The following is a 57,671-nucleotide window of genomic DNA, read 5'->3' on the forward strand; positions in this document are numbered from 1 at the left end:
ATAGAATATATCACTGTTGGAGATATGTGGCGGGATCTTTGCTGGAAGGCTGTAACGTGAGATACTATGTTGAATCTTGTAATTTTCGACATCACAAAACTCGCACCTGATGAGTCTGTCATCCTCACTAAGTGAAACTACAGCACCACACGTAGGGCACGGTTGTTCAATTGTCAATTCCATTGATTACTTGATCAGACGCTCGCCGCATTGATTACAAAACATTGACTGCGGAAGATTCTCAGCCTTGCAGTTACTACAAAAGGTTACCCTTACTTTAGCTTCCACTTTCAAACCACATCGTGAACAGAATTTAGCGTTTGGAGATAAATTCTTTCCACAACTTTGACATTGACTCAAAACGACCTGCTGATGACCACATAGCGGGCAGAACCTCGCATCAGCCGAAATCTTGTGCGAACAATCAGGACATGCAACCATCGACACGTTTTCAGTGTTGGATGCTGAATTCACTTTTTTTTCTTCAGAAAAGGCCTTCGCAAACATTCCCGGAAGCATCAATCCCATGCCCATTCCCATTCCAGCACCCGCTTCTCCTTGAGCTGATGCCGCTTTTTCCATAGCCATTGCAGCTTTCATCTGCATGAATTTGTCCATATCCTTAATGGTATTCATACGGCTTTGATCATCTATTGCTTTTTGAACTTCATCAGGAGGAGTAATGGAGGTAATATAGAGATGACTTAATCTAAGACCAAAATGGGAAAAATCCTTTACCAGTCTACCAAGCAACTCGTCAGATAATTCGTCGAATTTTCCTGGAAGATTTAAAATAGAATCGAGCTTTTCTCCGAGGTAATCGTTTAACCTGGACACGATTACACGCTTGAGGTATGTCTCAACATCGTCAGTGGTGAACTTCCCCATTGTGCCGACAAGTGTATTTATAAACAGCACTGGCTGAACGACCTGTATATTGAAAATGCCGTGAGCACGCAACCGTATCAAACCAAGCTCAGAATCCCTGAACGCAACAGGGTTTCTAGTACCCCATTTAAGGTTAGTGAAAGATTTCAGGTTCACCATGTACATTTCTGCACGTAAAGGGCTGTCACCCCGCCAGGGGATTGAGAGTATTTTTGTGAGTATAGGAAGATTCAGTGTTTTTAAAGTATGCCTGCCGGGCCCAAAAGCATCGCATGCCTTTCCCTCATAAAACATTACCGCAGCCTGGCTTTCACGAACTGTAAGTTGAGCACCGAATTTTATTTCTCCAGATCCACTCTCAGGAAGTCGGTGTACAAGTTCCTTTCCGCTCTCATCAAACCATTCTATATTTTCAAGGAAAACACCACCACCGAACCTGTTCATACCCACTCCTTTTACACGCATTATAATGATTGTAGCCACTGAGGAAACAATAGTATTACCAACAGTTTTTCAAGCTTTGCAGATACAATAAAACTCATTATAGTATACCCAAGTAATAAATAAACAGTAATGCTACAGGAGATTGTATGAGTTTTAAAGATGAATGGAACCTGGAGAGTGCACTCAAGATACTCCAACATCCTACGGTTGATTCTAAACTGTGGGCTGAAGCTGTTGAATGGCTACTGAAATACGGGCCGTCTTCTATACAAAAAATACTGCTTGATGCTTCTAATACCGCCACTAAAATTCAGTTCCCTGAGCTTAAGCCCTCACACTACACATCTGACGGTCAACCTATCTATGATACTGAGAAGCTTGCTGAAACACTTGGAATATCTGAAGATGAAGTAAAAGAAATTATAGCTAAAAAGGGAATGGAGGAAGAGCCGTTTGATGCCTTTGGTGACTTTGATGACAGTTCGAAAACCATCCACTAAAATCCTGAAACATGTATCCAATTGATGATCGACTCACTCTCCAGGAGGCTGTCCGAGAATGGCCTTTCCGCGCATATCTTCGTTAAGCTCCAAAAATCATCCTCGGAATATTAACTATCCAATTGATGGTCGCCCCACTCTCCAGTGTAACGACCATCAACCAATTAGAAGTACAGGCAAGGCTCTTTTTAAAAACCAACTATAGCTTATAGAGCTTTTCATCCCTGACAGGTTCAGAACTGACCGACTTCACCTTTTTGCTTAATGCATTCAGGCTTAGATCATCCTGATCCAGTAAGTCTCCCATCTCCTGCTCAACCTGATCTGGATCTTCTCCAGCTTCCATTCTGCTGATTGCTTCTTCCATCGCATCGCCTAAATTCAATCCGGCTTTTGCGGTGAATTTTCTCATTAATGAAGCCATCTGCCTGGGATCATCTTCATTGACTTTATCAGCATCCCGCATGAGAGATTCGAAGGCCCTTTCCATTGCAGCCTCGTCCAGACCTGCCATATCATCAGCACTATCTTTGCCACCAGATCGAATTGTTGCAAACCGGGATATCTGTCTAGGCAGATTCTTCTCACTACACTTTGGACAATCCGGCGAAGTTGTAGTGTCAATTCGAGAGGAAAAAAAATTAAAGATTATATTACACTGCTTACAATAGAACTCGTAAATCGGCATATCTGCTTTTGTAGTAGTAAAAGTTATTCGGTTAGGTGCTATTCGTTTGTTTTACTTCTGTTCCAGCACGGTATCAACCATTTCGCTGGTAACCTGGTCGGTAATGTATGTGGAGCCAATAGCGTCTGGCAAAATATAAAACACGTTACCCGCCACAGCCTTTTTATCGGTTTTCAGATACCGTTTAATCAGAGAACGATCGAGGTGACGGGGTACATTGACTGGCATACCGTAAGCAGAAATCAGCGAATAAATACGCTCTTCTTCTTTTTCAGTAAGGCTCTTTTTAATCAAACTCAATCTGGAAGCAGCTACCATCCCGATTGCTACAGCGAGCCCGTGAATAAGTTCGTAACGAGAAGCCCCCTCTACGGCATGACCAATAGTGTGACCATAATTGAGAATTTTACGTAAGCCCCCTTCCCGCTCATCGGCTGCAACAACTTCAGCTTTAATCTCGCAGCATCGTGATATCATCTTCACAATAATATCTGAATCGAGTGCCAATATCTTTCGACGATATTCTTCTAAAAATGTAAAGAAATCTGCATCCCGAATAACTCCATACTTGATAACTTCGGCAAGCCCGCCAAGCAACTCTTCTTTCGGTAAAGTGTTTAGCACCAGTGTATCGATATAAACCGCTTCAGGTTGATAAAAAGCGCCTACAAGGTTTTTCCCCTCGGCGAGATCTACTCCGGTCTTACCGCCTACGGAACTGTCTACCTGGGCAAGGAGAGTAGTTGGAACCTGAACAAACGGTATACCACGCATATAAGCAGAAGCAAGAAACCCGGCAAGATCTCCCGTAACACCACCACCAAGAGCAATTATTGCATCATGACGGTCATAGCCTGCTTGAGCAAGTCTGCTGGCAAGCGCCTCTACAGTAAAAAGATTTTTACTCTTTTCGCCAGCTGGAAAAGGAAACAACTTAGCTTTAATCCCGGCATTGGAAAGTATTTCAAGAAGTTTATCGCCATAGAGCTTGGTAACATTCAAATCAGAAATTATTGCATATCTGTTACCAATTTTTCTCCGATTTAAATCATCCCCAATGCGGCTCAAACAACCGGGTTCAATATAAATAGGATAACTGCGGTCTCCAAGTCCTACTTGCAACTCTGCCATACCTTCTCTCTTTTACAGTGTTTGATTTAAACTGGTATACGATGTGTTCAGTCAACCTGAAGTGCGTATTTTAAAAGCTTCAAATGAATGAGTAGAAGTTTACCTTTTTTAAGCTCAAAAAAAAAGGAGATACCGCCCATGCGGGCAGTATCTCCTTAAAGACTCAAGAAAAGTCTTGATTACATAGCGTCGCCAGAAGCTGCGCCCTGCATCTTAACTTCTACTTTCTCGGTCAGACCTTCGTAGTATGCACGAAGGTGAACAATAACTTCGTCACGACCAAAGTGGTCAACGATCTCAGCGCCGTCAGAAAGAGCTTTACGGAGTTTGGTTCCGGAAAGGATAACGCGAGAATCTTTGTCGTGGTTACAGGTACGAAGAGAAGCCATACCGTCACACTTGTGGCAGTAGAAGGTCCAGTCGATCTTCATTGGCTTACAAAGGAGATCTTTAGCAGCATCGCCAGTGGTAGGAATGCGATCAAAGATGTCCTGAGCTTCGAACAGACCGTAGAAATCACCAACGCCAGCGTGATCACGACCGATAAGCATGTTGTTAACGCCGTAGTTCTGACGGAAGGTAGCATGAAGGAGACCTTCACGAGGACCAGCGTAACGCATATCAAGTGGGTAACCAGCAGAGATTACGTTCTCTTTTACGAAGTAGTTCTCGATAAGGATATCGATAGCTTTAACACGAACCGGTGCAGGAATGTCACCTGGCTTGAGGTTACCGATAAGAGAGTGAATCAGAACGCCGTCACATACTTCAACTGCGATCTTGCAAAGGTACTCGTGAGAGCGATGCATTGGGTTACGAAGCTGAAGAGAAGCAACGTTTGCCCAGCCACGCTCTTCGAACATTGCACGGGTCTCAGCAGGAGTAAGGTAAACACCTGGGTACTCTACTGGGTACTCGCCCTGAGAGAGAACTTTAACAGGACCAGCAAGGTTAACGTCTTTCTGAGCCATAACCATGATAACACCAGGATGATCTTCAGGTGCGATCTCCCAGAATTTACCATCTACAGACTCTTCGCCTTCGCCCATGAATACTTTCTCGCATTCCCATTTCTTGTCAGCTTCGGTCATTTCGAACTTCTCAGAAACTGTCATGGTTGCGAAAACTTCGCCTTTACGAACGAGTGCGATCTCAGAACCTTCAGCGATATCTGCAGCATCAGCAGCAGTAACGTCAAGGGTAATGGGCACAGGCCAGAAGGTTCCGTCTGCCATCTGGAAGTTCTCACAAACGCCTTTCCAGTCAGCTTTGGTCATGAAACCGGTAAGCGGAGAAAAACCACCGATACCCATCATGATAAGGTCGCCTTTAGCGCGATCTGAAATTTCAATCTGCTTGAGGCCAGCTGCTTTTGCTTTCTCTGCTTCGAGCTCTGCACCTTCAAGAAGTGCACATACGAGGCCTTTTCCACCGTGAGGTGCTACTAATTTAGACATAGTGATCCTCTTTCTTTAAAAGTTTAATATGAAAAAAAATAACGCTGCTCAATAATAACTGGGCAACAGTCACTGAACTGTGATTCATTATTAAGCGCTTATTTATAATTTGGTCAGCGGAAATGTCAAGCGAAAAGCGTGAGGCATTTAATGAACCAAAACACAAAATTAAGGTATGGCAAAGAACCGGAGTCTAAGCGCATTTGTGACAACAGTCACCGAGCTCATAGCCATAGCAGCCCCAGCCAGCATAGGGTTCAATGTCGGCCCCCCAAATATATATAACAAACCGGCAGCCACAGGTATACCTGTAACATTAAACGCAAAAGCCCAGAAAAGATTCTGACGGATATTACGCATTACTGCTTTTGAAAGCATCAGCGCACCGTATATTCCATCAAGGTTTCCTTTCATAAGAACGATATCACCAGACTCGATTGCTATATCAATTCCTGTCCCCATGGCAATACCAACATCGGCTTGCGCCAGGGCCGGAGCATCATTAATTCCATCCCCAACCATAGCTACCTTAAGCCCCTGTTTCTGCAGTTCTATTACGGTATCGGCTTTCTGGTCCGGCAATACTTCTGCGACAACATCATCAATTCCGGCTTCATCAGCAATTGCACGTGCTGTCAGTTTCTGGTCACCTGTAAGCATTACAAGCCTCAGACCCGCCTTGTGTAATCGTTTTACAGCATCACGACTCTCCGGCTTCAACTTGTCGGCAATTGCCAGCAAGGCTACCACAGCGCCATCTACGACCATAAAAAGGACTGTCTTACCAGATCGCGACAGTTGTGCGAAACTTTCCTCAAGATCACCAACTTCAATGTTACGATCTTCAATCAGGTCTCTATTACCTATAGAAACCTCTTTCCCCAGCACGTGTGCCACAATCCCTCTGCCGGAAACAGTTGTGAAAGACGTTGGCTGCACAAGTTTCTCCCCTGCGTCTTCGGCACTTTTCACTATTGCTTCTGCCAGTGGGTGCTCCGACGATAGCTCTGCTGAACCTGCAAGCTGCAAAAGAGTTTTTTTATTACCGTCGCCAATAACGACAATATCCGTCAATTCCGGTTTTCCACGGGTTAATGTCCCCGTTTTATCAAAAACCACGACATCTATTTTTTCAGACATTTCCAGTGCAGCACCATTTTTCACCAAAATTCCCAATTGCGCTCCACGCCCGGTTCCGACCATAAGTGATGTCGGTGTTGCAAGCCCCATAGCGCAGGGACAGGCAATAACAAGAACAGCAATAAAAAATCGCAGGGCCATTGTAAACTCAACATTTCCTACAAAATACCAGGCAAGCCCTGTAACTATTGCAAACACCATCACAGCCGGAACAAAATAGAGACTTATTCGATCTGCCATTCCAGCTATCGGGGCTTTAGAGCCCTGGGCGTCCTGCACCATTTTGACAATTCGTGAAAGGACTGTGTCTTCACCCGTCTGCCGACACTGAAGATGCAGCACACCGTTTTTATTCAATGTACCGCCATACACCTTGTCCTGACTTTTTTTGGCCACAGGCATGCTCTCACCTGTCAACATTGACTCATCGACATTGCTTTCGCCAGATACAATAACCCCGTCGACCGGAATTCTGTCTCCCGGTTTTACTAAAAGAACATCATTGATCTCTATTTCCTCTGCAGAGATTTCTATTTGTTCATCGTCTTGTAGCAGTATCGCTGTTTCAGGTTTTAATTCTATCAGCTTTCCTATTGCATCTGATGTGTGGGATTTGGAACGAGTCTCCATATATTTCCCAAGAGAAACCAATGCGATCAAGATACCTGCCGATTCAAAATAGAGATCCATTGCTTTTGCCATTGGATCAATACCCAAAGCTATTTCCAGCAAATTCCAACACGAATAAATCAGTGCAGCACCTGTGCCGACCGCAATCAACGAATCCATATTCGGAACCCTACGTAGTAAGGCAGGGATACCGATCAGGTAAAAATTTCTGCCCAACCAGACAATAGGCGCAACTAAAAGAAGTTGAACAAGAGCAAAACTCAGCGGCTTATGATGTGGCGAAATAACTGACGGAAGAGGCAGCCCAATCATTTCTCCCATAGATATATAGAGCAATGGAAATGCCAGTAACAACATCGCAATCAGCTTATGCTTCATTGTTGCAAGTTGCTTTTTAGTCTCCTCCTTTTTCTCTTCAAACTCCCTGACCTTATCACCTCTGATCTTAGCGGTGAAACCCAACCCTTCTATCGCTTTACGGATCGAACGTATTCCACATACTTCTTTGTTGGCTACGATAGTTGCGGTCTCAGTTGCCAGATTAACGCTCGCTGTTTCTACCCCTGGCAGATTGCCTACGACCTTTTCGACACGTGTCGAACAGGCCGCGCAGTGCATGCCACCTATAGTCAATTCATATTCAGCCTGCGCCTCTACCGGCAAAGGACCAAGCTCAAAGCCGAGCCCCTTAACCTTTTCCTGAATAGCGGTGAACGGTATAACTTTTTCGTCCCATTTAAGAGAAAGAATTTCTGAAGCAAGATTTACAGACGCTTCGCTCACTCCCTCAATACCACTTACAACATTCTCAATTCTGCTGGAGCATGCAGCGCAATGCATACCTTTTACGGTAACCTTTGAACTCTGAACAACTGAATCGGACATACTCACCTCGCGCCTTTGTAACTATTACCTTGATTTCTAAAACTTCGAAGTTTACTTTAATTTCTAGTAGGCTGAAACTGTAATTCAATCCCATGAGGTAAACAATGGCAACTGTAAAAATCAAAGGCATGAGCTGTCAGCATTGTGTCGGATCGACCAAAGACGCTCTTGAAAAGATTTCAGGAATAGAAAATGTATCTGTCGATCTCGACAAAGGCGAAGCGACTTATGAGGGAGAAGTGAGTACAGATACGGTAAAACAGGCTATTACTGCAATCGGATTTGAGGTGGTGGAGTAATTTCCCCTTGCTTGTAGCTTGTTTAGTTTGGTGCTGTAATAAAACAAAAAAGCCGCCCGGATTACTCTCAATCCAGGCGGCTTTTTTAGTAACATAAATCACACATTGAAACGTTTATGGAATATACTCTTTCCATTTGCTTCGACCGCTTTTGTACGCCTTAATCGGCAGATTTTCCTGCTGAATCTCTTTAATTTCACCAGTACTTGTCTGAACAAACGCTCGTGGTCCTTCACTACCACCTGAGCCGGTATGCAGGTTTGGTGTTGTGGCCAGACCACGTCCAAGATCAAGCTTGTTTTCTACGTTCCCATAAGCATCCAACCCTTCGTCGCCAAAGACGTTTTCATACCATGAGGTACCGGTTTTATAATATACTGCATACAGGTAGGCCTCGCCTTCAGCCTGACATACATCGCTAAAAGGCTGATACGTAGTAAACGTAAGCAGTCCACCAAGCAGTGTTCCCTGACCAAGATTTCTTTCCCTGTTGGTATACGGCCAGAAATCCTTATACCAGCCATCTGTACAATCAGCATTATCGTTAGTGCAATCGCCTACAGGGATCCCGGCAACATATTTTTCAAGCGCTGCAAAGTACGCAGTGTCAGGAGTTGTTCCCTGACGGATTACTGCTGGTACACATGTTAATGTACTGCCACCACCAAGCGGCGAACCATTAGTTGTGTCTGTGGTATCAAGGCAGGAAAGTTTTGAATACCTGGCTTCAGATGACTGAGCAACGAGTATGTTATCTACTCGCAAGAGACCTCGATCACCCGCACCATTGTTGCCCATCCCGGTATCAGCCCCGGTAGTAGGATTGATATTATCGGTGAATTCAACCTCTCCCCAGAGAAAACTTTGTGGGTCACCGGTTGTACCGTCAAAGATCATTGGTTCCTTGATACCAAAGAATGTCTGTTGATTAGTGTCTGTTTTGTCACGAGGATCCCAAAATCTTCCTGTCCCGAAATACACCCAGAAGTTCCTGCCATCATATCCCACAGATGGCGCTGAACTAATCGGCCTGTTATCGCCCGACAAATCAATCAGAGGCAGAATCTGCCACTCATTCGGGGTAGTAGGCACCTGCTCTACACCATTCCCGTACGTACTGGAACCACCAGATATTGGTCGTGTAACAAGACGATACATCTTACCACCGCCATCCCACTCCGTAGTTTCGTCGGCATTGGTGATGAAGTTTCCTTCAGTTGTGCCGAAATAGACAGTGTCAGCCATGTAGTCAAAGGTACTTGGACTAATATCAAAATCTACAGTAATTAAATCTGAGGTAAATCCATTCGGTGATCCAGCCAGATCAAAGGTTCCACCCGAGGCCCCGGAAGTTGGAGCAGTAGCCGGGATTCGTAGAGCTGTTTTTCCGCTGGAATCTGCTACGTCAGTACCATTGAGCCATGAAAGCGGGATTACACTCACCTTGGCATTCTGATCACTTACACCTTCCACAGCATCTGGGCCATGAGGTCCACTTCCCAGAATAAGATACCATTCATTTGCTTCAGGCCCATCTACACCGAACCCATCCGCATGCGTTGCCGGATTTTTCATGATTACCATGGTAGGGATTGCTGCTGAGTAACCGAGATCTACATAATTTGGGTTACCACTGTTATCAAGCGTCTGGGTAAGTTCGCCCAGAACAATCGGCGGTGCCTCAGGATTAGTAATATCCAATATGAAATATGATGAGATGAACCGCCTGTTATCCTCCGCCAGACCATCTGTAGGATCTACACTGACCTCATATGCATTTGCCGGCGCACCACCCAGTCGCATTCCACCAACGAGAATTGTTCCCCAGCCATCCGGATGATAACATCCAGCGGCGGTAGGTGTGGAATTACCACCAGCATCGGTGCAGCTTGACTCCTCCTGAAAGATCTTCACATCAAAAATACGCGGACGAAGATCGATAAAGTATTTATGGGCATATGCCTCATCTGTCAGACAACTTAAATGTGGCAATATATTATACGGAATATATGACCACATTTCTGCACCAAGAGCCGGAAAATTGCCCGCACTCTCGTCACAGTTACCGCTTGCATCTTCTGTAGACGTTAAACAGAATTTCTTTTCATCTTCTTTATAAAAACCTCCATTAACAGCAGACAACATACCATTATTTTTACCATAATAGATCATATGGCGACGGTCTTTATGCGCTGCTACAAATCTGGCATAGGATCTGTCTCTGTAGAGAAACTGAAATCCTTCTGCAGGTTCAGACACTGTCATTGGTGTTGAATGAATTGTATCAGGATGCCTGTACGTTAAGAGTGTCGTACCTCCTTCCTGATCAGGCAATTGACGACTACGCATGATTTTATCAAGTCGCCCGTTACCGTTGAGATCTTCACCTGCATCAAGAATCCCGTCATTATTTGTATCTTCGTTGATCAAAGAGTCTGCGCCTCTTGACCAACTGACGATTGCATCAACCTCTTCACTGGTAGCTACGCCAAAATCGGCATAGACTGGCGAGCGTGTCCCGCTGACAGGAAGATCATTCGATGATGCGTCAAGGGCAAGCCCCTCTACAAAAGGCCGTACTTCATCATCATCGTCAACAACCCCATCATAATCGTCATCAACGATTCCGTTATTATTCAGATCAATCCAGGTAAAAATATATCGTTCTTTATCGTCAGAAAGGTACGTCCTGTTCGATGAAGTTAAAAGCGCTGGATCGTTTAACCACCCAGCAGCTTCCCAGAGGAATTTTACGTCCTCAAGATCTTTTGAATTTGTGCAGGTTCCAGTATCGAAAACAAGTGAATTAAAACATGCCTTTGACTTCCCTGCAGTTTCATCAAAGTAGATAATAACACGCAAATCAGTGCCATCTAATATACCATTATTATTTGCGTCCTCTGAGTAATCAAGCTTGCCATCACCATCAATATCCTCTCCGGCGCTGAGCAAACCATCATTGTTTGCATCCTCATCCACGTCCAGAACTCCATCTCCATCGATATCTTCTGATGGTTCGAGAGTTCTGTTCTGGTCTGTATCCTCAAACATATAGCCGGCGTCGTTGATGAACAACGCATGTACATCACCAACCCACTCGACCTTATATTCGGAACCGTCCTGATGATTACGATTGAGTTCCGGCCAGAAAATAGCCTGATAGATAGCACCTTCACCACCACGTGATGATGAAATAACTGATGCAGCAGAACCTGCAGAAGATCTCTGCCTGAGTTCATTGAATTTTTCCAGCAGGTTATTCTCAAGATCTTCAGGATTTTCACCTAAAACTAGACCGGTCCCGCCGTTTTCTGCCGCACTCCTGATTAACTCATCAGGACTACACTCATCATTCCCTGTATCCCTCAGCGTACCGGCAACAACAATATGTGTTGTAATGTTTTGCTTCTCTTTTTCATCAATGTTGCCATCTCCATCTGAATCTTCCCCAGTGGAAAGTGTAGAATTGGCACCATACAAACTTACCGCATCGCTGTTCTTGGCAAAATAGGTCAAGTCATCAAGATATGTACTTGCGTTTAAATCATTAGGGCATGTCGCATCCGAGGCTTGATCACCATCATTGATTGCAGCGTTACCAACAAAATCAATAACATCCTGATTGATATCAGCCGTCGATGCCCCTTCAGTTATTATCAGAATATGGTTTTCCTGACACCAGTTGACAACAGGATCTGGATTTTCAATCTGCGCCCAGGTTACTCCTGCATCATCAGTCGGCTCTGTACCGCTTGATGTACCTGTAGTAGTAGCCTGGAAATAGATTGTATCTCCGCCTGCATCTGTGGATGTCACCACATCGCCGATCGTATATGCTGTAGCATTAGCCCAGCCGCCTGCACTTACCTGAAAGTCATCATCATTGAGACGGAGATCAGTGCGTTGGGTGTAATAACCTATTGCGTTATATACTGCCTCTGCAAGAGGTGTCCATGAAGTCGCCCGAGTATCGTTTACGGCAACCACAACATCTTCTATATGCTGGCGTCCTCCACCGACATCAGCAGAACCCAGAATAATATTTGATCTAACTTCGGCACCATCCTGCGTATTACCAGGACAATACTGCTCAATGATGTCAGTTGTGTCTGCTGCATCACATTCAGTTTTTGCACCATTATCATTAAACGCCATGACCCCGATACGCAGGTCTTCTTTTACTTCCTGAAGAATCCCTTCCGGCGTATCACTTGAAGCAATATAGCCTTTAAACACCTTCAAAGGATGTATCACACCCAATTGCGACAATACACCTGAATCGATAAGGATGGCCGGAAGATTCCCGGAACTAGATGTCTGTGTAATCTGATCGCTTGGATCAATTACTTCAGGAATTCGAAGGTCGGCACAATAATCTTCCATCGCCTGGTAGACGCAAACCCACTGAGCGTTATTGAGCACGTTTCCATTATTATCAATCAGACCAGCATAATTAGTATTAGCATAGGTCAAGTCTGGAGCTACTGTTGCGGTATCACCGTCTATTTCGCCACTAAACTCAGTCGCAACTACAGGAACACAAGTGGTTATTAAATCATCGGACTGTACGTAAATAAGACTATAAACATCCTTCTTGCACTCATTCTTCCCAGCATTATAATCGTCACACTCGTAATTATAACCATCTTCGTTTTTAAACATTTCCTGGCTGTACGTACAGGGATTACCGTCACACCCACCATCTGCAAGAGCTAAGGCAGGTTTTGCAATACACGTAACAGCTCCTCCACCACCGGTATCCCAACAGCGTCCGACATAACCACTTCGCTCATCATGGGGCTTGTCAGCATCAAAAATTCCTGAGCAATGGTATGTGCTTACGAATGAAGAAATCTCTCCAGGCCCTATTGCACCATATACCGTAGGGCAGGAACCAGCTCCACCACCAGTAGTCGCATATATTTTGCTGAGATTATAGTTACTTTGCCAACAATATTGTAGCCCATGGTTCAATGCCGCACGTTGATCATATGCTGAAGCATCTACTCCTGGAGCAGGCTCTAGACAATTATCGACTTTGTTCTGGTCGCCCTGGATAGAACCATCAAGAGACGCCTCAATGACAGGAGCACACTTTCCATAGTCAAAGCCGTTCTCACTCACATTAAGAATCTCAATTCGAGTGACATCATCAACGGAATCAATCTGATCCCATAAAATCTCTTGCCCTGAGGCTTGAGGGCCTCGAACACGCAATGTGAGGTATTCATCATCAGCAGTAGTTGCCAGTCCATTACTTAGAACCACCTGCTTTACAAACCCGCGATCTCCACACCCACGGTTTTCTGAGATCAGCAGATCTCGTATGTCATCATACTTTCCGCCAGTTAAAATATTTTTCTGAATATCAAATTTTGAGGCGGAAACCCAATTAAGGAAATTCCCTCTCGCGTAAAAAGCAGTGACCTCAACAGGAGTTACGGTATCTTTTACACTTACACAAACATCAGAATTATACGAAGCAGTACCCGAGGCAGCAATACAACCCAAATTGGCATTTACAGCCCCTCCAGCGACAACAACATATTTACCTTCATCAATATGAGTCCATCCAATAATATCGTCATCGGGAGAGTCCCCCATAGCCGGCCCGCCACCTGTCGCTTCAAATATTTTCCCTTCATATGAAACGATATCGCCTACGGCATAGGTCGTATCCGAAAGCCAGGATGAATTTTGATTATTCCATTCGCATCCTATGTCTGAAGCTAATGTTTCTCCATCTGTGTTGTCGGGGTCATTGGATACACAGGCTTTTTGCGCTATATATACACGGTCACCATCAGTTACTGTATCCCCCGCCGCATAAGCAGTATCATCTGCCCACCTGTCAAAAGATTTCTTCCAGCCTTCATAATCAAAGACCTTATCCCAGGTACAGGCGGTGTCATCATAAAGATAACTGCCGGTGGCGGTACAATCTTCATATGCCTGGTATATGATGCCATTTACATAAACCCTGTCCCCTTCATCATATTCTTCACCTGACTCCCATTGTTGATAAGGGCCATCCTGCCATTGGTACCAGACATCCTGACCACTGGAGTCCTCCACCTCATAAATCCCGATATAGACATCAGCAGTATCATATGAATCATCAAAACACTGCGATTCATCAGGATCAGTATATGCCATATCGAGCATACTTCCGGAGTTATCAATGACCAACAGGAGGTTTGACTTTACGCCATATGAAAGAAACGGGGGTTCAGCTACCCCTGAACTGCATACATCAGCGGCATACGCTTTCTCGACCCTCAATCCTGTTAAAGCAAGCATCCCAAGCCCTACCAGGAAGATAGCAATTGATTTGTGTTTCCATTTCATATCTTCACCATCCTGCTTTTCTAATTTACAATTTTTCATTTTTTAGATGAAGTGAATACGTTAGTCGATCAATAGTTACAGCTACTTTCATCACCTACGAGGTGTCGCCAGCCGAACAACACTATTGATTCACTCAAGCCGGCCCCCATATGCCTTGAATAAATATCGTAAAGAAGCGATACGCCACCAGCTGCGGCAGATTTCCCTTTTCTTTCATAGCCAGCCGCCATCATTAATGCACCTCCAGCCTGCATACTTGTTGATCCCACCACATACCCAAAACTCTGTTCAGGAGAACCGACTGGATATACGAAATCTGCAGAAGCATCAGTCATTATTGAATTATCAATGTTTAATGTCGTGAAACGAGTGTCGGTGTAGGAGTTGTAGGCCATATCACGAGTATTGACTGTAATGGTTCCCTCAAGTGTACCAGTAGAAAATCCGGTAACACAGTTGAGATTCTGTTCCAGTACTTCAGCGCCAAGCACAGCCCCTGCCTCAGCCGCATAAAAAGTCTCTTTATGCAATTTATCGTTACCCGCAATCTGCAACTCCTGTGAGGTATTGATGGTAGTCGATATGCCTATTAGGGTTAAAATGACCATCACAAGCAATGCGGTAACCAGCACAAACCCACGTTCATTGCTATTTCTTGAGAGAAGTGTTTGAAATATTCGCGTGATTTTTTCGTTCATATCATTTCACAAATTTGGCCTTGATATAATTTACGACAACGCTTCTCTGTTGCCCGTCATCCTGACTTGTGACAGTGATTACAATTGATTTAGTTTCCGGCATCGGCGTGGCATCAGTAACATTCCAGGTGGTCGTATATTTACCGTTGGTTGAGGTTGTGCTACCGTTAGTTAGATCTGCGTAGTCCATAGCAAACACCCTTTCAACTGAGTCGGCTGCCCACGTCCCCCCCGTTGTAAGTATATTTGCTGTAGCATTTCCCTTTATCCCTGTAGTCTGCATTGATGTGAGCGCGATAATACCTATGGAAAGAATTACCATCGCAATCAACACCTCAATCAGGGTAAACCCCTCTTCTCGTAATGAAACTGATTGTATTTTTTTCATGCTTTCCATTCTTTTCATGCTATAGCCCGGTATTTCTGAAATAGATCGAGAATTCGAGTAACCGTCGCCTAAAATTGTCAGCAACTGTTATCTGCCTGTCGGCCACAATATATGTCGATGTATTTGAAAACTTAGGATCGTCTTTTTTGGCTCTGGATAATGCCCAGATTCGTGCAGACCGTATATACGCTATCTCTACGTTAGCCACCGCATTAAACGGAGCACCGGTTATAGCGGAACCACCTGCTGTATCATTTACATCAACCACACCGTCATCATTGGTATCGATCCCGACATCAAGTCTGTTGTCGTTATCAGTATCAACTCCCCAGATCACATTACCGGCTGCAGTCGTATCCAAGGCTCCATCCCCATCAACATCAAAGGCATAGGCGATTCCTAGAAATTCGATATTTTCGGCAATAAGTTCCCTGTTATTATTAGGTGAGGCAGCAACTACAGTGGACTGAATACTTCTTGTGAGATCAGCAACTCCATCCTGTTCATTAGCATCGTTGTCAGGAAAATCAGCAAGCGAATAGGTCAGAACCTCATTGGGGTCATCAAGTACCCCATCTTCGTCGAGGTCTGTGGTAAACTGAATTGATGAGTTCCCATTAGCATCGAGACCATAGGCCAAATTACGTTTCGTGATATCACGAAGAGCAAAAACTGTGGCTCCTGCTCCATCAGGATTATACCCCACCATGCGAAAATCAGATTCCATCATGGCGGTGCCAGCCCGAAGATTCTGCTGCATCACGGTGACCTGACTCTGGGCATTGTAATGATCGTCCTGCGCGACAAACAGAACATATATTGCGCCAACCACCAGAGTGGATATCCCCATCGCAATAATCAGCTCTATCATTGTAAAACCATGATTTGAGCACGACCAGATCGTTTTTTTACTGCCCAGTTTTTTGATTATTCTGTTTGACATGCTCTATCCCTTATTCCATTTTCACTCCGCCGGAAACCAGCAGTGTAACCTTACGAGTTCTCGGTATTTTTACATGACCAAGTGTTACCGAACCAGTTCCGCCTGAAGCAACCCCTCGTGCCGTAAATCCACCACGGTCATTAGTAAACGTTGTCGCGGAAAGGCATACACCGGCGGTTAAATTCACACTGTAAAATGAAGTTTCACTCCCAGTCATTTGATTGTCTTTTGCTGATCCTGTATTGTCCGGGCCGCCATCATCAATAAACATGCGGTAACTTCCACCTTCCGGTGGACAGGCAACTTTTGTGAATTCAAAGCCGACATTTCGGTTTGATTTGATAGCCATCGATTTTGCACGCTGCATCGCAGCATGTAATTCCTGCGCCGCCCCTTTAAGCCTGTAGTTAGGAACCCATTTATTCAAACCTGAAAACACGACCGCGCTCAGAATTGAAATAATTCCAATCACAACCATCATCTCGACAAGGGTAAAACCTCCAGCCTTTATTGCTTTCACGTTTTTTTCACTGTTCAGATACAATTCAAGCCTCCAAAGAGTAGATGTATTTCGCACATTGAACACACACCGTTCTATCCCTATTAATTATCCACAAAAATTCATTTTACTCCAATTGTTTGTTATTTTTAATGTATACCGCTACAGTTGAGACATCTGCAAATACGATGCCATCGGCTGGACCTATACTAATTCCTCTTAGAATAGGTCTATATTTTGGTCAATTAGAGAGAACTTATCTTAGTGAGGGTAAGCTGGAATTGAATACTTTGTGTGCATATGACGCATACTGATAGAGGAATGTAAAAAAAGTTACTACTAGAGATAGGTAGGTGACATTATTTGTCACTCCATAGTTCAGGAAGGACTATTACGAATATTTATTGAGGGATTAAGCTACCAAATCATCATTTGATTCGATATTTCTTAATCTTACTGAGAAGAGAAGGATAGCTGAGTTCAAGCAATTCTGCCGCCTTGCTCTTATTTCCTTTTGTTGCATCCAATGCTTTCCTGATCAGTACAGCTTCCACAGAGCACCTGGCCTTTTTGAGTGAGAAACTATCAAGAGCATCTTCGATGTCAGCACTGGTTGAGCTTTCAAGGTGTACAACATTGGGAAGGTCTCCCTTCATCAAAACTTTATCGCCTGTCATAATCATTGATCGCTCTACGACATTTTCAAGTTCTCTGACATTACCAGGCCAGTCATATTGTAATAGCAGGGCCATAGCTTCATTCGAAATTCCTTCGACATTCAAATGTAACTTTACGTTCAACTTGCTAATGAAATGCTGGCAAAGCAGATGAATATCAGACACTCGCGACCTGAGAGGCGGAATATGAAGATGCATTACATTTAACCTGTAATAAAGATCTTCTCTAAAATCTCCATCCTTTACCGCCTGCTGCAAATCTCTGGATGTCGCTGCGATGATTCGTGCATCAATTTTTTCCTGACGGTTTGCGCCAACCGGTCGAATCTCATTTTCCTGCAGAACACGCAGGAGTTTTACCTGCATAGCTAATGGCAACTCACCAATTTCATCAAGAAATAGCGTCCCTTTATCAGCTTCGGCAAAAATACCCTTCTTGGACTTATCTGCTCCCGTGAATGCGCCCTTCACAAAACCAAATAATTCACTTTCGATGAGATGCTCAGGTATACTCCCGCAATTTATAGCAAGAAAATCCTGAGAGTGGCGAGGTGAAGAACAGTGAATACCTTTCGCCAACAACTCCTTACCAGTGCCGGACTCGCCAGTTATTAATACCGTTGTGTCATAGCTTGCAATCTTTTTAGCAATATTGAAAAGATTCGTCATGATCTCGGAGGAACCCACCATTTTCTCAAAACCTTCTCCGAGTTGAATTTTCTTCAGCGTTGTCTTGAGCTGAATATTTTCAGTTTTCAGAGCCTCCCGTTCTTCAGCTTTTTTCAATGTAAGTAGCACTTCATCAGATTTGAAAGGCTTGGATATATAGTCATACGCTCCAGCTTTCATGGCCTGCAAAGCAAGATCAACGGTCCCATAGGCAGACATCATGATAACTGTTGTGTCTCCAATATATGCAGTGGCGCGTTCTAAAAACTCCATGCCATCCATTTCAGGCATTCGAACATCGCAAAGAATAAAGTCAAACTGTTTTTCAGAAACTGCTTTCAGAGCTGCTTCTCCGTTTTCTGCCTGATCTACAGCATATCCGCTACGCGAAAGCATTGCCCCGAGCATATGGCGCATATTAGCTTCATCATCAACCACTAGTAGCTTTTTCTTCATGATTTCCCTTGATGAGCTTTATGATTTCCGTTTTCTGATAATGGCAAAGATATTTTGAAGCGCGAAAATTCATTCTTCTTACTTTCAACATCTATTCGCCCTCCATATGAACGTATAACCCTGTCCGATACAGCAAGGCCAAGCCCTGTCCCCTGCCCGGGTGCCTTTGTTGTAAAGAACGGCTCAAAAATAAATTCCAGATCTTTTTCATTAATGCCGCTACCATTATCGAGTATTTCTATAATTGCATATTTAACATTCCCAATATTTTGAGGAAATATTTTCAAAGATATCCTGCCTTCGAAAGGCTCATATGGCATATTGGCAACCGCATCCATCGCGTTAATAAGTATATTGAGCAATACCTGATGGAACTGTTCTTTATCGCCAGTAACAAATAGCTTATCTTTTGAATACACAGAATCGACGGAAATTTCCTTTTTGGAAAATGGGACTTCAAGTATTTCCAGCAAGTTGTGAACCAAACGGTTAATTTCCACCCGCTCAGTTTCTATTGTGTTTTTCCGTGTTGTATCAAGAAGTTGCTTCAACAAATTGTCTATTCTTTGAAGCTCCTGACTACCACGTCTTGCGAATTGTTTGCGATCCTCAAAATCAATATCATCGTGTTGAAGGAGTTCGAGATACCCCTGAACAATGGCCACAGGATTCCCGATTTCGTGGGCCAGGCCGGCAAAGAGTCTTCCTGTTGCTGCAAGTTTTTCCGCCCTCACCACCTCACCCTGCGCCAGCTGAAGCTGCTTATTAGCTTCAGCCAGAGATTTGACAGATTCAAACAATCGCTCCCTATCTTGTTCAATCCTGGAAACCATCGAATTCATAGCTCGTGAGAGTTGGCCGAATTCGCTTTCGACTGAGTCAGGGAAAAGCCCTCCACCTTCAGCCACCCGATAGTTTTCAGCGACATGCACAAGATGCTGAACAGGGTCGAACAGCACTTTTCTCAATCGAAAAAAGACAAGCGTGGCGATGATTATGCCGTTTATCAGCATATAAACAAAAACGATTTTTTGTTTATCCCAAAGATCATCTATGAGTCTGGATGTAGTGAGAACAATGCCTATACCTGCGATCTGTCCTTCAGGATCTGTTACTTTTGAGACAGGTGCCGCTACACCGATGACCTCAGGTAAAAAGAAATATGGAAATGTAACACCAGAAAGAGGTTTAACAGTCATGCTGTTTGCTGCAATGGCATCAGTTAATATTGATTCAAATCCTGAATATTCATCGGAATTAAACCACACAAACCTGCCGTCACGCATTTTCACGGTAATGCCAAGACAGTCATCCCCTACCATCGAATGAATTTTCTCATATGCTCTTTGAAGTTTCTGGTTGAGGGAATCATTTGGAGAAAATGAGATTGATCCGGCGTCAAGGTCCGTAAGCACACGTTCTACATAGGTGATTTTTTGTTGAGTCTGATATTGAAATAGCAAGACAAAGGCTACGATATCTATAAGCAACATCGCCAGTACAAGGCCGAGAAATACAGTTATTACAATACGGGTTTTCAATAAATGCGTGCGCATATCACATTCCAGTACACATAAAAGTTAAAGTATAACCATGAAAATATTTTAATTTTAACACAAATTATAAACTTTTTTTACAATTGGCAACACAACCTGCTCTCCGCAATCTTTTCCTGAAATTTCTAACAATTAGTCAGTACAGGTAAAAAAACACGCTTAGCCTTGAAACGCATCAACACACGTCGGGCGTTCCTGTTAGTTTATTATCATCGCCAATACTATTCATCTGTTGTTACAGCAGACTGTATCCAAGCTCAATGAGTTATCTGCAACTCTTTGGGATGTGCAAATACGTTTATAAATATGATAGTGAAAATTAAGCGACCTTCTCTATTAAATTTTTTTAGAATTATACACCTTATTTCAAACACGTTGACTTACCGCCCCTCACGAACAACCACGCTGTAGCACTTCAAACAAACTCTAACAAACTGTTATTTAACAACATTTAAAAACACCCTACCAGCTTACTTTTTATGGTGCAACAATTGCAAATGATGAATCCGACCCCTAAACTCTATATGAGGACTCTGAGATATGCGGCTGCACAACCAACACGGATTCACATTTATAGAAATAGTCGTCGTCATAGTAATCATCGGCGTACTTTCTGTTATCGCGATTCCATCTTTTCTCAACTGGATGCCAAACATCAGGCTGAAAAGTAACGCGAGAGATCTCTATTCAGATATTCAAAATGCAAAACTTGAAGCTGCTAAACGGAGCTCATGCATTGGTGTACGATTTACTACTGTTGCATTCCCAGCTACTGGAGGTGGATACACAGTGTTTCTTGACAATGGAAACGGAACAGGCACAGCATGCAATGGCGTCCAGGACGGAACTGAAACGACTCTCAGATCAAAGACTGTTGCAACACGTGCATCTCTTGTCAGTGCATCCAACATGGGAGGCCCTTCTACTGTATGTTTTGCTCCAACAACTGTTGTTTGCGGCAGTCAATCAGGCAATATCCAGCTCCGTAACAACACGTCCAGATGGTACAGAGTTGTAATTTCTGCTGCCGGTGGAACATCTCTAGAGTCCAGCACAGATGGCGTAAACTGGAGCAACTAAGATGAAAACATTTCAGAAAAACCATGTCGCCCCAGGATTCACACTGATTGAATTACTTATAGTAATGGCAATATCAACAATCATCGTAGCGGCTGTTTATTCGGCCTATGTCACGCAGAATAAAATTTATAATAATCAGGAAGCAGTTGCTGAAATGCAACAGAACCTGAGAGCAGGATTAGGTGCTTTAACACGAGACATACGAATGTCCGGCTACGATCTTCTTGCAACCGCGGATTCAGGTTTTGTTGATAGTGTATCATTTTCTGATGGCGCCTCCCCCACACCTCAAACAGAAACAGTTTTCAGCTCGTCTACCCAGATTGCTTTCACAGCTGATCTTGATGGTGATGGCACCATAGACCTACTTCCCGAAGATATAGATGGAAACACTATTATCGACATGACAGAGATGGAGCAAATTGCCTATCGCCTTAACGGAACCAACCTTGAACGATATTCAACCACCACCGGGACAACTGAATGGCAAATAATTGCAGAAGATATAGACAATTTGGAATTTCAGTACCTTGATCAGGCTGGCAACCCTACTGCGGATCTTGATGCTGTTTATACCATTACGGTTTCCATACTTGCCAGATCAGGAAGGTCAGAACCGGATTTTAATAACAATCAAACCTACTCCACTGCATCGGGAGCAAACTGGACGGTTAATGACAATTTTCGTCGCAGATTTCTCATTAGAACAATTCACTGTAGAAATATGGGTCTGTAAAATGAAATCTCTCTACAACAACAACGGAATGACCTTAATTGAGGTCATTGTGGCGCTTGCCGTTCTCTCCATTGGCATCCTCTCTCTTTACAGCATGCAAATAGGTGCGCTAAACGGAAATGCCATAGCATCAAAAATCACAGAATCATCAAATGCAGCACAAGATAAGATAGAGGAACTGCTCAGTAAAGATTATGGAGACAGCGACTTTAATGTCGGTACTCACACAGAAGGCGGCGTAGCCCCTATCACATCAATCAACTGGGTAGTAACGAGTTGGCGCTCTGACGGAATCAGTAATGATGGCGACACATATATAGATGAATTTGATGAGCGTGGCGTTAAAGCAGTTCAGCTTACTGTTAACTATCTAGATCGAGGAAAGGCTAAAACTACGACAATCAATTTTATAAAAGCTGTGATTTTCTAATGAGAAATATCAATTCGTGCACACCTGTCAGTCAAAACAATCAGGATGGATTTGTCCTTGTACTCAGCTTAATAATGCTTGCCGTTCTTTCAGTTATTGGAATTGCAGCCCTCAACACAACTGATGTTGAATTGCAAATTGCGGGTAATGATAAAGCCGAAAAGGTCGTTTTTTACGGCGCTGAAAGTGGTTGCAGAAGAGGTGGACAGTGGCTGAGAAATTTGCAGATGGTGATTGTCGATGACTATGTCGATTCTGATCTTATGACAGACTATCTCGCAGCCCAAAATTTTAATGCCTCAATGGATGTACATGATATCTCCACCACGGAAGAATCTAATCTCGGGGATGCAAATTATGCTGCAAAATATATTTACGGCATTAAAGAATCTGAAGCATCTCCAGGCACACGATTAGATTGCAGGCCAATCCCTGGTAGTGGCCCGGACTTTCTTGTATGTCTTTATGATGTGAGTTGCACAACGACCACCTCATATGGAGGTTCTAAAGCCATCGATATACGTGTGGCAAAACCGACTCATTTCAATTGATACTTGTCGCATTTTACCCCATCGAATTTCTTGGGTATCATACATGTTTAACAGTGAGGATGTTATGAAAAGATTACACATTTTACCTCTTCTTTTTGCCGCAATATTTCTGGCAAATTCGGCGGTATTTGGTGCGACCACTTTTGAAGTGAAAGTTACTGCTGACAATGATGATGCCGAAGAGCGCTCTGATGGGTCGATGTATCGTGACAGTTCAGATCTTGAGCTGACAAAAGATGGTGGTTACCAGAAGGTTGGTATGCGCTTTAAAGACATCACTATTCCTCAAGGAGCTAAAATCATCACTGCATATATTGAATTTACAGTTGATGAAACCGATGCTGAAGATGGCACACTCACAATAGTTGGCGAAGATATTGATGATGCAGATGGTTTCAGCAGTTCTGACGACGACATAACTAATAGAGCACCCACATCCGCTTCAGTTGACTGGATACTGAGTGATGAAAACCGTTGGGATAGCGTAGGCTCTAAAGAACAGACTCCTGAAATTCGAACTATTGTCCAGGAAATTGTTGACAGGGGTGGCTGGGCCAGCGGCAATGACATGGTCATTATTATATCCGGTAGCGGAGAGCGCGTAGCTGAATCAAAAGATGGCAGCACCTCTAATGCCCCGAAGATCCATATAGAATATGAAGTTGGTCCCGGAGCACCGATCATTGCCATTACCCCCTCAACCTCACTCGGTGCTAATAGTTATGCCGGTACAAATGCAACATCAAATAGTTTTGAGTTAAGCAATGTCGGCTCAGCTGACCTTAACTATACTATCACCGACGACTCTAGCTGGCTCAGCTGCTCATCAAACTGTAGTGGAACGGTTTCTCCCGGCGACTCTGTTACAGTTGGCGCCTCATATAATAATTACACTCTTGGTACCGGTACCTATACTGGTAGATTCACAATTACCGACGCCAATGCTACAAACAACCCATTAGAATATGATGTTATTCTTCTGGTGCAGGCGATTGCAACAGGCTCCACCTGTGGTGACGTTCCTATCTACGCACAAAATCTTGTTAATCCTGCAATCCTTGTACTTCTTGATGTCTCATCAAGCATGAACGCTCAAATGCCGGTTACAAGTGCGGATGACAACCCTAAAACCCCTGATCTTACAAATATAGTAAAGGAAATTTACGATCGCCCGGGTTGGAGTAGTGGCCAAAGCATGACCTTCATTATTACAGGTTCAGGAGAACGGGTAGCAGAATCGTATGATGGTGTTTCGTCTGCAGCTCCTATCTTAACTGTAGAGTATACACTGCCCCTGTCTGCTGACCCTACTGAAACGTTTACCTTTGCAACCAGGGTAACTCAATCAAACGATGACGCTGAAGAAAGCTCAGGTGGCAGTATGAGCCTTACCAGTACAGATCTTGAATTGGTTTACGACGGCAGCAATCAGAAAATCGGTATTCGATTTCAAGATGTTCAGATCCCGGATAATGCAACAATCACTAACGCAACTATAGAATTCACCGTTGATGAGCCGGACTCTACAACAACTACAAACCTTACAATACAAGGTGAAAATACTGACAATTCAAATGTTTTCTCATCTACCGACAAGATATCAACGCGTACAAGAACAACGGCTTCAGTACCTTGGTCAAACATACCGGCCTGGACAGCACCACCATCTAAAGCCCGCTATGTAATTGGTCGGGAAGTTATCAGCGAACTCGTAGAAGACACCTCAATTTCATGGGGTTATGGAACCTGGGCATTTAGTAATTACTCCGGCCCTGGAAGCGGACCAGACACTTCTCTTCTGCCGAACAATCCTTATGGCGCAAGTCAGACAGCACTGTATACAAAAATTCATGAGGGTATAAAAAATAGAAACGCTACTGAAACAGCTGCTCTCAAAGCTACTATCGAAGCGACAACAACAACGAGTGGTACTCCGTTTGGCCCATCGTTACTTGCAGCAAGGGAATATTATGCCGGTAACAAGGCTGATGAAAACAGCAGCATTTACGACTCCACGCTCACCTGTCAGCCTAAGTTCCTTATCGATGTTACTGACGGTTTAGGCTACTCCCCTCACACAAGCGTTAGCATCATCAATCAATACAGCAATTTACTGGCAGATGAAAAGATTAGTTCAGTTGCAGTTGGCTTTGGTCTTGATGATGCTACTCAAGTGTCGGAAATGGCAAAAGTTGCAAACGAAAGAGGCGCTGAAACAGGTTTATATGCTTTACATGAGACAGATCCAATCACAGGTGACGGACTACCGTTTATCGCCCAAAATCAGGAAGAGCTTACGACTGCGCTACAAACTATTACCAATTCGATTAAGCAGCAGATCTTTATTGGTTCCTCACCTGCCCCTTCTACTTCTGTTGACAGCGGAACCTTCGTAATCAATGCCTCATTTAACGCTGCAAACTGGACAGGCGATTTAACGGCCACTCCTTACGATCCGGAAAGCGGTGCCATCATGATGTGTGTTGACGCAATCGGCAACCGGACATGTGACCAGGCAGACATAGTCGGCAAGTGTCTCGATGTCGGCGACCCATCATGTAATGTCACAGATATCGAACTTGGAGAATGCCTCTGCTGGACTGCCAGTGACAATATCCCGGCAGTAAAAAATGCATGGACTGTCGATGGTGCAGTTAGCACAGAAGGTACCCTATTACCTGCAGGTGTTGCAGGAAAATATGTTGACGACCACACTGCGCTTGGCAGCTATGAGGTAGCACTGGATGGTGATAGTTATATTTGCAAGGACATAGGAGATATAATCAAATCCACACCAGTTATTACAGAATCTCCTAACCGTCCGTTTTCGTATGACAACTATCGATTCTTTAAATTCAGCAGTGTAAAAGATCGTAATGATATGCTTTATGTTGGGGTTAATGATGGTGCGATCCATGCTCATAACCTCAGAACCGGCGTAGAGGAATGGCGCTTTTACCCTGAAGCTCTACACCAGAAACTTATTGATACGAATATCTGTGCCAGTGGTTATTGTCATGAGTATTTCGTTGATGGGACTCCTGTTGTTACAGATATCTATCGGGGAACGTCTTTTGATATCTATGCAGACGGGACCCTTATAAAGCCGGGTTGGCGTTCGGTTCTCGTTGCCGGGCTTGGATCTGGCGGTGATGCGTATTTTGCTTTAGATGTCACTTCAGCAAACGCGTTTATCGAAAACGGTTCTGATCCTTTTACCTCAACCATGTATCTCTGGCAGTTTACCGATGATCAACTCGGCATGACCCAGGGCGTACCAGTTACAGCACGAATTGGCAGCTCTGCGGTCACCCTTCCTCAAGCTAACTTTGGCGGATGGGTAACACTATTTGGATCGGGCTATGATACTGGTAGTTCATCATTTAAAGAAGCCTACCTCTATGGAGTAGATGCCTACACCAGTGATTCGGTCTGGCTTGACACGGCTACTTCTACCTATTTCAACAGATTGAAAATGGAGGAAGACGATAGAATTAATTATATGAACCAACTGGGGACAGAGTTTGCTGTTGCCCAGACCGTAACCGGCAAAGATTCTGGTGCAACTGCGGTTATCAGCTCAGTAAACGACACAACCTCAACAGGCACACTTGTACTATCCGCCATAACCGGCACATTTACTGATGGAGAAATCCTTCAAGTTGGTGGCGCAGATATAGCGACACTTTCAGGCCCGATTCACAGTGCATTCTATAACGATGCCCTTTCCGATCCATTTGTCGCCGATCTGGATTACGATTACTTTAGCGACTCCCTGTATATCGGAAATATGTATGGGAGAATGTATAGAGTAAACAATTTTGGCAAAGACGAATCTCCAGTAAAAGGAGTCCTTTTTGATATAGACCCGACTACCGCCACACACAACACCCCGATTCGTGCCGGTGCAAGTGTAGGTTATGATTCCGGGCCTGAAACTATCTGGGTATATTTTGGAACCGGCCGCTTTGAAAGCCAGGCAGACAAGTTTAACACTGAACAACAGTATTTCGTTGGAATGAAAGACTATAAAAGCAGTCCGGTTACAAACTCAACGCTAGCTGACCTTCTTGAACGGCAGACCGCTGCGGTTGATGCAACCTTTAATAGTGAAACCAAAGAGTACCGAGTAATAACAGGTCATTCATATTACTACACAGGTGCAACACCCCTTACTGTTGGTCACACTATGATTGGAACCACGTCAAAAGCCATTGGCACCATCGAGTCTCTCACCAATGTAAATGGTAAAACTATAGTCACATTTGAAGAAGCTGATTTCATAACCAGCGGTAATTTTGTGATGGAGGAAGAAATCTACGACGATTCCGACTCATCAGTCAGAGCAGTCCTGAAAAACCACCCATGGTATTCGAGACTTCAGCAAACAGCAGGCGTCCCTAGTGAGCGCATAGTAGCACGGTCACTCGTCGTTGGCGGCGTTGTCTTCTTCACCAGTTTTATCCCGGATGAAGATGTCTGCGGTGGAAACGGTGCCGCATGGCTTTATGCCCTTGATTACGAAACCGGCCTGCCTCCTTCAGATACGGTATTTGATATCAACGGTGACGGACTATACGATGATAATGACACAGTAGACCAGAACGGAAAGAAATACCCTGTCGCAGCAATATCTATCGGACGTGGAATTCCATCCGCACCTGTCCTTGAAGGTGACATGATTTTTGTGAATACCACAGATGCAGCAAGACCTGGCTTACCAGTCAATCTGCCCAAACTCAAAGCTACTATATCTGCTTGGAAAGATGGTGGTTTTAAATAAACTTCATCACAAGAACATGAGGATGCCACAATGCGATTAATCATACAGAGCTCGTTTCTAGCAGGGATACTCACCTTACTTTTCTGCACCACTTCATATACGGAAGACTTCGATATTGGCGAAGTAATTGAAGTATCGCCAGACTATAGATTTATCCAGGTTAAGGACAGAAACTACAAAATTTCAATAGTCTGGAGTCTTGCTGAAAAAGGGGTTCTTGTTAAAGCAGCAGCTGAGGATATTAGCGAGGGTGCACTTGTAAAGGTTGTTAAAGGCAAGAAAAAGTCTGATTTTTATATCGCAGAATCAGTATCTATTTATCAGGGAGAAATGGAGAAATTACTTCGTGATGAAATGGAACTCCCTGCCAATAAGCCTTCTCCAGAAAGTAAACCAGAAGAATATTCCCCCCCCACAACGCAATCTGGTTCTGGAAATATTAAAAACAAAAAAGGTGTATGGGAAAACTAAATATCGGTATTGTGAAATATTTTTTTTTCAACAATTTGATTACCGGGTTACTTGTTTTTCATTGTATACTGAAACTGAAGATGCGGTATCCCTACTTGATTTACGAAATTTCGAGAGCATATCAGCTAACATATTTTTCTGAATTGAAACGTTAAATCTGAGAAACTACATACTTTGTCGTTTGTTGAGAAAGTGCGCAAACTGTACATTTCCAACTAACAACATACCAGAGAGAAAACAATATAATGCTTCACAAATTACTCATGAACGCTCAATTCGTATTCTGCCATTGAAACTAATAACAACTTTAGCAGTCGATCCTTTTTGATTGTGAAGGCTAATACTCCCCGCCTTCATACCCAAATATCCACTAAATCTTGTCCTCTCACCTGTTAACGTTGTAGTAATATCATAATTATCTGGCAATGTCTTATCCACTAAAGTGTTTTCACCGTCCTGCCTAATCCAATCCCCCTTAACACCTTCTCCAGCGCCATTATCCTCAAAAATATAGTATCCTTCATTATTGATTTTGATTACAACAAAGCTATTTATAGCAATCGCTCTCATTTTAGCTTTTTGAATATCCATCTCCAAACAGTTCAAAGCGGTATTAAATTTATAACGAGCTATACTAGATGAAAAAGAAGGCAACGCAAGCACACTAAGAACAGAAATGATCATGAGAACTACAACCGTCTCAATAAATGAAAATCCATTTCTTGACTTTACCATTAGATTCTCCCTGTTTTCTAATTTATCTACAGGGATTTATGTTACAAATGACATCTTATATTTTTCTCACACAAATTAACGTGATAAAGTTTCATACTACCATTGTCTGTTATAAGGATGTTATCGACAATCTGCCTTCTTACACCTCCCCCTCTTTTTCCAATCAAGAAGCCAAGTATTATCATTAAACAACATCGCCTTAATTAACATTTTAATATCATAAAATCTTGAAACTATATGGGATGCTTCATCCAATGTAGTCCAAAGGTTGAACGTGTATAAATCAAGAAAAAACTCTACAAATCACCTCTATTTGCGCTCAGACATATAGTTGTCTATTAGTCATGAGAGCATCATACTTGATACCAGTATTTAGAGATTATCTTGATTAATCACCATTCTCACCCTAACAAAAACACCTTAATTTACAATACCCTCATCCAAATCAACACCATATCGTGCATCAATCTAAAATTACAGCAGTTTTTTTGATCAAAAGGTTGTATAAATATATCAATCAATAGTATTAAATATGTAACTCTATATGTAAAACATTTAGACAAAGAATCTTTCTTATGATTATCCCCCCCCACAACAGCAAAAAGTCCGCACAACAGTTCAATAATAGTCACGGTTTTACACTAATTGAGCTTTCAATTGCCATGGTTCTGATAGCTATACTCTCAGCTATAGCTATTCCAAGCTTTTCATCGTGGCTTCCTAATTTACGTTTTCAGGATTCAACCCAAAATTTACAGTACGATTTACAATTAGCGAAAATGACAGCAATTAAGAGAAATGCCAATGTTGTCATGCTCATTAATAAAGTTTCATGTACTGATTTACCAGATTCGGTACCAAATGCAGGAGGTGGATATACTCTCTTCATCGATGATGGGAATGGAACTGGTACTGCAAACGATGACCTATTGAGTACAGGAGAGACTATTTTAAAAACAGTGATTATGCCGAAGAATGTGGCACTCTGCGATACCGATTTAACTGGTGATTTAATAGCCTTTCTCCCAACAGGCCTTCCTAAAGATGGTAATACTGGTAAAATCACCCTAAACAACGACTACTCCAGACAATCAGAAATTTCGGTTAACATCAGTGGAGTTATTACAAATCAATAGCCATTAAAACGATATTTATGAACGTGTTAAATTTATCTAAGCTATCTTTGAATGAGGAAAAATCAGGCGGATTCACGCTAATAGAACTCATTATAGCTCTCACCATTTCCTTAATTATCATGGCATCAATATATTCTGCCTACTTAAGTCAAAAACGTATTCAGCTTGCTCAGCATCAGGTTGTTGTAATGCAACAAAACCTTCGCTCTGCAATGACCTTCCTCTCATCAGAAATTCGAATGGCTGGGTATAAGCCATACTCTTCCGCTGAAAATACAGGGCTTGTCTCAGCAAGCAAAGGCCAGATTCGATTTTCATGGGAAAAGGATTCAAATACAATAGCAGCTGGTCCAGACATGGACATAACCTACAGGTTCTCAATCGATGATGATTCTACCCCAGCAGATGGAGTAGCGGATAGCGGTGCAGCCTCTTTCAAAAGAAGTATAAATGGAGGATCTCTTCAACCGGTTGCAGATCACATTGTAGCTGTAGAATTTTTTTATACTCTTGAGGACAATACTAATAACGGTGTGTATGATCCCCCTCAAAAAATTGATCCATCAGGATCAGAATTAGATAATATCAGAGCTGTTACAATTTCTTTATTAGCTCGTTCTCCACGAAAGGATCCTAATTTCACGAATACCCTTACTTATCAATCAGCTTCAGGAAAATCCTGGGGGCCCTATGATGACAGTTACAGACGTCGCATTTTGATATCAACTGTAAAACTAAGGAACATTGGATTATGAAATTATGTATCCCAACACTTAAACAAGATGACGGCTTCACACTCATAGAAGCGTTAATATCAATGCTTGTTCTTTCAATAGGAATTCTTTCTTTTTATACTTTGCAGTTAACCTCTGTTCAGCAAAACGCAAGAGCATCCAATATTACAGTTGCAACAAATTGGGCAGCAGAGAAAATCGAAGATATTATAAGTTACCCATACGATAATTTACTGGATGTTGATGGTGATGGGACAAGTAAAGACACAGACGCAAATGGCATTGATGATGACGGTAACTATTTTGGACTAAATGACACAACAATCGCTGCTAAACCAGACGGCCAACAAAACTCACCTGATGGCAAATATACGATATCATGGAATGTTGCGTTAGATCAGCCTCTACCCGGGAACAAAACTATCAGGGTACATGTCAAAGACAATACAAATAAAATGAAAAATGTAATTTCTTTCCAATATATAAAAGAAGCATCAATTTGAGAGGCTTATGTGAAAAAAGACAAGCATAACTCAATAGACGAAAGAGGATTCATCCTCGTCATCTCTTTATTAATTCTCCTAATAGTAAGCTTTCTTGGAATAATGGCAACTAAAAGTACCATTACTGAAATTATGATCTCAGGCAATGACAGGGTTCATAAACAAACATTTTACCAGGCTGACGGTGGAACTGAGTTAGCTCAGCATTTACTTTTTCAAAATCAAATTTGTTTAGACTCTGGTAACGGTTTTAGTAAAACAGCAACTATAGATGAAAATGATGTGGCAATCTTAAACGGCAGTATCTTAGTAAGTAATTTAGGATTTGCCAACTCACGCCCTAGCGATGTTGCAGGTTCAATTTCCGACTCCACAAGGTTTTTTACGTATTATCCAGATGCAACAATAGATGATTCTGCAGCACACACAAACTTTCTCAATACTTCAAGAGTTATCCCGCTTCCGGGATCTTCCCAGGCAATGATTTCGGGATACGATCGTCCTGGGCTATCATCAACGTCAGGCACAGCAAAACTATTTACTATTGCCTCCCAACACCACGGTCAGCAAAATAGTGAATCAACATTGAAGGTCCGGTGGATGTTAAACAACTCTGTCGTTTCCAGTTCAGCAAAATCTGATTGTAAGTTTTAAGTGGATATAACTATGATTACGCTTTCATTCTCATTAAATAATTTTGTACCTAAAACGTGCTTTCTTTCAGCGTTTTTACTCACTGCACTCTCCCTTAATGTTTCACTTCATGCCAGTGAAAACTATAGCGTCTCTGATTTTGGCCAAATGCCAAATGATATAACCAATGAAGGGGTTACTCCAAGGGTATTGATCAATTCTTCCAATGATCATCAATTATATTTTAAAGCATACAATGATTACAATGATCTAGACGCAGATGGCTTACCAGAGACCACATATAAGCACTCTATAGACTACTACGGCTATTTTGATTCATATAAATGCTACACATATGATACTGATCAACTCCGTTTTGAGCCTGCTTCAGTAACAAGTACTAAATATTGCAATGCAGACTCTTCAACAAACCAGTGGAGTGGGAACTTTCTCAACTGGCTATCGATGTCTAGAATTGACACAATACGTAAGATACTTTTTGGTGGTCACCGCAGGGTTGATACTTCAACAGAGACGGTCCTTGAACGCTCCTATCTGCCTCATGATGCACATAGCTGGGCTAAATATTACGCAGGTAGTGATATTCCGCAACTCACACCATTTACCAGGGATGACTATTATTGCGATTCTGGCAATACCAGTAATTGCGAAGATTCAGACGGTGTTGTTGACTGGAAAAAGGTTGGTATTACACTTGGAAATACAACAGATGTTGATATGTCTGAATATACTAACAAATATTCAGAAGATTATAATGAGCCACCACTCATCAAAGCAGTTAAAGGGAATTACTCTCTTTGGGCCAGTAATGAGCGATGGCAATGTACCTGGGCAACCGAGAGCACTGATTCGCATAGCGCGTCTAACGGCAACGATCCCAGTAAGTCCTTGATATACGCATATTCCAACAGTCCGAATTGGGATCAGAAACTTGGTCAGGGGAACTACGTTGCCAGAGTTCAATCATGTGTATCCGGCCTTATTGGTAAGGAAAAATGTAAATCGTACCCTGGTACCAGCGCAACCGATAGCAGTGATGACGTCTACAAACCAATTGGATTATTACAAAAGTATGGCGATAATGATGACATGTATTTTGGCATGATAGCAGGATCATATAATAAACACGCTTCAGGTGGAGTGTTAATTAGAAACACATCGAGTATTACCGACGAGATCAATGTAGATGGAGATGGAACATTTACCAAAGTTGCAGAATATGCCGGCGGTCCTGAGAGTAACAATTCGGCCAGCGGGTTGATTAACGCCTGGAGCCTTTACCGCATTATAGGTTATAAAGGTGGTGACGGCAGTGATGATGCTGGGACCTATAATTCAAATCAGGGCGATAATTGCACGTGGGAATTATCTGACTTTGATGACGTCACAGCAGCAAATCGCTGCCGGAACTGGGGTAATCCATTCTCCGAAATTTATTATCAGGCTATTAACTATTTCTCAGGTAATGGAGTCATTGGTGCTTACCGTGACAACTCTTCTACCGCAATTCCAGGCCTTCCTGTTCCACAACCATTTGAGGACCCTTTAGACAGTGATAGTTACTGCGCTGATCTTTTTGTCATCAACCTCAACACCAGTACAGTATCTTATGATTATGACGAACTAGACCACACAAGTTATGGACCACCAACTATTTGGGATGAAGCAATCCTGCCAGGAGATAAAACCACAAGCGCTATGACTGATGCTGTTGGGCTGGCAGAAGGTATACACGGGAATTCATACTATGTAGGCGAAAATCATCTTGGTTCCGAAACGGATAATCAATTATGTACGGAAAAGACTGTTTCAAATCTTGGTCAAACTGGCGGAATCTGTCCTGAGGCCCCAAGGCTTGGAGGATCTTATAGAATAGCGGGACTCGCCTACTATGCTCATGTTGAGGATATCCGCCCTGATAATGCAACAGGAAACAGAGATCTTAGTGGCCCTCAAACAATTGACACATTCTCTGTCGCTCTTGCTTCTGGAGTTCCAGCAATTGAAATCCCAGACCCTGAAAATCCTTCAGGTAACGCCCTTGTGACCATTTTGCCTGCTTGCAGGAACAAGTCGTTTTCTCCAGAGAGCAACTGTGCGCTTGTCGATTTTAAGATCGTGTCTCAAACTATCAATCAAACCAGCAAGGTCGCAACAGGTACCTTTTATATCAACTGGGAAGATAGTGAACAGGGCGGCGACTTTGATCAGGATATGTGGGGGACTCTCTCATACAACCTAAACAAACTGGCCGGAACCTTAGAAATAACAACACAGACGCATGCCGAATCGACTCCTTATTCTATGGGGTTTGGATATGTAATTGATGGTACCAATGATGACGGTTTCCATGTACACTCTGGAATAGAAAACTTCACAGATGATGAATCAACTAGCACAGATGAAGACATTACAGATTGTTCAGATGGGTGCAATGTCAACGACCCAGCCACTACGAAAACCTACATATTAGGAACATCCAGCGCTAATCTGTTAAAAGATCCTCTCTGGTATGCCTCCAAATATGGAGGTTTTATTGATTCCAATGACAACAAACTCCCAGATTTACAATCTGAATGGGACAGCAAAATCAACCAAACAGGCTTAGCCGGATCTGACGGCATCCCTGATAATTATTTTTATTCCACAAACCCTCGTGAACTTGAAAACTCCCTTACTCGGGTACTGGATGCTATACTCGATCGCACCTCCTCCGGCACTGCCGCAGCTGTTGTTTCGAATAATGTCCGTGGTGAAGGTGCCCTTTACCAAGCATATTATGAACCAAGAAGAAAAGACACAGATCAAGAAGCCAACTGGATTGGTACTATCCAGGCTTTATGGTTGGATAGCTATGGGCTTTCTCGTCAGGATTGCAGTCCTACCGCATATAATGGCATAGACAATAACGGTGACTGTAAACCATTTACTGGTGAGTGCATACCGAACGGTCGCTTAGACAATTATTGTGTTGATCAGGTGGTTGAAACCTTCTTTGATGATTTAGAAGGTCGAACTCGGGTAAAGGTTTATGACAGTAGCAACCCCGAGGAATTTACTGCCCTGAGCATGCAAGGAGTTGTAACATCTTATTCCAACGGAGGGGTAACGGTTAATCCCAACTCAATGGAAGGAACCAGCAGTTTGTCGGGATCTACTCTTACCATTACTCCATACACAATTAACGGTACAGTAACCTCATACAACGATTCAACAGGTTTAGTAGAAATTGCTGTATCTGCAGGCGATTGGACAATTCCAACTGATTCAGAGTTTGACACCTGGCAAATAATCAGCAATTCAGGTCCTGCCAGAGGATTCAGCAACAACACTATCTCAGTTTCCCCGGGAGTCAGCAATACTGTTTCATTCACTGTGGTCCCAAGTGGAACCTGGATCACCTTAGGTGACCAGCTCACTTTACAAACTAAAAATATGCTGGGTGCCTCAGGACATGTTTTTGATAACTGGGATATTAAATGCCTTGAAGGATCAGACGCAACCGGCACTATATCCAATGGCGCAATACAGTTGAATAATTTCCAACCAACTACTTCTAACATTTCAATAGACTCAGGTGATTTCGATAGCTGTATTCGTGCACAACTGACAACCTATGATTTAAAAGGAGCCGAAGATGTTACATTCGATAACTGGAATGTTACTAATCTTCAAACAAATTTGGGACGTGGTAGCAGTACTACAGAAATCACACTCAAAAATTCAGGTGAGCTCTCTCTTACTGTTTCCCCTTCTTCTAATTGGTTATCTGAGGGCGATCAAGTTCAGGTCTCAAACTTTGTTACTACGATTAAAGAGCTTGAACAAATTGGATATTTATGGAATGCCCGAGAACAGCTATATCTGCCCGATGTAAGTGATGCAATGCTGGAGGAGCAACGAGATTACAACACTACAGCAGAATATGGCAGATACATTACAACATGGATAGATGTCAATTCGAATAACATCATTGATGATGAGAATGATGAATTCAGACCATTTACAACACAGCTCCTCAACCACACGACCTCACCAATTAGCCATACGTTCTTTGATGTATCCAGTCAATCTGAAGCCGAAGACCTTGTAAATTTTATACGAGGGATTGAAGTGACTGGAGCCCGTAACAGGACATTGAGATATAATTTAAGCGACTCAACATCAAACGTTATGAGACTTGGTGACATAATAAATTCTACTCCAACAGTTGTTGGTGCCCCACAGGAAGGCTTTAACCTATTATATTACGATTCAAGCTACGGTGATTTTAGAAAAAGATATATAGATAGAAGAAATGTTATCTATGTTGGCGGCAATGACGGTCTAATCCATGCATTTAATGGTGGATTTTACAATTCAGTGGTAGTCGATGGCAAACAAACGATTGAATATAGTATAACTGGTAAAAAGCCTGATAACACTGCTGCGACAACACACCCACTAGGTAGTGAAATATGGGCTTACGCACCAATGAACCTACTTCCGCATCTACAGTGGCTTAAATCTCAGAATTACAGCTCTACTCATGTAAGTTATGTCGATGCCAAACCACGCACTTTTGACGTGAAAATCTTCGATCCTACCGACCCAAATCATCCAAACGGCTGGGGCACCCTACTCGTCGCTGGGATGAATTTGGGTGGAGGTCAAATGAACATATCAGTTGACCATGACAATGATCCTGATACTCCAAACCAGGATGTATCTCGACGCTCAGCATATGTAATAATTGACATCACAAACCCAGAAGAAGAACCAACAGTCTTGGGAGAAATACAAATACCCGATGAAAGCTTCACAACCGTTTACCCTGCCGTGGTTACTTTTCAGGATATTAACGGCCAACAAAGGTGTAGCGGAACAGAATGTAATCGTTGGTATCTGATGTTTGGGACTGGACCCAATCAGCTAAGAAGTTTTGAAAGTACACAGACAGCGAAGACGTTTTTCTTTGATTTAAAGCAATTAATAACCCAAACCCCGAGCCCGGAAATGAGTAGCGCAACCTATCAGGATCACTGCGAGGTTTTTAATTTAACAGATTCATATCGTATTATGAGCTGTGATAGTCAAATCGAAAACACATTTATGGGTAACCCTGTTGTCGTTGACTGGGATCTGGATTTCATGTCAGATAGTGCATATTTCGGCCTCGTCAGGGATTCAAACTCTGACGATTTTTCAAACGGGGATGCTGATAGTGGCAGAATCATGAAATTCAGCTTTGCTGATAACCCATCTCCAACCTCATGGGCAGCGGCGACGACTTTCTTCAATTCTGACAGACCTATCTCTATCTACGGCCAACCAACCCCTAGCATTGACGAATCAGGTAATCATTGGCTCTTTTTTGGCTCTGGTCGTAGTTTCTCTGCTGATGACCAATTTAATTACGACACTCAAAGTCTTTTTGGAGTGAAAGATTATGAAGATAATAATTATCCAGTCACACAATCTGAGCTTCTGGATGTCTCCGATGTTGAAGTTTATACTGACGGAACGCTTGAAACGAGTATTTCTGACACAAATGGCAATACCCTATCAACATTCAAACAAATATTAGGTAATATTGATAACAACGATTCGGCAGGCTGGGTCCAGAACCTTCCGCCAATCGTTGGCAACGATGGTGCAGTGCCTTCTACCAGAAACACCACGAGATCTGCACTCCTCGGAGGATCATTATTCAGTGCTGTTTTTCAACCTAGCGAAGACCCCTGCAGCGGAGAAGGACGTAGTCGCCAATATGGTCTATATTACAAGACAGGTACATCCTACCCTAAAATACCATCAATCTTTGGAAACAGTATTGTAGATGATGGGGATACCGTTAAGTATAAATCAAAAAAATTCATAGAACTTGGCCGTGGCAAAGCTAGCACACCTGCGCTGCACGCAGGATCAGGAACTAGTACTATTAAAGTAATTACCCAGCTTTCGACTGGTGATATAGTGCAATCTAAGGCAGATCCAGTTTATGAGTATCGTGCAGGAAGAGAATCCTGGAGTGATCAATAGTAACAGAAAACTCCCTCCTAAATGTATTTAAACGATTACCCAAGAAGGCGTCCAATGTTAAATTGGCCGCCTTCTCTTTATCATAAATCCCTTACAAGCTAGCTTTCAGAACCGTACAAAGTTTGAGCAATCACCTAAGATCATCTCAACCCATCGCTTCTCTTGATTAATTAGAAGTCTAGATCTTATATTCCATTTTATCTCCCCAAAGCCTTGTCGATGATATCGTCATTTAAGGCTCTCCCACATCAACATTGTTTTGTTGCAGAACATCAAACAACAACTCTGATAAAAATCATTCTTTATGACACTAATCGTCACAATTGACTCAAATGTGCTGACATTTTTTGTCAGCAACCGTGTATCTGGCACGGTCAAATAAATCAAACACCCCAGTCAATCGACCTATTAGTCCGTTATTTATAAATATTATTTTCCCTTCAAAAATAGGCACGCTCTGTGCAGAATAAAAGCGAAATAACCGATGTACCACAAACCCAAACACGAGAGGTGAAAATTATGTTGAGACTCATCGGAAAATCCTTACAAAGAAAGAACAATCAAAAAGGCTTTACCCTTATCGAATTGATGATCGTTGTTGCTATTATCGGTATCCTCGCAGCTATCGCCATTCCTCAGTTTGCAGCTTACAGGGCACGTGCTCAGAACAAAGCTTCTCAGAGTGATGTAAGAAACCTTGTAACTGAACTGCATGCCTTCAACGCTGAGTATCAGGAATACCCTAACTAATCAGACAGTAACAATTCATTGCAACGTCAATCATTTTCAGATATTGGAGTATAACATGAAAAAAATAATCGCAGTAATCGCAGGAATAAGCCTTTGTGCAACATATGCCATCAGTGTAAATGCAGCCTCACTCTCCCAAGATGCAACTACTGGCGATGTCACCATTGAAGTAACTGCGGGCAATCCAACTTTTGACGCATTTAAGCCTTCTACCAATGTGATTGTATCAGGCGCAACAACCGCTAATTCATTTGCGGTCGGTGCTTATCACGAACAGGTCCTGGCAAAGAAATCAGGAAAAGCTTTTGGTATGGCTTCGGACGCTAACGAGGTTTATTATTTGGATATCTCAGCAGCTGGTACAGCCGCCCCAACTGTAACTGGAACTAATGCAGCAACGGCATTTGGGGATTATACTGCTATGTAGTCTAGTACCAATATAGCCTGATCACCATAAACTCCTCCTCATTTTAAAGGAGGAGTTTGTGATAACAATATCAATTTACACCTCAAAATCACTTGTCACATTGCACGATTTCAATTTTCCTCTAAGATATCTCTTACCATCTGTAAATTTCTTCTTACCACAGGATTGTCTGGTCTTAATGCTAGAGCAGTCGCAAAATCTAGTTCAGCTGCCATAGGGTCGCCAAGGTTTATATAAGCCAGTCCTCGGTTATTGAATGCATCTGCGAGATGAAAATCATCTTGAATTAGCAGAGTATATTCTTTAACTGCTTCAACATATTTTTCCTGCCTCAGGATGGTATTTGCATAGTTGTATCGAACAGGCAATGCCGAAGGCATAGACTGTAAAGCCAATTTGTAATGGTTTTCAGCTTTCTGCACATCGCCTTCCTGTGAGTATAATCGTGCAATATTATAATGAGCCTCCCAAAGATTTTGATCCGATAAAATTGCACGTTCATAATCACTGATTGCCTCTGTATTTTTTCCTACTTTCAGATTCAATTCTGCTCGTAACAAATGCATATCAGTTTCTTCAAGTCCTGTTCCAGTAAGATTTGCTATAGTTACTTTGGCTTCGCTTAATCTATTGAGTCTCAAATAAATCTGTGCAAGATACATATTTATTTTCTGCCTGACTTCAGGTGCCAATACATTCTTTAACAGTTTTTTATAAACCTTCTCTGCTTCAGTAAACTGCTCTTCCCGCATTAACAGCCCACCCAATTCCATTAGTGCGGGAGAGAAGCGCTGGTCCTGCTTAAGTGAAGCAACAAAATACTTCTTAGCTTTTTCTATGTCACCTCGACGCATAGCAAGAGCACCAAGATTTTTTAAAACAGCTTTATTTCTCGGCTGTAGTGCTGTGGCTAATTTATAGTATGATTCTGCTTTATCGATATCACCAACTTCATAATATGCACTACCCAGGTTCGCATTTACTCGTGAAGAGTCTGGGTACTTACTCAGATTACTCTCCCAAAACGCTATTGGGTCTCTCCACACTGAATTTCTTTGCATTGTCCATACTGTACACAACACACATATCCCAACCACAATAAACGATGAAATCAATCTATGACCCACGAACCTGAATAGAAGATAGACAGCGATGGTGACCAATCCCATCGATGGTAAATAGGTTCGATGCTCATATACCATTTCCAATGGGATAGTTGTCGATTCCACTGATAGATTTATAAAGAACCAGATTAAACAAAAGGAAATAATTCGTTCCCTTTTAGCAATACATAGAGCTAAACTGAATAGCCCAAATAAGCAGGATATTGCGTAGATCGTACTTGTTGGATTGAGAAAAGAAGTAGATATAGGGAAATTATAATCAAGCACAAGCCTATCCGGATCTGGATAGACTATCAAACTTATGTAATGAAGTATCACCCTAGGTTGGGTTAATAATCGTTGTGTGAGTGTGAAATCACGATTCCCATACCCTCCAACGATTCTTTCAACCAAGTGCCCATCTGTATACAACCAGCCAAGCGTCAACACGAACAAGAAAACAACACCAATTATTGGCAAGGCTCTCTTCAACCAGCTTAGACTGAGTTGTCTAAAAAAATACCATTCATACAAAAAAATCGTGACAGGTAGCGTTGCAGCATTCTCTTTTGAACCTAAGGCAAGGATTCCTGACAAGACACTCAAAAAGAACAGACCAGTTCCCTTTGTCATAAAACTACTGCTATAATTTTTATTCTGTTCAATCCTACCATATATATAAAGCACAAGACTAAGCAGGTATAGCATTGAAACGAGAGAATTCATCCTCTGTACTATATACGTAATCGATTGAGTACAGAGTGGATGCACGAGCCACAATAGCGCTGCCAAAAGCGATATCATATATATTTTGTCTTTATTATTAGCTTCTCCAACTAACGACAAGGTTATTTTGATGAGTAAAAATAATAAAAACCCAGATGTAATATGTATTATCAAATTTACGAGGTGATACCCCTGAACTCTATAACCACCGATATAATAATTCAAAGCAAAGCTCAAATTTGCAACAGGCCTGGTTTTGAGTAATCCACCGGTTAATGACCTCTCAACCGACTCCAATGTTAGGTTTTCTAGCTTGAGATCTGGATGCTTGAGATTATCAAGATCATCGAAGTAAAACGGCACATCAAAAGCATTGAAATATGCGATGAATCCAACAAGCATAATTATTAACAAAGCCTGCCTATCACTAATTGCAGATGATAATTTCATTAGCTACTTTACCTTTAATCATATTTAACAAACAGCATTCGGCACCATGCTTTAGTCAGGCATCCTGTAACGGTCATTTCATAGAATAAATCTGTAACTCAAGTAACAAACAAAATCCAATACCATATAATGGTCAGGCTAAGATTAATAAAGAAAGTATGTTTCTTTTACCAAATCTAAATATCATGTTTTGTACACTAGATCACAAAACCATATCACTCCATAAGTTAGTTACCTAATAGAGACTATATCATTTCCATAAATAATGTGAACAGCTATATATTATTTAACTAATTTGTTTTTTTTCTTTACAATGCATATCAAATAACCTACTAATATCTATTGAGAAAGCTGGTTTGCGCAACCATAAAGTGGCTAAGTTGTTAATATGTGAAGAGATATTAACAATCATTCAAACACAAAGAGAAGAGGTTAGAGAGAAAACATGTTGAAATTGATGACAAAACAAATGAAGAAGAGTAACGAAAAAGGTTTTACCCTTATCGAGCTTATGATCGTTGTGGCAATTATCGGTATTCTTGCTGCTATTGCAATTCCTCAGTATCAGAATTTCACCAAGAAAAGTAAAGCATCTGAGGCGAAAGTTTATTTATCTGCAATAACTACAGCCGAAGCTGCTTATTACGCAGAAAATAGTGAATTTGCAACCTTAGCTGAGCTTGGTAATCCAGAGACAGGGGCCGAATATTTCACTTACACCGTCGTTCCGACAAACACAGCTGCTGTCGTAGCTGCAGACGGCTCTGTTACTAGTGCAGCAGTCTATACCGTAACAACCACTGCAACTCCAAATTCAAAAGGTCAAGATGCTGGCTTGGTAACCCCATGGACCATGACTTATAATGGGCTGACAGGTGTCAAGACTCAAGTTTTTGCTCCTTTAGGTTATTAATCAGCTAAGCCAAATATTGATAAACTAAAAGGTCATTACTTCTTTTATCGTGTGCCTAGTTTTCAGGCACACGATATTTGTATAAGTAATCTTTACCAAGTAAATAATAATGAGAAATATTTCCAACATTTCGATTTCATATCTGATACGCCGTTAAACCTTTCTCTTTTAAGTTCTTAATAAGAATGTTGGCATATATTATTATTCAACCACCAGTAATTGCCTTCAAATGAAAACTTTGTTTTTATAAAACAACAGCCCTCTCAATAGTTCTTAATTGTTATTCTACAAAGTGGCCTTTCGAAAAATAATAACTGCACTGCCTCTATCTTACTAAGATATCATCTTCTTACTCATATTTTGCAAAATAAATATTTTATTGTTTGTTGAGAATTATCTCCTGCTATTGTTATATGACTAAATGCAAACAAGCGGCGTCTTTTACGGTCTCATAGTCCAGCTTTAAAGCACTCATGGGAGTTGATAGGGGTTTTAAGTCTGGAATGATGAACAATATATGATTTCGAATTTGATATCTCCCATCCTATACGACAAAGAGGTAGAAGATAAAGAATGATAAATAGCAAAAGAAAAAAAACAAGAAAGGCTTCACTCTGATTGAGATCATGATCAGTATTGCTATCATCGGAATTCTCTCCGTCATATCTTTCCCGCTTTACCAAAGTTTTTTAAAAAAAGTTAAAGCTGCTGAGGCTGCAGGTATTTTAGATTCCATAATCACTGCTGAAATCGCCAATTATGCGGAATACAATGTTTTCACAACAGATTTAGCCACCCTTGGCAATCCAGACAGTCCAGGTGTTTATTATACATACTCCATAACTATCACTCATACCCCAGCAATTTACACAGCTTTTGCTTTAGCCAAACCGTCCACAAAAGGAAAGACGGCCGGTTTGGAAGGAAGCTGGACGCTAATGTACGATGTGGTTTCTGGTGAAAAAACAGCTACCCTTCCTCATAAGGGCTATTAATCACCCTCCAGAACCTTTCGATCAGAACACTTAGAAGGTCTATGTTTGTCAAGGGCCAAAGAAGCCCGTTGACAGGGGAAGAGTAAATCCCCTATTTTTACATGTAATGTCCTGATCTTTGACAACTGGTTGTGCTAACCTAAAATTGATCAGTAAATGGGGTCCGTGCTAACCGAATATTGACCACCTAAAGCAGTCCCTCTGCTACGATGATTTGCAAAAATCATAAAGGAGGGAAGGAGTTGCTAAACGTGGACCAATATGAACTCATTCGCACCGAACATCGTAATTACGGCCAGAACATCAGTGAACTCTCACGAATGACGGGACATAGTCGCAATACGATCAAAAAAGCCATACGAGGCGAGCCATGGAGCTACAAGGAACGATCTCGTCAACCATTTCCAGCCTTAGATCCATACATTGCAATTATTGATGGATGGCTTGAGTCAGACAAAGGGCAACTGAAGAAACAACGGCATACAGCACGCCGCATTTATAACCGCTTAGTCTTGGAATGTGATTTACTGGTGGGGAGTCAACAGTACGTCGGTATGTTCGTCTGGCAAAAGTTAAACTCGGCATAGACAGTCCAGGTGCCTTTATTCCGTGTGACCCTGCAGTCGGACGGGAGGCCGAGGTTGATTGGGGTATTGCAAACGCTGTTATTGCTCGCGTGTCTGTTCGTCTCAAGTATTTTTGTATGCGATCAAAGTATTCAGGAAAGCATTTTGTCCGCATGTACCCTTGTGAGCGAAAACAGGCATTTTCGACGCTCACATCCATGCATTCGCCTTTTTTTGTGGAGTTTTCTCAATACTGATTTATGGCAACCTGACAACGGCAGTGCGCAAAGTACTGCAAGGTAAAAAGAGAAAAGAGCAAGAAATTTCGGGCGTATTACAATTACGAATCGCGGTTCTGCACCCCAGGCAAAGGCCACGAAAAAGGTGGCGTAGAAGGCATGGTAGGCTTTGTACGACGTAACTATATGGTTCCGGTACCCGAAGCTGCCAGCCTTGAAGAATTGAACGATAAGTTGCTTGAAAGCTGCCGTCGTTACGGGAGTCACACTATTGCCGGTCGGGAACAAAGCGTGGATAGTTTGTTTGAGCAAGAGCGTCAATCGCTGCTGTCACAACCTTCCGTCCCGTTTAGCAATATCCAGCTACAGCCTGGAAAAGCTGACAAATATTCAACTGTTATTGTCGATAAAATCGATATTCCGTGCCAAACCGTTATGCTGGTTATCCGGTGAAAGTACAGCTGACTGTAGATAGGATATCTATCTATTTCAATGGGAAAAAAAGTGGAGGATCATACACGACTCTTCAACAACAATAAGTGGAGCCTTGTCCCTGATCACTATCTTGAATTAATCCAACAACGACCACAGGCGTCTAATTCTGCTCGACCAATAGTCGAATGGCGTAAACAGTGGCCGACGTGCCTCAATACGCTTCTTGAGCGATTCCAGAAAAGTTCAGGAATGAGCGGTGGAACAAAGGATTTTCTTAACGTATTTATGCTTTATCGGGATTATGATGAGAAAGCCATTGAACATGCAGTGACAGTCGCCCTGAAGCATGACATCAAGAGTAGTGAAGGGATCCAGCATATTCTCATTTACAGCAATACTCCCGAACTCATCATTCCTCCGTTAATCGGCTGGGAAAGCAGTGCACCGCCGGATCACACAATATATGGCCAGTTAGGGGAGGTGCAGTGATGAATAGTGCTACTTTTGCCCTCCGGGACAATCTTAAAAAGTTAAACCTCGCTACTATACGAAAAGAAATAGACATCCAGATTCGTCAGGCACGCGAAGCAGGAACGGATTATGCGGATTTTCTCCTCGATCTGACGACCGTAGAGCTACAGTATCGAACTGCAAACCGTTTAAAACGACGAATGCGCGAAGCAAAATTCCCTTTAGTCAAGACGCTAGACGGCTTTGATACGGAGGCAGCCGGAGATCTTAATCTCGGATTACTGCGTCAACTGGCAACGTGTGACTATCTCAAAGAGAACCGTAATATCATTTTTATGGGGCGTAGCGGTACGGGAAAGAGTCATCTGGCAACGGCACTTGGCATTGAGGCCTGTCGAAACGATATCCGTACACTATTTGTCAGCTGTTATGGCCTGGTGAATGAACTACTGGAGGCCCGTGAAGAGCGTGCCCTGCAACGTTTACTGGCTCGCCATACCGATATGAACTTTTGATTCTTGATGAACTGGGCTACATCCCTTTCAGTAAAGAAGGGGCGGAACTTCTCTTCCAGGTTTTGGCGGAACTTCATGAAAAATGTTCGGTGGTTATAACAACCAATCTAGGCTTTGCGGATTGGTCACAGGTCTTTGTTGACCCGATAATGACTAACGCTTTACTCGATCGCTTGACTCACAAAGCACACATTATTTCCTGCACCTGGGAAAGCTACCGACTCAAGCAAAGCCTTGCAGTAAACACGTACGCAGAAACATAGGCGACCTCAGCCCTTCCCAGCAGCAACTCCTGTCGCCCAAGGGCCCCCTCCGTTGCTGCTGGGAAGGGCTGAACAACAACACTGATACATCACTCGGTTTCAGTTCTCTTATTAAGATTTTGGGTGGTCAAAATTCAGTGATCACAGGTGGTCAATTTTAGGTTGTCATCTCTTGATGCAGGAATGGGATCTGCTACTTCGCCAATCAATTGCATACTTGACTTATCCATACAAACAACATGATAATCTTCACTGTATGGTCGAGCATATACATCCAGAACATCCTCCATTGCTGCAACAAAGCTTGCATTTTGATCAGGAGGAATTTTCCAGTAATTGCTTAAGTGAGGCTTAAGTTCATTTTTTTTAACATATTACAGACTGTCATTGGGGAAACAGTCTCTACCATTTTTAGTTCAACCATTTTTTCTGCCAGCAACCTCACGGTCCACCGCTCTCTGCCTTCCGGGGCCTTTGAACATGCTAACAATAAACAACCGACCCCAGAGGGGCCGGTATTGATTAACCCCTTAAAGGGGATTAACTGCTTTGCCCCTCAAAGAGGCAAAGGGCGTTGCCCCCTACAGTATTAAAATAATCGACGTTGGTTCTCTTTTCGGGCCTCTTGTTGATCCTGATGCCGTACATATTTTCTTATTACTTCAGCATCAAACCCAACCGTATCAACGCAATGACCTCTAGACCAAAAATGATTACCCCAATAGGGTTTATTCTTTAGATTTCGAAACTTGTTGAATCTGCGAATAGCAGTCCGACCTTTCAACGTACCTACAAAATTCGATATCGATACCTTCGGTGGGACATTTACAAGCAGATGCACATGATCCAATTGGATATTAAGTTCGATTATTTCTGCTACTTGCTGCTCAGCAAAAGCCCTTATGCAACGCTCTGTTTCTACGGCTACTTCGCCCACTAGTATCTTAAAACGATATTTGGGCACGAAAACGATGTGACACTGGCAGTGCCATATCGTTTGTGATAATTTCTTAAAGCGACTCATTGTCTACTCCTTCTCCTGTGTTGTGGGGACAACGTAGTTGAAGTTGTAGCAATGAGTCGTTCACACGGCAAAGCCTATGAACTCTGACCTTGGACTAAGGCCAAGCCCAAGGGTTTCCATACTGGACTAAAAGTTGCGCTTCAAACCCTCCACCAAATCGAATTGCCTTTGGTGGTTTAACCCGTGTTTTCCGTTCAATTACAGCTGATAGCCCCTCTTCTACAAACCTCTTCTTTAAATGCTCAAGGCTACGCGTGGTTACTCCGAGGGCTTCCACGACTTTCGCAACAATCCATTTGGGACCAAACCCTCCAGCCTCGAGCAATAAAATAGCACGAGCATACAAAACTGTCCTTTCAGCCCTTTTCCCTTTTGTTGAGATTTCTTCTAAATACTCTCCCTCTTCTTTAACCAAAGTTACTCGATAACGGGGTGCCATATAGTCTCCTTAAAAATTGTGAGACTATTGTAACATGTTGACACAAGATGAGAAGTGGTCCCCATTTTCGGACCACAAGTTAAGTTTAGATTTCGGCAGCTCCTTAATCATGCTAAATTGAGGAGTTATGAAAAAACAAAGACGAAAGCACACTGCAGAATTTAAGGCGAGAGTGGCATTTGAAGCAATTCAAGGGTTTAAAACACAAAGTGAAATAGCCAAGGAATTTGATATCCATCCGATCATGGTTGGTAAATGGAAGACAGAATTGCTTGAGCGAATGCCAGAAATATTTGAAAACAAATCTACCAAGAAAAAAGACACTTCCGACCAGGAAAAACAAGGATTGGAGCGTAAAGTCGGGCAACTGACAATGGAGGTAGAGTTTCTCGAAAAAAAGTGCAATCAGTTGGGGATACCCGTCAAAGGACGAGCCAGATAGAGTGGGATTCTCAACTGAGTATTAGACGTCAATGCGAGTTGCTGCACATTCATCGGTCAACAGTGTATTATCAGCTCTCCGAAGAAAGCTCAGAGAATCAAAAGCTGATGCAACTTATTGATGAGCAGCACCTTGAAGATCCCTCTGCCGGAACCCGTCGAATGAGCAAATACGTACGGCGCAAAACCGGCATAAAAATAGGTCGAAAACGCGTTCGTCGGTTAATGCGCTTAATGGGGATTGAAGCTATTTATCCACAAAAACGAACGCCGATACCTGGTGGACCCTCAGGAATTTACCCATATCGTCTGAGGGGGCTAGCTATAGATAGAGCCAATCAGGTATGGGCAGCCGATATAACGTATATCCCAATGAGGCAAGGTTTCATGTATCTGTTTGCAATAATAGATTGGTATTCTAGAAAGATAGTTGATTGGGAGCTTTCGACAACTCTTGATACTGAGTTCTGTTTGCGATGTGTTCGAAGAGCACTAAAGAAATATACAAATCCTCAAATATTTAATACCGATCAAGGTTGCCAGTTCACTTCTTATGAATGGAGTAATTGTCTGAAGGAACACAATATATCCATCAGTATGGATGGAAAGGGACGATGGCTCGATAATGTAGCAATTGAGCGATTCTGGAGAAGTCTAAAGTACGAAGATATTTACTTGAAATCGTATGGCAATCCAAGAGAACTGGCAAAGGGAATAGCTGCGTATATGCATCGATACAACAGTGACCGGCCACACTCGTCGCTTTCCGATGCTACACCGAATGAGGCATACTACGAAAAATTACCCAAAGCCGTCTGAAAAAACCTATTACCCCTCTCCCCCGCGGGGGAGAGGGGTAATAGCAACCGGAGCTGCAAGATGTAAGCTTAAAAAGCACAAGTGGTGGTCCTAAAAGCGGGACCACTTCTGATGGCGAAATATTAATTTTTACAATGTACTAGCGCTCCTTACCATCTAGGCTGGTGGCAACTCCATATTTCAATGGCAATTCGCTTATGCTGGTCACGGTACTCAAACGAATCTCTCCAGATACCACCTTACCCTCTTCAAAATTTTCCTATTACAGAATAATGCAAATATCCTAATAGCCAGTTAGCCCTGTATGCCAGGATAGTTTTCGGCTCAAAAAACTGTGATTTGAGTCTAATATGGGTTTAGAGAATTTGAAGAAGACCATCTTACCGAAGGCGTCTTGCCCTAACAACTTGAGTAGTACCCGTTTTTTTTATATAGTCCCTATATATGAAAACTATACTTAAGTGCTTAAACCTCTCTAAAGAATATGCATCAGACTTTTTTCTCGTCAAAAAGAAAAAGGCTCTCGACAACATTTCCTTTGAAGTCTCTCAAGGCGAAGTGTTCGGCATTGTAGGGCCTAATGGTGCAGGAAAATCGACCACACTGAAAATCCTGCTGGGATTTGTTCTACAATGTGAGGGCAATGCCACTATTCATGGAATTTCTACACGTTCTTCAGTTAGCCGAGAGCATATCGGTTACCTTCCTGAAAACCCAACGCTTTACCATAACCTCTCAGCAAAAGATCATCTTAAGTTTTCATGCAAGGTGATGGGCATTAAAAAAAATGAGAGCAAACGTAAAATTGACAGTGTTCTGAAATCAGTAAACCTCTTTGAGGTAGCTGATACCCCCCTCAGGCAATTTTCAAAAGGCATGATGCAGCGAGCAGGCCTTGCCTATGCACTCATTCGAGACCCTGAAATTCTTATTCTTGATGAACCAATGTCCGGGCTAGACCCGTTAGGTCGCCAACTTGTTATAGATATAATCAAAGAATATCATGCTAAAGGGACCACAATCCTTTTCTGCTCTCACATCCTGACTGATGTTGAACGAGTCTGTGATAGGATTGCAATCATGGATAAAGGGCAAATTCTCGTTACTACCACTCCAGAAGCAGTGAAGGCTCATTTCGCAGGTAAAACTATTGAAGGTGGCAAAACTCCTCTAGAAGCCTATTTTCTCGAACAGCTGAAGGGAAACAACACGTGAAGATATATTCTATTGCACTCTTGACATTAAAAGATGGCCTTAAAAACCGTGTTCTTTATGGGGTTCTGATCGCTGCACTCTTTATGATAATGATGTCAATATTTTTGAGCGGCTTGTTTATGCGTGACATTCTGAAAATCATAATAGATATTTGCCTTTCATCTGTCAGCCTTGGCGGTTTGCTTGTGCCATTTTTTATCGCCATCACCCATCTCTCTGGAGACCTTGAAAAACGCACTATTTATACATTGCTGTCCGCACCTATTTCCCGAAGTCAGTATATCCTTGGTAAATACTTCGGGCTCTGTATGCTCGCGTTTATCATCATGGGCATTCTTACCGGTGCTACACTACTTTCGATGTGGGGTGCTACATTTTTATATCCTGCATATTTTTTTAAAAGCCTTCCTATCACTCAAGTTTTTGCAGCATCCTTTCTATCCTTTGCTGCTAATCTTGTACTTATTAGTTGTACAATGCTCTGGTGCTCTATAACTACCAGCTCATTCCTGGCAACACTCATGACAATCAGCACATATATTGTGGGCCAGACTGTCGAGGATATCGTTCGCTTTATTAATGCAAAAGTTGAAGGGGTTGAGATATCACCTCTAATCGATCATGCTACTACCGTTCTGTTGTACGTCTTCCCCAATATTGGAGCATTTGATATCAAGCATTACGCAGCCCATGGTTTATCAATTCCTGTAAACCTGATGGCACTGCTTTCCGTTTATGCAATCGTATATATTTCGATTATGCTCCTGCTTTCCACAGCAGTTTTCAGGAAAAGAGATCTTGCATGAAGGCGCTTAAATCGTTTCTTCTCTTTATAGCACTCGCTACAGCAAGCGTTATGTGCGTTAAAACACTCTACGATATGCGTAAAGAATCAACCGTGCTTTCAATCCCTTCAATCTCGCAACTCCCTATCGCTGCCACAGAAGCACTGAGTCTTGAGTTTAAGTCCCTCACAGCTGACTATATAATGTTACATGTCCTGACTTTTATGGGTGAAAAAGTTATTCAGGAAGCAAAGACCACCGATACAGAATGGCAGGTTATTCACAAGGCACTTAAAACAGTTATAGACCTTGACCCGCGCGCAACTGACCCATTTATTCTCGCAACCACTACCCTCCCCTGGGAGGCTGGAATGGTAGAAGAAACCAACACATTGCTCTTAAAAGTAGCGGAGTTCAGGCCTGACGATTACAGACCGTACTTCTTCCTTTGGTATAACTACTTCCATTTCTTAAAAGACACTAATAAAGCATCAATATATCTTCAGAAATCTGCTGCAATTAAAGGTTCACCAACGTACCTCAAACCTCTTGCGGCTAGAATGCATCTGTACTCAGGCCAGCTTGAAGCATCTCTCGCCTACACGCATAGTGTTATAGAAACCACCACCGACGAATCAATGCGAAAATACATGATGAAACGGTTAGATGGGTTAAGAGCGATTTACGAGATTGAAACTGCCGTAAGAAAATTTAAAGAAAAATTTGGCTCTCTACCACAATACCCTCAGGACCTTGTGGCAAGTGGCGTTATGAAAAAGCTTCCAAGAGATCCTTATGGTGGAAAATTCTTTATTAGCAAAGATGGACGAGTGTATACCACTTCCAAACTTGTGAATGTCAAAAAAGAAGAAACTAAAGAATAGAGGCAGATAATGTAAGACACATCAATTCATGCCCCTTTTCCACAACAAATTCATTCTAATTGATTTTTTTCTCATCTGTTTCATAATATTCAGGCTAGCCCGAATATTTCATTAAAAATCGCCATGCTTGTCATTAATGCTTCAAGATATCATTATAATAGTATCATTTTGAGTCTCAGACTTTTTGGTAACACTTTCTACCCGTGAAGAGTGAATGGTATTCCCCCCTTCGGGTGCGGTTGCTGATCTCATACACCTCAATATCAAAACCTTGCTGTAAATTTTTACAGCTCGCCCTTGGGGCCTCGATTATGAAATCAGCAACCACGTGAGACATTCGGACTAGGTAGCGCCAGTCCTTCCTGCTGAATTTGACAGGTAATGTCTTTTAAGCATACAATATCTAAATAACAGAACAAAAAACCATGGTATAACCTGTTTACATGAATCATAGAATCACACTTGCACATCAAAATACTCACTATTCTGTATCTTGTTAAACTACTTGTGAGTTCTACGCTCCACCGAATCAGATGTAAATTCGTTTAATCAACTCAGGAATGCTGATTCACTTTGAAACTTAAAGAATGTCAAGAGATTATTTTCGAGGCATACATTGGTAACCAACCTTTAGCAGCCCCGTATTCAATAGTCAAAAAACTACTAAGGATCTCAAAGTAAAAAGATAACTTACTCATATTAAATGAATAATGAACCAACCCGTCGGTTATGAACACGATAAATTTGAGCTCTTTCATATTACCTCGCGCAAAGACGTAAGATTTCTGTCCAAAATTCGACCTTAAATGAACCGGACTTAGTATACGGGTAAATACCCATAAACAAAGGCGAAATCATCCACTCATCTTAATTATATCCATTTACATGAAATCAAAAATGTCTTTTCATAACAGTCACCTTTTTTTCTTTGCAGCAGTTCAAGCATAAATAAGGGGTATATGGACATCACAACGAAAACATTAAATAAGCTTTGATCATTGAGATGCCGAAAAAAGTTTCAATAATTACTGTCACAAAAAACAATGCGAATGGATTAAATCGGACTTTGCGTAGTATTCAAACTCAATCTTGTGAGGATTTTGAATGTATTGTTGTGGATGGAAACTCAATTGACAATACAGAATTAGTCTTAAATGAATATAAAAACATTATTGATATAATAGAAAAAGACGAAAATACTGGCATTTACTCTGCTATGAACCAAGGTATAAAGTCGTCCTCTGGAGAATGGCTTGTATTTTTAAATGCTGGAGATTCGTTTAGTGACCATAACGTTCTATGTAATGTCAAACCAGGTTCTAATACTGATATATATCATGGTCGGGTTGAGAATCGAGTTGGAAGAGAGCTAAATCCCAGAGATACTCGCGGACCGATTTGGTCCGAAATGCCATTTTGCCACCAAGCAGCTTTTTTTAAGAGATCATTATTTAAAAATAGGCAATTTGACACTACCTATAAAATTTCAGCAGATCATGAGTTTATATTGTGGGCAAACAATAAAGGATATCAGTTTGAATATACAGCTGAGCTAATTGCGAAAATTCAACATGGTGGAGTCTCTGAATTAAATATTGTAAGGCGTGTTTTAGAAACATACAGAGCTGCAAGATTTTACTTTTCAGATGCTGATGTTCATATTTTTTTCAGACGTAAGTTGTTGTGGGCAATCAAAAAACAAATTAAAAATTTACTTAATTCAAATTGCGATGAGCATTAGCTCAAGTGTGTCCGTCATCGGTCCAGTTATATGTTTTAAGAAAATCAGCATCTGGCCCCTGAAAATAACTTCCAGTACTGCACCTTGCTGTTAATACCGTTCTTTAAATTCACAACCTACTTCAGCACAGTCAATAGTCGCATACACCTACGTTTTTACAAGGGAAATATACTGAAACACCTTTTTTCTTCAACATCATTGTTACCAAACAACATGTGTGCCAGGAGTGAACTGCTCGGTATAGCCATTGTATTCATGAAATGAAATATGCAGGATATCTAGGGTTTTGTGATTATTATTTATTTTGTACTGGAGACTTAAGTAGCTGTGCTTTATTACTTGTACGTATTGCCCAAAAAAAACTGCCGATGTCAACTAGCTTGATGTATTATTAATAGCAATCACATACATTATAAAATCATAAATATGGCTTCTAGCTGAAGGTATCAAAAACTTGGCTTTCAATAACTCCATACTACCAAGTCCTCTTATATCAATTGTCATTCCTGTATATCAGGGTGAGGTCTTTATTTCTGAAACCTTAAACTCTCTTATCAATCAGACATATGAGAATATCGAAATAGTGGTTGTCGATGATTGCTCAACAGATAATTCGTGTCTCATAGTGAACACATTTCAAACCAAAGATAAGAGAGTAAAACTTGAACGCCTTCAAAATAATAGCGGAGTCCACCACGCACGAATTCATGGCGTAAAAAAAGCACATGGTGATTTTTTAGGTTTTGTTGACGCTGACGATTGGTTACATCCTCAGGCAATTGAAAAAATGATTTCAGCACTTATGAGCATAAATGGAGACATCGTTATCTGCGGTGTTCAATTTTGTTCCGAAGATTCTATACCAGGTAAATTTAAGGTCCGGTTTCAAAAAGATGATATTATCGAGAAAAGTATATTGTCGAAATTCTCAAACCTCCGGTTTGGGACAGGATCACTTTGTAACAAGTTGTATCGCCGACAAATAATTGAACCCTACATAACAAACGATTTCAGCGAAGACGTTGTAATCAATGAGGATTACCTTGTAAATTTCGGTGCTTTCAAGACCGCAAGCCGGATTTGCTTATTAAAAGATATGCTCTATTTTTATCGTCAGCATAATAAGAGTGCCACGGCTTCCGAAGATAGAGCTGCAGCCTTTGCTTATATGATACGATCCTATGTCATATGCTTAGAGCAATACACAGATAATGACCAACCCCTGAAAGCTATGGTCGACACACTTTACTCAAAGCAACTGAGTTTTGACACCTATCGTATCAATAACGTAAGCACACTGGACTATTTTTCTGATCACATAAGTGAATCTCTCAAACGCTTGGCGAATATTCACCCAACTGCAATTTATTCGCTCTGCCATATATTTGATCAAGAACCTAATAAAAAGGCCTCGAACTCGCAAATGATCACTTCGCTTTTAAGAAATACTTATAGATACTACAAACGATTGCTATCACTTACATAGTCTGTTCAATATGAATTCATCCTTCATGAATTTCAAGTTATCTCTGACCCGATTAACATAATGAACGTGTATAAAAACAGATCATCTCACTCAGCGTCAGGAAGGAAACTGCTTATTTACTCAAGCAATCTCCTTCCATACTCTGAGACATTTATCAAACAGCAGATCTTATCATTACACGGTTGGAATCCTGTACTGATCGGCGAGAGATATGCCCCTGACGGCCTTTCACTTAAGGACCTCAATCATGAAGTAATGCTTGCAGACCATACCCCTTACTGGCGCGAACTTGTATTTAGAATATTTAGAAAAATTCGCTTCCCGGACCCATTCGTTATGAGACGCATGAGACTTTTATATGCCAATGTTATTCACGCCCACTTCGGAACATCCGCTGTAGACTTCTGGCCTTATGCAGAACGCCTTGGATTGCCTTTTTTTGTGACTCTTCACGGATTTGATATAACCATCCACAAAAATTGGTGGGAGTCTGGCCATGGCGGAAGAAGAAGAGTAACCTATCCCCAACAATTACTGAACCTGGCAGGCCAACCAACTGTAATGTTTATTGCTGTATCCGAGGCCATTAAATTACGTGCTCAGGATTTCGGTATCCCTGAGAATAAAATTAAAACTCATTATATCGGCGTTGATACAGAACAATTTACTCCAGGAGATTTACCAATACCTAAACGGAAAAAGAGAATTCTCTTTATCGGGCGCCTCGTCGAAAAAAAGGGAATATCCTTACTCATAGAATCAATCTATCAACTTAATCAATCATTCTCAGATGTAGAACTCATAATCGTGGGAGATGGTGAACTCAAGACCGAACTCCAAAATCAGGTTGAACACCTGAAGATTAATAACATCACATTCAAGGGTGCGTTATCTCCTGCCATGATAAAAAACGAATTGAACCAGGCACGAGTCCTTTGTCTCCCGAGTATTACCGCAAAAAATGGTGATTCTGAGGGATTTGGAATGGTTCTTCTAGAAGCACAGGCAAGTGGCGTCCCTGTGGTGTCTTCTGCAAGGGGTGGGTCTGAAGAAGGAATTGTTCAGGGTATCACAGGCTTTAAATTTCAGGAGGGTAATGTTGGCGAAATGTCATTGGCACTGCAGACAATTCTATCTGATGACAAAATTGCGCATCACATGTCTCTTGCAGCAAGATCCTTTGTGCAAAAAAAATTCTGCCTTCAAAAATGTACCCATTATCTTGACAGTAGATATTTAAAACAGATGACGTAATCAAACAATGCCAAACCCATTACTCAGTGTAATTATTCCAACCTATGGCCGTCCGAGTTATCTCAACAGGGCAGTAGATAGTGCACTTTGCGATATGGCATCATATGACGTTGAAGTACTAGTTATTCCTAATGGTCCTGACGATTCCTGGCGTGGACCTCTTGAGAAATACAGAGATATACCAAGTATCCACGTTTATCCTATTTCGATAGCACATGCTAATGTTGCAAGAAATATTGGTCTTAAACAAGCAACAGGAACCTATATTCGTTTTCTCGATGATGACGACTATCTCATAGCTGGAAACGCTGATAAGCAAATTCAACTTCTCGAACAAACTGGCGCAGAAATATGTTCTGGTCTCATCGAAAATGTTGACTCTGACCTGTCTTCCCTTGGTATACTCTCTTTCCCAGAAACACAGGATTTTGTATCAGCAGTACTCACCTTAAGCGGATTCAGGTTACCAGTTGGAAACCTGTTCAGGCGTGAGACATTAATAACGACCGGAGCAAAATGGCGCGAAGACCTGCCTAGAGCACAGGACCTGATGTGGATGATTGATCTTGCCAAACAAAGGGAGTGGAAATGGGTTCATTTCCCAAAACCGGTAGGAGTTTGGTTTCAACACGAAGGAGACCGTCTTTCAACCGTTAAACCAAGAAACGACAAACCTATACAAATAATTAACGCCCTTTTTGATCTGTATGAAAAGCTGGATAAAAATCAGCGTCTAACGACTGAGCGTTTAGAGACATTATCCAGCCTTCTATGGAACTACATCCATTGGCGCTTCCCCTATGACATGATATACTGGACCAAAGTAGCTCATCGAACCCTGAGAATCGCACCTGACAGTCGACCGGATCATGCCATTTTTGAAAATGCCTGGCTCAAACATGCAAACCCGTTACTCGCAGAACTCATCCTGGCATTCCCGAGGAAGGTTTCGACTTTACTGCGTGAGACTAAACGTAACCTGACCGGTTGGGATTACAGACGACGCCTCTGACCACTATTGGGTTAATTCCCATCTATTACTTGTCTAACGCACTTTTTTTACCAGCAAATCAGGACTAACACGAATATGAGCATCAATAACAAACGTATCTATACCGTTATAGTTACATATAACAGGAAGGAACTCTTGAACCGGTGCATCAAGGCAATCCTGAATCAAAGCCGTCCACCGGATCAAATACTGATTGTCGATAACGCATCCACCGACGGGACAAACGAAATGCTCCAATCTGAAGGCTGGTCTTCCAGCGACAAAATAGAACTTCTGAGATTATCCGATAACCTCGGAGGTGCAGGTGGATTTAGTCGAGGCATCCAATACGCTATCGACTCAGGCGCCGATTTTATTTGGATCATGGATGACGATGCCATACCCGCTAATGATGCTCTTCAAAACTTGCTTGAACATGCTTCTGATGATAGCCATCTTTATGGCTCTTTGGCTGTTGATGGTCATGCCTTGTCATGGAGACTGACCCATCTTGATGATCAACAAAAAGAAAAGAAAGAACTCCATTATACTTCAGATGTTCCTGTCGTTGCAGAGGTTCAGTTTCTACCTTTTCTTGGTATGATGATA

At 42.1% G+C, this 57,671-nt stretch carries 46 protein-coding genes and 2 pseudogenes (2 of these 48 only partly in view); 31 read left to right on the forward strand and 17 right to left on the reverse strand.

All coding sequences use genetic code 11. The features are described 5' to 3' along the window. A protein-coding gene (locus FCL46_RS12185; RefSeq protein ID WP_136808400.1) for a TFIIB-type zinc ribbon-containing protein crosses the window boundary here: on the reverse strand, positions 1-183 show its start. The gene continues 1,065 nt to the left of window position 1, outside the view; 183 of the gene's 1,248 nt are visible here — the first part of the coding sequence; the start codon lies at positions 181-183; its stop codon lies off the left edge, out of view. A gap of 3 nt (positions 184-186) precedes the next feature. Beyond that, complete coding sequence (locus FCL46_RS12190) at positions 187-1,332, reverse strand: SPFH domain-containing protein (RefSeq protein ID WP_136808401.1); 1,146 nt, start codon at positions 1,330-1,332, stop codon at positions 187-189. Between the two features lie 146 nt (positions 1,333-1,478). On the opposite strand from FCL46_RS12190, the gene FCL46_RS12195 reads away from it, so the two are divergent. Continuing rightward, positions 1,479-1,832 (forward strand): hypothetical protein, encoded by a 354-nt coding sequence (locus tag FCL46_RS12195; protein WP_136808402.1) that lies wholly within the window; start codon positions 1,479-1,481, stop codon positions 1,830-1,832. Positions 1,833-2,031: 199 nt separating this feature from the next. On the opposite strand, the gene FCL46_RS12200 is transcribed toward FCL46_RS12195, so the two are convergent. The 4 genes from FCL46_RS12200 to FCL46_RS12215 all read right to left on the reverse strand — a co-directional run bounded on the left by FCL46_RS12200 (position 2,032) and on the right by FCL46_RS12215 (position 7,763). Then, entirely contained in the window at positions 2,032-2,520 is a 489-nt protein-coding gene (locus FCL46_RS12200; protein ID WP_136808403.1) for an FmdB family zinc ribbon protein, read from the reverse strand. 51 nt (positions 2,521-2,571) lie between these two features. Continuing rightward, a complete protein-coding gene (gene aroB / locus FCL46_RS12205; protein WP_136808404.1) occupies positions 2,572-3,651 on the reverse strand; it encodes a 3-dehydroquinate synthase in 1,080 nt (359 codons plus the stop codon). A gap of 179 nt (positions 3,652-3,830) precedes the next feature. Then, on the reverse strand, positions 3,831-5,108 hold the full coding sequence (gene sat, locus FCL46_RS12210; RefSeq protein ID WP_136808405.1) for a sulfate adenylyltransferase: 1,278 nt from the start codon (positions 5,106-5,108) through the stop codon (positions 3,831-3,833). Positions 5,109-5,276: 168 nt separating this feature from the next. Next, positions 5,277-7,763, reverse strand: a complete 2,487-nt coding sequence (locus tag FCL46_RS12215; RefSeq protein ID WP_136808406.1) for a heavy metal translocating P-type ATPase — start codon at positions 7,761-7,763, stop codon at positions 5,277-5,279. Between the two features lie 104 nt (positions 7,764-7,867). Between FCL46_RS12215 and FCL46_RS12220 the strand changes: the two genes are divergently transcribed. Then, positions 7,868-8,062: a heavy-metal-associated domain-containing protein gene (locus FCL46_RS12220; RefSeq protein WP_136808407.1), complete on the forward strand. Its 195-nt coding sequence runs from the start codon at positions 7,868-7,870 to the stop codon at positions 8,060-8,062. 114 nt (positions 8,063-8,176) lie between these two features. Here the strand turns inward: FCL46_RS12220 and FCL46_RS12225 are convergent, their stop codons facing one another. The 7 genes from FCL46_RS12225 to FCL46_RS12255 form a co-directional block, all read right to left on the reverse strand. After that, complete coding sequence (locus FCL46_RS12225) at positions 8,177-14,410, reverse strand: pilus assembly protein (protein ID WP_136808408.1); 6,234 nt, start codon at positions 14,408-14,410, stop codon at positions 8,177-8,179. Positions 14,411-14,478: 68 nt separating this feature from the next. Then, on the reverse strand, positions 14,479-15,108 hold the full coding sequence (locus FCL46_RS12230; protein ID WP_136808409.1) for a pilus assembly PilX family protein: 630 nt from the start codon (positions 15,106-15,108) through the stop codon (positions 14,479-14,481). 1 nt (position 15,109) lies between these two features. Next, positions 15,110-15,496 (reverse strand): type IV pilus modification PilV family protein, encoded by a 387-nt coding sequence (locus tag FCL46_RS12235; RefSeq protein WP_217909620.1) that lies wholly within the window; start codon positions 15,494-15,496, stop codon positions 15,110-15,112. 19 nt (positions 15,497-15,515) lie between these two features. Beyond that, complete coding sequence (locus FCL46_RS12240) at positions 15,516-16,439, reverse strand: prepilin-type N-terminal cleavage/methylation domain-containing protein (RefSeq protein ID WP_136808411.1); 924 nt, start codon at positions 16,437-16,439, stop codon at positions 15,516-15,518. 10 nt (positions 16,440-16,449) lie between these two features. Continuing rightward, a complete protein-coding gene (locus tag FCL46_RS12245; RefSeq protein ID WP_136808412.1) occupies positions 16,450-16,959 on the reverse strand; it encodes a GspH/FimT family pseudopilin in 510 nt (169 codons plus the stop codon). Positions 16,960-17,366: 407 nt separating this feature from the next. Continuing rightward, a complete protein-coding gene (locus FCL46_RS12250) occupies positions 17,367-18,740 on the reverse strand; it encodes a sigma-54-dependent transcriptional regulator (protein WP_136808413.1) in 1,374 nt (457 codons plus the stop codon). Further along, a complete protein-coding gene (locus FCL46_RS12255) occupies positions 18,737-20,296 on the reverse strand; it encodes a sensor histidine kinase (protein WP_136808414.1) in 1,560 nt (519 codons plus the stop codon). The genes FCL46_RS12250 and FCL46_RS12255 overlap by 4 nt, the downstream gene beginning before the upstream one ends. A gap of 540 nt (positions 20,297-20,836) precedes the next feature. Between FCL46_RS12255 and FCL46_RS12260 the strand changes: the two genes are divergently transcribed. The 6 genes from FCL46_RS12260 to FCL46_RS12285 all read left to right on the forward strand — a co-directional run bounded on the left by FCL46_RS12260 (position 20,837) and on the right by FCL46_RS12285 (position 28,347). Continuing rightward, complete coding sequence (locus FCL46_RS12260) at positions 20,837-21,376, forward strand: GspH/FimT family pseudopilin (RefSeq protein ID WP_176371602.1); 540 nt, start codon at positions 20,837-20,839, stop codon at positions 21,374-21,376. A gap of 1 nt (position 21,377) precedes the next feature. Next, on the forward strand, positions 21,378-22,112 hold the full coding sequence (locus FCL46_RS12265) for a prepilin-type N-terminal cleavage/methylation domain-containing protein (RefSeq protein ID WP_136808415.1): 735 nt from the start codon (positions 21,378-21,380) through the stop codon (positions 22,110-22,112). A 1-nt stretch (position 22,113) separates the two neighbouring features. Next, positions 22,114-22,542, forward strand: a complete 429-nt coding sequence (locus tag FCL46_RS12270; RefSeq protein ID WP_167505928.1) for a type IV pilus modification PilV family protein — start codon at positions 22,114-22,116, stop codon at positions 22,540-22,542. Next, a complete protein-coding gene (locus tag FCL46_RS12275) occupies positions 22,542-23,093 on the forward strand; it encodes a pilus assembly PilX family protein (protein WP_136808417.1) in 552 nt (183 codons plus the stop codon). Before FCL46_RS12270 ends, FCL46_RS12275 begins: the two co-directional genes overlap by 1 nt. Positions 23,094-23,157: 64 nt before the next feature. Next, positions 23,158-27,876, forward strand: coding sequence for a BACON domain-containing protein (locus FCL46_RS12280; protein ID WP_167505929.1), 4,719 nt, complete (start codon positions 23,158-23,160; stop codon positions 27,874-27,876). Between the two features lie 30 nt (positions 27,877-27,906). Continuing rightward, on the forward strand, positions 27,907-28,347 hold the full coding sequence (locus FCL46_RS12285) for a hypothetical protein (protein WP_136808419.1): 441 nt from the start codon (positions 27,907-27,909) through the stop codon (positions 28,345-28,347). Positions 28,348-28,608: 261 nt separating this feature from the next. On the opposite strand, the gene FCL46_RS12290 is transcribed toward FCL46_RS12285, so the two are convergent. After that, positions 28,609-29,082, reverse strand: coding sequence for a GspH/FimT family pseudopilin (locus FCL46_RS12290; RefSeq protein ID WP_136808420.1), 474 nt, complete (start codon positions 29,080-29,082; stop codon positions 28,609-28,611). A gap of 575 nt (positions 29,083-29,657) precedes the next feature. Here FCL46_RS12290 and FCL46_RS12295 point away from each other — a divergent pair. The 7 genes from FCL46_RS12295 (at position 29,658) to FCL46_RS12325 (ending at position 39,307) form a co-directional block, all read left to right on the forward strand. After that, positions 29,658-30,218 carry a GspH/FimT family pseudopilin gene (locus tag FCL46_RS12295; protein WP_136808421.1) on the forward strand — a complete coding sequence of 187 codons (561 nt, stop codon included), beginning with the start codon at positions 29,658-29,660 and terminating at the stop codon, positions 30,216-30,218. Positions 30,219-30,235: 17 nt separating this feature from the next. Then, positions 30,236-30,973, forward strand: a complete 738-nt coding sequence (locus FCL46_RS12300) for a PilW family protein (RefSeq protein ID WP_136808520.1) — start codon at positions 30,236-30,238, stop codon at positions 30,971-30,973. Then, entirely contained in the window at positions 30,970-31,455 is a 486-nt protein-coding gene (gene pilV / locus FCL46_RS12305; protein WP_136808422.1) for a type IV pilus modification protein PilV, read from the forward strand. Before FCL46_RS12300 ends, pilV begins: the two co-directional genes overlap by 4 nt. Positions 31,456-31,464: 9 nt before the next feature. Next, positions 31,465-32,109, forward strand: coding sequence for a PilX N-terminal domain-containing pilus assembly protein (locus FCL46_RS12310; RefSeq protein ID WP_136808423.1), 645 nt, complete (start codon positions 31,465-31,467; stop codon positions 32,107-32,109). Positions 32,110-32,121: 12 nt separating this feature from the next. Continuing rightward, positions 32,122-38,130, forward strand: a complete 6,009-nt coding sequence (locus tag FCL46_RS12315) for a pilus assembly protein (RefSeq protein ID WP_136808424.1) — start codon at positions 32,122-32,124, stop codon at positions 38,128-38,130. Positions 38,131-38,649: 519 nt separating this feature from the next. Continuing rightward, on the forward strand, positions 38,650-38,880 hold the full coding sequence (locus FCL46_RS28565) for a type IV pilin protein (RefSeq protein WP_136808425.1): 231 nt from the start codon (positions 38,650-38,652) through the stop codon (positions 38,878-38,880). 55 nt (positions 38,881-38,935) lie between these two features. Next, complete coding sequence (locus tag FCL46_RS12325) at positions 38,936-39,307, forward strand: hypothetical protein (RefSeq protein WP_136808426.1); 372 nt, start codon at positions 38,936-38,938, stop codon at positions 39,305-39,307. A 110-nt stretch (positions 39,308-39,417) separates the two neighbouring features. Here the strand turns inward: FCL46_RS12325 and FCL46_RS12330 are convergent, their stop codons facing one another. After that, a complete protein-coding gene (locus FCL46_RS12330; RefSeq protein WP_136808427.1) occupies positions 39,418-41,586 on the reverse strand; it encodes a tetratricopeptide repeat protein in 2,169 nt (722 codons plus the stop codon). A 445-nt stretch (positions 41,587-42,031) separates the two neighbouring features. Between FCL46_RS12330 and FCL46_RS28570 the strand changes: the two genes are divergently transcribed. The 7 genes and pseudogenes from FCL46_RS28570 to istB all read left to right on the forward strand — a co-directional run bounded on the left by FCL46_RS28570 (position 42,032) and on the right by istB (position 45,983). Continuing rightward, on the forward strand, positions 42,032-42,499 hold the full coding sequence (locus tag FCL46_RS28570) for a type IV pilin protein (RefSeq protein ID WP_136808428.1): 468 nt from the start codon (positions 42,032-42,034) through the stop codon (positions 42,497-42,499). Between the two features lie 602 nt (positions 42,500-43,101). After that, positions 43,102-43,494 (forward strand): annotated as a pseudogene (locus FCL46_RS28575) (type IV pilin protein); the annotation flags it as partial. Positions 43,495-43,736: 242 nt separating this feature from the next. Continuing rightward, positions 43,737-44,081, forward strand: coding sequence for a hypothetical protein (locus FCL46_RS27985; protein ID WP_217909621.1), 345 nt, complete (start codon positions 43,737-43,739; stop codon positions 44,079-44,081). A 377-nt stretch (positions 44,082-44,458) separates the two neighbouring features. Continuing rightward, entirely contained in the window at positions 44,459-44,752 is a 294-nt protein-coding gene (locus FCL46_RS27990; protein WP_217909622.1) for a hypothetical protein, read from the forward strand. Next, positions 44,722-44,838 (forward strand): hypothetical protein, encoded by a 117-nt coding sequence (locus tag FCL46_RS28850; protein ID WP_420811257.1) that lies wholly within the window; start codon positions 44,722-44,724, stop codon positions 44,836-44,838. Before FCL46_RS27990 ends, FCL46_RS28850 begins: the two co-directional genes overlap by 31 nt. Then, entirely contained in the window at positions 44,792-45,223 is a 432-nt protein-coding gene (locus FCL46_RS27995; RefSeq protein ID WP_217909623.1) for a hypothetical protein, read from the forward strand. The genes FCL46_RS28850 and FCL46_RS27995 overlap by 47 nt, the downstream gene beginning before the upstream one ends. Next, positions 45,223-45,983 (forward strand): annotated as a pseudogene (istB, locus tag FCL46_RS12350) (IS21-like element helper ATPase IstB). Before FCL46_RS27995 ends, istB begins: the two are co-directional and overlap by 1 nt. A 589-nt stretch (positions 45,984-46,572) precedes the next feature. Here the strand turns inward: istB and tnpA are convergent. Further along, entirely contained in the window at positions 46,573-47,007 is a 435-nt protein-coding gene (gene tnpA / locus FCL46_RS12355) for an IS200/IS605 family transposase (RefSeq protein ID WP_136808430.1), read from the reverse strand. 94 nt (positions 47,008-47,101) lie between these two features. After that, positions 47,102-47,446: a COG3415 family protein gene (locus FCL46_RS12360; RefSeq protein ID WP_136808431.1), complete on the reverse strand. Its 345-nt coding sequence runs from the start codon at positions 47,444-47,446 to the stop codon at positions 47,102-47,104. A 127-nt stretch (positions 47,447-47,573) separates the two neighbouring features. Here FCL46_RS12360 and FCL46_RS12365 point away from each other — a divergent pair. From FCL46_RS12365 to FCL46_RS12405, 9 genes are all read left to right on the forward strand, one after another. After that, a protein-coding gene (locus FCL46_RS12365; RefSeq protein ID WP_136808432.1) for an IS3 family transposase occupies positions 47,574-48,706 on the forward strand; the annotation gives its coding sequence in 2 pieces (ribosomal slippage) (positions 47,574-47,858 and positions 47,861-48,706; 1,131 coding nt in all). Positions 48,707-49,150: 444 nt separating this feature from the next. After that, complete coding sequence (locus tag FCL46_RS12370; protein ID WP_136808433.1) at positions 49,151-49,921, forward strand: ABC transporter ATP-binding protein; 771 nt, start codon at positions 49,151-49,153, stop codon at positions 49,919-49,921. Beyond that, positions 49,918-50,727 (forward strand): ABC transporter permease, encoded by an 810-nt coding sequence (locus FCL46_RS12375; RefSeq protein WP_136808434.1) that lies wholly within the window; start codon positions 49,918-49,920, stop codon positions 50,725-50,727. The genes FCL46_RS12370 and FCL46_RS12375 overlap by 4 nt, the downstream gene beginning before the upstream one ends. Then, the gene (locus FCL46_RS12380) at positions 50,724-51,590 is read left to right on the forward strand and encodes a hypothetical protein (RefSeq protein WP_136808435.1); all 867 of its coding nucleotides are present in this window, start codon (positions 50,724-50,726) and stop codon (positions 51,588-51,590) included. The genes FCL46_RS12375 and FCL46_RS12380 overlap by 4 nt, the downstream gene beginning before the upstream one ends. Before the next feature lie 1,003 nt (positions 51,591-52,593). Then, a complete protein-coding gene (locus tag FCL46_RS12385) occupies positions 52,594-53,331 on the forward strand; it encodes a glycosyltransferase (RefSeq protein WP_136808436.1) in 738 nt (245 codons plus the stop codon). Positions 53,332-53,785: 454 nt separating this feature from the next. Beyond that, positions 53,786-54,817, forward strand: a complete 1,032-nt coding sequence (locus FCL46_RS12390) for a glycosyltransferase family 2 protein (protein ID WP_167505931.1) — start codon at positions 53,786-53,788, stop codon at positions 54,815-54,817. A gap of 60 nt (positions 54,818-54,877) precedes the next feature. Next, positions 54,878-56,071 (forward strand): glycosyltransferase, encoded by a 1,194-nt coding sequence (locus tag FCL46_RS12395; RefSeq protein ID WP_136808438.1) that lies wholly within the window; start codon positions 54,878-54,880, stop codon positions 56,069-56,071. 7 nt (positions 56,072-56,078) lie between these two features. Beyond that, positions 56,079-57,083 carry a glycosyltransferase family 2 protein gene (locus FCL46_RS12400; protein WP_136808439.1) on the forward strand — a complete coding sequence of 335 codons (1,005 nt, stop codon included), beginning with the start codon at positions 56,079-56,081 and terminating at the stop codon, positions 57,081-57,083. Positions 57,084-57,158: 75 nt separating this feature from the next. Continuing rightward, on the forward strand, positions 57,159-57,671 hold the 5' portion of the coding sequence (locus FCL46_RS12405) for a glycosyltransferase family 2 protein (protein ID WP_136808440.1). 420 nt of this gene lie beyond the right edge of the window; the window shows 513 of its 933 coding nt (coding positions 1-513); its start codon is at positions 57,159-57,161; its stop codon lies off the right edge, out of view.

The sequence above is a fragment of the Desulfosediminicola flagellatus genome (genome assembly GCF_005116655.2).
GTDB classification, from domain to species: Bacteria; Desulfobacterota; Desulfobulbia; order Desulfobulbales; family Desulfocapsaceae; genus Desulfopila; species Desulfopila flagellata.

What these genes read in the sequence shown, in the direction of transcription:
- FCL46_RS12400 (WP_136808439.1), top strand. Translation starts at nt 56,079, where the DNA reads ATGCCAAACCCATTACTCAGTGTAATTATTCCAACCTATGGCCGTCCG.
- pilV (WP_136808422.1), top strand. Translation starts at nt 30,970, where the DNA reads ATGAAATTATGTATCCCAACACTTAAACAAGATGACGGCTTCACACTC.
- FCL46_RS12265 (WP_136808415.1), top strand. Translation starts at nt 21,378, where the DNA reads ATGAAAACATTTCAGAAAAACCATGTCGCCCCAGGATTCACACTGATT.
- FCL46_RS12385 (WP_136808436.1), top strand. Translation starts at nt 52,594, where the DNA reads ATGCCGAAAAAAGTTTCAATAATTACTGTCACAAAAAACAATGCGAAT.
- FCL46_RS12290 (WP_136808420.1), bottom strand. Translation starts at nt 29,082, where the DNA reads ATGGTAAAGTCAAGAAATGGATTTTCATTTATTGAGACGGTTGTAGTT.
- FCL46_RS12195 (WP_136808402.1), top strand. Translation starts at nt 1,479, where the DNA reads ATGAGTTTTAAAGATGAATGGAACCTGGAGAGTGCACTCAAGATACTC.
- FCL46_RS12215 (WP_136808406.1), bottom strand. Translation starts at nt 7,763, where the DNA reads ATGTCCGATTCAGTTGTTCAGAGTTCAAAGGTTACCGTAAAAGGTATG.
- FCL46_RS12370 (WP_136808433.1), top strand. Translation starts at nt 49,151, where the DNA reads ATGAAAACTATACTTAAGTGCTTAAACCTCTCTAAAGAATATGCATCA.
- FCL46_RS12280 (WP_167505929.1), top strand. Translation starts at nt 23,158, where the DNA reads ATGAAAAGATTACACATTTTACCTCTTCTTTTTGCCGCAATATTTCTG.
- FCL46_RS12250 (WP_136808413.1), bottom strand. Translation starts at nt 18,740, where the DNA reads ATGAAGAAAAAGCTACTAGTGGTTGATGATGAAGCTAATATGCGCCAT.
- FCL46_RS12235 (WP_217909620.1), bottom strand. Translation starts at nt 15,496, where the DNA reads ATGAAAAAAATACAATCAGTTTCATTACGAGAAGAGGGGTTTACCCTG.
- FCL46_RS12200 (WP_136808403.1), bottom strand. Translation starts at nt 2,520, where the DNA reads ATGCCGATTTACGAGTTCTATTGTAAGCAGTGTAATATAATCTTTAAT.
- FCL46_RS12230 (WP_136808409.1), bottom strand. Translation starts at nt 15,108, where the DNA reads ATGAACGAAAAAATCACGCGAATATTTCAAACACTTCTCTCAAGAAAT.
- FCL46_RS12300 (WP_136808520.1), top strand. Translation starts at nt 30,236, where the DNA reads ATGAACGTGTTAAATTTATCTAAGCTATCTTTGAATGAGGAAAAATCA.
- FCL46_RS12220 (WP_136808407.1), top strand. Translation starts at nt 7,868, where the DNA reads ATGGCAACTGTAAAAATCAAAGGCATGAGCTGTCAGCATTGTGTCGGA.
- aroB (WP_136808404.1), bottom strand. Translation starts at nt 3,651, where the DNA reads ATGGCAGAGTTGCAAGTAGGACTTGGAGACCGCAGTTATCCTATTTAT.
- FCL46_RS12395 (WP_136808438.1), top strand. Translation starts at nt 54,878, where the DNA reads ATGAACGTGTATAAAAACAGATCATCTCACTCAGCGTCAGGAAGGAAA.
- FCL46_RS12240 (WP_136808411.1), bottom strand. Translation starts at nt 16,439, where the DNA reads ATGTCAAACAGAATAATCAAAAAACTGGGCAGTAAAAAAACGATCTGG.
- FCL46_RS12295 (WP_136808421.1), top strand. Translation starts at nt 29,658, where the DNA reads ATGATTATCCCCCCCCACAACAGCAAAAAGTCCGCACAACAGTTCAAT.
- FCL46_RS12285 (WP_136808419.1), top strand. Translation starts at nt 27,907, where the DNA reads ATGCGATTAATCATACAGAGCTCGTTTCTAGCAGGGATACTCACCTTA.
- FCL46_RS12275 (WP_136808417.1), top strand. Translation starts at nt 22,542, where the DNA reads ATGAGAAATATCAATTCGTGCACACCTGTCAGTCAAAACAATCAGGAT.
- FCL46_RS12260 (WP_176371602.1), top strand. Translation starts at nt 20,837, where the DNA reads ATGCGGCTGCACAACCAACACGGATTCACATTTATAGAAATAGTCGTC.
- FCL46_RS12325 (WP_136808426.1), top strand. Translation starts at nt 38,936, where the DNA reads ATGAAAAAAATAATCGCAGTAATCGCAGGAATAAGCCTTTGTGCAACA.
- FCL46_RS28570 (WP_136808428.1), top strand. Translation starts at nt 42,032, where the DNA reads ATGTTGAAATTGATGACAAAACAAATGAAGAAGAGTAACGAAAAAGGT.
- FCL46_RS12380 (WP_136808435.1), top strand. Translation starts at nt 50,724, where the DNA reads ATGAAGGCGCTTAAATCGTTTCTTCTCTTTATAGCACTCGCTACAGCA.
- sat (WP_136808405.1), bottom strand. Translation starts at nt 5,108, where the DNA reads ATGTCTAAATTAGTAGCACCTCACGGTGGAAAAGGCCTCGTATGTGCA.
- FCL46_RS27990 (WP_217909622.1), top strand. Translation starts at nt 44,459, where the DNA reads ATGGTAGGCTTTGTACGACGTAACTATATGGTTCCGGTACCCGAAGCT.
- FCL46_RS12225 (WP_136808408.1), bottom strand. Translation starts at nt 14,410, where the DNA reads ATGAAATGGAAACACAAATCAATTGCTATCTTCCTGGTAGGGCTTGGG.
- FCL46_RS27995 (WP_217909623.1), top strand. Translation starts at nt 44,792, where the DNA reads ATGGGAAAAAAAGTGGAGGATCATACACGACTCTTCAACAACAATAAG.
- FCL46_RS12255 (WP_136808414.1), bottom strand. Translation starts at nt 20,296, where the DNA reads ATGCGCACGCATTTATTGAAAACCCGTATTGTAATAACTGTATTTCTC.
- tnpA (WP_136808430.1), bottom strand. Translation starts at nt 47,007, where the DNA reads ATGAGTCGCTTTAAGAAATTATCACAAACGATATGGCACTGCCAGTGT.
- FCL46_RS12190 (WP_136808401.1), bottom strand. Translation starts at nt 1,332, where the DNA reads ATGAACAGGTTCGGTGGTGGTGTTTTCCTTGAAAATATAGAATGGTTT.
- FCL46_RS12270 (WP_167505928.1), top strand. Translation starts at nt 22,114, where the DNA reads ATGAAATCTCTCTACAACAACAACGGAATGACCTTAATTGAGGTCATT.
- FCL46_RS28565 (WP_136808425.1), top strand. Translation starts at nt 38,650, where the DNA reads ATGTTGAGACTCATCGGAAAATCCTTACAAAGAAAGAACAATCAAAAA.
- FCL46_RS12330 (WP_136808427.1), bottom strand. Translation starts at nt 41,586, where the DNA reads ATGAAATTATCATCTGCAATTAGTGATAGGCAGGCTTTGTTAATAATT.
- FCL46_RS12360 (WP_136808431.1), bottom strand. Translation starts at nt 47,446, where the DNA reads ATGGCACCCCGTTATCGAGTAACTTTGGTTAAAGAAGAGGGAGAGTAT.
- FCL46_RS12315 (WP_136808424.1), top strand. Translation starts at nt 32,122, where the DNA reads ATGATTACGCTTTCATTCTCATTAAATAATTTTGTACCTAAAACGTGC.